49 protein-coding genes and 2 pseudogenes (2 of these 51 cut by a window edge) are annotated in these 57,671 nt (G+C 51.5%); 44 read left to right on the top strand and 7 right to left on the bottom strand.

The window, feature by feature from the left end:
* The 3 genes from dsbG to KO116_RS14830 form a co-directional block, all read right to left on the bottom strand.
* Window positions 1–476, bottom strand: partial view of a thiol:disulfide interchange protein DsbG gene (gene dsbG / locus KO116_RS14840; RefSeq protein WP_035555386.1) — the 5' portion only. The gene continues 307 nt to the left of window position 1, outside the view; 476 of the gene's 783 nt are visible here — the first part of the coding sequence; it begins with the start codon at window positions 474–476; its stop codon lies off the left edge, out of view.
* Between the two features lie 65 nt (window positions 477–541).
* Entirely contained in the window at window positions 542–1,357 is an 816-nt protein-coding gene (locus KO116_RS14835) for a TlpA family protein disulfide reductase (protein WP_035555389.1), read from the bottom strand.
* 119 nt (window positions 1,358–1,476) lie between these two features.
* Window positions 1,477–3,243, bottom strand: coding sequence for a sugar phosphorylase (locus KO116_RS14830; protein ID WP_035555392.1), 1,767 nt, complete (start codon window positions 3,241–3,243; stop codon window positions 1,477–1,479).
* Between the two features lie 211 nt (window positions 3,244–3,454).
* On the opposite strand from KO116_RS14830, the gene nrdR reads away from it, so the two are divergent.
* The 11 genes from nrdR to KO116_RS14775 all read left to right on the top strand — a co-directional run bounded on the left by nrdR (window position 3,455) and on the right by KO116_RS14775 (window position 16,307).
* Window positions 3,455–3,958: a transcriptional regulator NrdR gene (nrdR, locus tag KO116_RS14825; RefSeq protein WP_035555395.1), complete on the top strand. Its 504-nt coding sequence runs from the start codon at window positions 3,455–3,457 to the stop codon at window positions 3,956–3,958.
* Window positions 3,955–5,121, top strand: a complete 1,167-nt coding sequence (ribD, locus tag KO116_RS14820) for a bifunctional diaminohydroxyphosphoribosylaminopyrimidine deaminase/5-amino-6-(5-phosphoribosylamino)uracil reductase RibD (protein WP_035555398.1) — start codon at window positions 3,955–3,957, stop codon at window positions 5,119–5,121. The genes nrdR and ribD overlap by 4 nt, the downstream gene beginning before the upstream one ends.
* Window positions 5,122–5,231: 110 nt before the next feature.
* Complete coding sequence (gene ribBA, locus KO116_RS14815) at window positions 5,232–6,398, top strand: bifunctional 3,4-dihydroxy-2-butanone-4-phosphate synthase/GTP cyclohydrolase II (RefSeq protein ID WP_035555401.1); 1,167 nt, start codon at window positions 5,232–5,234, stop codon at window positions 6,396–6,398.
* 101 nt (window positions 6,399–6,499) lie between these two features.
* Window positions 6,500–6,988: a 6,7-dimethyl-8-ribityllumazine synthase gene (ribH, locus tag KO116_RS14810; RefSeq protein WP_035555404.1), complete on the top strand. Its 489-nt coding sequence runs from the start codon at window positions 6,500–6,502 to the stop codon at window positions 6,986–6,988.
* Window positions 6,985–7,479: a transcription antitermination factor NusB gene (gene nusB / locus KO116_RS14805; RefSeq protein ID WP_007114491.1), complete on the top strand. Its 495-nt coding sequence runs from the start codon at window positions 6,985–6,987 to the stop codon at window positions 7,477–7,479. Before ribH ends, nusB begins: the two co-directional genes overlap by 4 nt.
* Window positions 7,480–7,515: 36 nt before the next feature.
* Window positions 7,516–8,517 carry a thiamine-phosphate kinase gene (gene thiL, locus KO116_RS14800; protein ID WP_035555407.1) on the top strand — a complete coding sequence of 334 codons (1,002 nt, stop codon included), beginning with the start codon at window positions 7,516–7,518 and terminating at the stop codon, window positions 8,515–8,517.
* Complete coding sequence (locus KO116_RS14795; RefSeq protein WP_035555410.1) at window positions 8,514–8,987, top strand: phosphatidylglycerophosphatase A family protein; 474 nt, start codon at window positions 8,514–8,516, stop codon at window positions 8,985–8,987. The genes thiL and KO116_RS14795 overlap by 4 nt, the downstream gene beginning before the upstream one ends.
* Before the next feature lie 99 nt (window positions 8,988–9,086).
* Window positions 9,087–10,340, top strand: a complete 1,254-nt coding sequence (locus tag KO116_RS14790) for a DUF945 family protein (protein WP_035555413.1) — start codon at window positions 9,087–9,089, stop codon at window positions 10,338–10,340.
* Window positions 10,341–10,563: 223 nt separating this feature from the next.
* Window positions 10,564–13,062 carry an endopeptidase La gene (gene lon, locus KO116_RS14785; RefSeq protein ID WP_035555416.1) on the top strand — a complete coding sequence of 833 codons (2,499 nt, stop codon included), beginning with the start codon at window positions 10,564–10,566 and terminating at the stop codon, window positions 13,060–13,062.
* A gap of 287 nt (window positions 13,063–13,349) precedes the next feature.
* Window positions 13,350–15,194 carry a dihydroxy-acid dehydratase gene (gene ilvD / locus KO116_RS14780; protein WP_035555418.1) on the top strand — a complete coding sequence of 615 codons (1,845 nt, stop codon included), beginning with the start codon at window positions 13,350–13,352 and terminating at the stop codon, window positions 15,192–15,194.
* 54 nt (window positions 15,195–15,248) lie between these two features.
* On the top strand, window positions 15,249–16,307 hold the full coding sequence (locus KO116_RS14775) for an oxidoreductase (RefSeq protein ID WP_035555421.1): 1,059 nt from the start codon (window positions 15,249–15,251) through the stop codon (window positions 16,305–16,307).
* 187 nt (window positions 16,308–16,494) lie between these two features.
* Here the strand turns inward: KO116_RS14775 and nudE are convergent, their stop codons facing one another.
* Window positions 16,495–17,136: an ADP compounds hydrolase NudE gene (nudE, locus tag KO116_RS14770; protein ID WP_035555457.1), complete on the bottom strand. Its 642-nt coding sequence runs from the start codon at window positions 17,134–17,136 to the stop codon at window positions 16,495–16,497.
* Window positions 17,137–17,213: 77 nt separating this feature from the next.
* Between nudE and yrfG the strand changes: the two genes are divergently transcribed.
* The 5 genes from yrfG (at window position 17,214) to KO116_RS14745 (ending at window position 22,581) form a co-directional block, all read left to right on the top strand.
* Window positions 17,214–17,903 (top strand): GMP/IMP nucleotidase, encoded by a 690-nt coding sequence (yrfG, locus tag KO116_RS14765; protein WP_008959675.1) that lies wholly within the window; start codon window positions 17,214–17,216, stop codon window positions 17,901–17,903.
* Window positions 17,903–18,292 (top strand): ribosome-associated heat shock protein Hsp15, encoded by a 390-nt coding sequence (gene hslR / locus KO116_RS14760; protein ID WP_008959676.1) that lies wholly within the window; start codon window positions 17,903–17,905, stop codon window positions 18,290–18,292. The genes yrfG and hslR overlap by 1 nt, the downstream gene beginning before the upstream one ends.
* Before the next feature lie 98 nt (window positions 18,293–18,390).
* The gene (gene hslO / locus KO116_RS14755; RefSeq protein ID WP_008959677.1) at window positions 18,391–19,266 is read left to right on the top strand and encodes an Hsp33 family molecular chaperone HslO; all 876 of its coding nucleotides are present in this window, start codon (window positions 18,391–18,393) and stop codon (window positions 19,264–19,266) included.
* 310 nt (window positions 19,267–19,576) lie between these two features.
* On the top strand, window positions 19,577–21,130 hold the full coding sequence (locus tag KO116_RS14750; RefSeq protein ID WP_035555426.1) for a phosphoenolpyruvate carboxykinase: 1,554 nt from the start codon (window positions 19,577–19,579) through the stop codon (window positions 21,128–21,130).
* A gap of 206 nt (window positions 21,131–21,336) precedes the next feature.
* The gene (locus KO116_RS14745; protein WP_045812146.1) at window positions 21,337–22,581 is read left to right on the top strand and encodes an alpha-hydroxy acid oxidase; all 1,245 of its coding nucleotides are present in this window, start codon (window positions 21,337–21,339) and stop codon (window positions 22,579–22,581) included.
* A gap of 140 nt (window positions 22,582–22,721) precedes the next feature.
* Here the strand turns inward: KO116_RS14745 and KO116_RS14740 are convergent, their stop codons facing one another.
* The gene (locus KO116_RS14740; protein WP_035555429.1) at window positions 22,722–23,378 is read right to left on the bottom strand and encodes an HAD family hydrolase; all 657 of its coding nucleotides are present in this window, start codon (window positions 23,376–23,378) and stop codon (window positions 22,722–22,724) included.
* A 217-nt stretch (window positions 23,379–23,595) separates the two neighbouring features.
* Between KO116_RS14740 and rppH the strand changes: the two genes are divergently transcribed.
* Window positions 23,596–24,087 carry an RNA pyrophosphohydrolase gene (gene rppH / locus KO116_RS14735; protein WP_008959681.1) on the top strand — a complete coding sequence of 164 codons (492 nt, stop codon included), beginning with the start codon at window positions 23,596–23,598 and terminating at the stop codon, window positions 24,085–24,087.
* An 88-nt stretch (window positions 24,088–24,175) separates the two neighbouring features.
* Window positions 24,176–26,437 (top strand): phosphoenolpyruvate--protein phosphotransferase, encoded by a 2,262-nt coding sequence (gene ptsP, locus KO116_RS14730; protein ID WP_035555432.1) that lies wholly within the window; start codon window positions 24,176–24,178, stop codon window positions 26,435–26,437.
* 7 nt (window positions 26,438–26,444) lie between these two features.
* Here the strand turns inward: ptsP and KO116_RS14725 are convergent, their stop codons facing one another.
* Window positions 26,445–27,236, bottom strand: coding sequence for an NRDE family protein (locus KO116_RS14725; RefSeq protein ID WP_035555436.1), 792 nt, complete (start codon window positions 27,234–27,236; stop codon window positions 26,445–26,447).
* Window positions 27,237–27,443: 207 nt separating this feature from the next.
* Here KO116_RS14725 and KO116_RS14720 point away from each other — a divergent pair, with 207 nt between their 5' ends.
* The 7 genes from KO116_RS14720 to KO116_RS14690 all read left to right on the top strand — a co-directional run bounded on the left by KO116_RS14720 (window position 27,444) and on the right by KO116_RS14690 (window position 34,442).
* The gene (locus tag KO116_RS14720; protein ID WP_035555438.1) at window positions 27,444–28,643 is read left to right on the top strand and encodes a response regulator; all 1,200 of its coding nucleotides are present in this window, start codon (window positions 27,444–27,446) and stop codon (window positions 28,641–28,643) included.
* 177 nt (window positions 28,644–28,820) lie between these two features.
* Window positions 28,821–29,615 carry a prolipoprotein diacylglyceryl transferase gene (lgt, locus tag KO116_RS14715; protein ID WP_035555440.1) on the top strand — a complete coding sequence of 265 codons (795 nt, stop codon included), beginning with the start codon at window positions 28,821–28,823 and terminating at the stop codon, window positions 29,613–29,615.
* 117 nt (window positions 29,616–29,732) lie between these two features.
* Window positions 29,733–30,551: a thymidylate synthase gene (locus KO116_RS14710; RefSeq protein ID WP_035555442.1), complete on the top strand. Its 819-nt coding sequence runs from the start codon at window positions 29,733–29,735 to the stop codon at window positions 30,549–30,551.
* A complete protein-coding gene (locus tag KO116_RS14705) occupies window positions 30,548–31,105 on the top strand; it encodes a dihydrofolate reductase (RefSeq protein WP_035555444.1) in 558 nt (185 codons plus the stop codon). Before KO116_RS14710 ends, KO116_RS14705 begins: the two co-directional genes overlap by 4 nt.
* 20 nt (window positions 31,106–31,125) lie before the next feature.
* The gene (locus tag KO116_RS14700) at window positions 31,126–31,845 is read left to right on the top strand and encodes a ProQ/FINO family protein (RefSeq protein WP_035555446.1); all 720 of its coding nucleotides are present in this window, start codon (window positions 31,126–31,128) and stop codon (window positions 31,843–31,845) included.
* Between the two features lie 262 nt (window positions 31,846–32,107).
* Complete coding sequence (locus tag KO116_RS14695) at window positions 32,108–33,181, top strand: porin (RefSeq protein ID WP_035555448.1); 1,074 nt, start codon at window positions 32,108–32,110, stop codon at window positions 33,179–33,181.
* A 259-nt stretch (window positions 33,182–33,440) separates the two neighbouring features.
* Window positions 33,441–34,442, top strand: coding sequence for a porin (locus KO116_RS14690; RefSeq protein ID WP_035555450.1), 1,002 nt, complete (start codon window positions 33,441–33,443; stop codon window positions 34,440–34,442).
* A gap of 472 nt (window positions 34,443–34,914) precedes the next feature.
* Here the strand turns inward: KO116_RS14690 and KO116_RS14685 are convergent, their stop codons facing one another.
* Window positions 34,915–35,934, bottom strand: coding sequence for an IS30 family transposase (locus KO116_RS14685; protein ID WP_035565798.1), 1,020 nt, complete (start codon window positions 35,932–35,934; stop codon window positions 34,915–34,917).
* A 105-nt stretch (window positions 35,935–36,039) separates the two neighbouring features.
* On the opposite strand from KO116_RS14685, the gene KO116_RS14680 reads away from it, so the two are divergent.
* The 19 genes and pseudogenes from KO116_RS14680 to rfbD all read left to right on the top strand — a co-directional run.
* Window positions 36,040–37,005, top strand: coding sequence for a hypothetical protein (locus tag KO116_RS14680; RefSeq protein WP_144408598.1), 966 nt, complete (start codon window positions 36,040–36,042; stop codon window positions 37,003–37,005).
* 44 nt (window positions 37,006–37,049) lie between these two features.
* The gene (locus KO116_RS14675; RefSeq protein WP_035566840.1) at window positions 37,050–38,333 is read left to right on the top strand and encodes a flippase; all 1,284 of its coding nucleotides are present in this window, start codon (window positions 37,050–37,052) and stop codon (window positions 38,331–38,333) included.
* Between the two features lie 110 nt (window positions 38,334–38,443).
* Window positions 38,444–39,286, top strand: coding sequence for a nitroreductase family protein (locus tag KO116_RS14670; RefSeq protein WP_200897102.1), 843 nt, complete (start codon window positions 38,444–38,446; stop codon window positions 39,284–39,286).
* A gap of 14 nt (window positions 39,287–39,300) precedes the next feature.
* Window positions 39,301–40,401, top strand: coding sequence for a polysaccharide pyruvyl transferase family protein (locus KO116_RS14665; RefSeq protein WP_035566836.1), 1,101 nt, complete (start codon window positions 39,301–39,303; stop codon window positions 40,399–40,401).
* Between the two features lie 131 nt (window positions 40,402–40,532).
* Window positions 40,533–41,774 carry a hypothetical protein gene (locus KO116_RS14660; RefSeq protein WP_035566834.1) on the top strand — a complete coding sequence of 414 codons (1,242 nt, stop codon included), beginning with the start codon at window positions 40,533–40,535 and terminating at the stop codon, window positions 41,772–41,774.
* Window positions 41,771–43,018, top strand: a complete 1,248-nt coding sequence (locus tag KO116_RS14655) for a glycosyltransferase family 4 protein (protein ID WP_052703774.1) — start codon at window positions 41,771–41,773, stop codon at window positions 43,016–43,018. The genes KO116_RS14660 and KO116_RS14655 overlap by 4 nt, the downstream gene beginning before the upstream one ends.
* Before the next feature lie 14 nt (window positions 43,019–43,032).
* Window positions 43,033–43,953, top strand: a complete 921-nt coding sequence (locus KO116_RS14650; protein WP_035566833.1) for a glycosyltransferase — start codon at window positions 43,033–43,035, stop codon at window positions 43,951–43,953.
* Between the two features lie 58 nt (window positions 43,954–44,011).
* Window positions 44,012–45,394, top strand: coding sequence for an undecaprenyl-phosphate glucose phosphotransferase (locus tag KO116_RS14645; RefSeq protein WP_035566831.1), 1,383 nt, complete (start codon window positions 44,012–44,014; stop codon window positions 45,392–45,394).
* A gap of 644 nt (window positions 45,395–46,038) precedes the next feature.
* On the top strand, window positions 46,039–46,455 hold the full coding sequence (locus KO116_RS14640) for a DVU3141 family protein (protein ID WP_035566829.1): 417 nt from the start codon (window positions 46,039–46,041) through the stop codon (window positions 46,453–46,455).
* Window positions 46,455–48,182 (top strand): polysaccharide biosynthesis/export family protein, encoded by a 1,728-nt coding sequence (locus KO116_RS14635; protein WP_035566827.1) that lies wholly within the window; start codon window positions 46,455–46,457, stop codon window positions 48,180–48,182. Before KO116_RS14640 ends, KO116_RS14635 begins: the two co-directional genes overlap by 1 nt.
* 150 nt (window positions 48,183–48,332) lie before the next feature.
* Window positions 48,333–49,142, top strand: a complete 810-nt coding sequence (locus tag KO116_RS14630; protein WP_035566825.1) for an ABC transporter permease — start codon at window positions 48,333–48,335, stop codon at window positions 49,140–49,142.
* A gap of 3 nt (window positions 49,143–49,145) precedes the next feature.
* A complete protein-coding gene (locus KO116_RS14625; RefSeq protein WP_035566823.1) occupies window positions 49,146–50,243 on the top strand; it encodes a chain-length determining protein in 1,098 nt (365 codons plus the stop codon).
* Window positions 50,244–50,363: 120 nt separating this feature from the next.
* On the top strand, window positions 50,364–51,755 hold the full coding sequence (locus KO116_RS14620; protein WP_035566821.1) for an MBL fold metallo-hydrolase: 1,392 nt from the start codon (window positions 50,364–50,366) through the stop codon (window positions 51,753–51,755).
* 67 nt (window positions 51,756–51,822) lie between these two features.
* Window positions 51,823–52,989 (top strand): nucleotide sugar dehydrogenase, encoded by a 1,167-nt coding sequence (locus tag KO116_RS14615; protein WP_035566819.1) that lies wholly within the window; start codon window positions 51,823–51,825, stop codon window positions 52,987–52,989.
* Between the two features lie 34 nt (window positions 52,990–53,023).
* Complete coding sequence (locus KO116_RS25845) at window positions 53,024–54,157, top strand: ABC transporter ATP-binding protein (RefSeq protein WP_235272399.1); 1,134 nt, start codon at window positions 53,024–53,026, stop codon at window positions 54,155–54,157.
* Window positions 54,154–54,384 (top strand): annotated as a pseudogene (locus KO116_RS14605) (GDP-mannose 4,6-dehydratase); the annotation flags it as partial. The gene KO116_RS25845 and the pseudogene KO116_RS14605, both read left to right, overlap by 4 nt.
* Before the next feature lie 101 nt (window positions 54,385–54,485).
* Window positions 54,486–55,865, top strand: coding sequence for an IS1380 family transposase (locus KO116_RS14600; RefSeq protein WP_035564251.1), 1,380 nt, complete (start codon window positions 54,486–54,488; stop codon window positions 55,863–55,865).
* Window positions 55,866–56,101: 236 nt separating this feature from the next.
* Window positions 56,102–56,944 (top strand): annotated as a pseudogene (gene rfbB, locus KO116_RS14595) (dTDP-glucose 4,6-dehydratase); the annotation flags it as partial.
* 100 nt (window positions 56,945–57,044) lie between these two features.
* Window positions 57,045–57,671 carry the 5' portion of a dTDP-4-dehydrorhamnose reductase gene (rfbD, locus tag KO116_RS14590; protein ID WP_035566815.1) on the top strand. Its footprint extends 264 nt past the window's final position, so only the first 627 of its 891 coding nucleotides appear in the window; it begins with the start codon at window positions 57,045–57,047; the stop codon falls past the right edge of the window.

Here is a 57,671-nt window from a genome sequence, read left to right as displayed (position 1 = left end):
ATATGACGTAGCTGTACCTTACCTGCTTCCACCCAGGGGCGAACGTCTTGCCAAAGCTGGCGGCAATAGGGGCAGTTGGCGTCCGTGAAGGTGTAAATCACACGGGAGGCATCCACGTCACCATCCTGAATCCAATGACTTTCGCTCAGAAGCTGCCAGGTCTGTGCTTCTAAAGGCGCACGCACGTGCTCGTCCAGTTGCGCTTCAGTGAGGTCGTTACCCTCGCTGTCCGTCAGTGTCCCCACCACCGCGTGCTCGCCATCTGGGGTCAGGTAAATGGCCATGTCCTGGCCCTGAACGCTGGCGCCATAGCCGCGCAAACCGCCAGGGGCGTCAAACTGGCCATGAATTTCCAGGCCCTGGTCGGCCAGTGCCTGTACTGGGGTAGGGAGATCATCGGCGTAGCCTATGGATACTCCTCCCAGCCCTGCCAGGAGAACAAAACGGCTGATAGTGGTGTAGTGGTTCAAGCGCATTGCAACATCCTGTTGAGTGAGTTGACGTTAGCCAGGCGAAAAAAGGTGGTCGGCTCGTGCAGCAATCAGCGTAAACGCTCCAATCCTTGCTGCAGGGTGGCGCTGGAAAGTTCGCCAAAATGAGTGCTGACGAGTTGGCCGTCGGCATCATAGTAAAGTGTGGTAGGCATCGCGTTGGCGCCGGTAGCCTGGCCAACGGCATTGCGTGGGTCTTGCCAAACGTTATCGAGAGAAAAGCCGTACTCATCCATAAAAGCGTTGATCTGGCCGAGCGACTCCCCTTGGTTAACGAACACAAAGGTGATGCCGGGTTCATTATCCTGCGCTTGCGCAAACACCGGCATTTCACGGATACAGGGCGGACACCAGCTGGCCCATAAATTGACCACCATGGGTTGCTGGGTCGAGCGTGACAGGTGGGGAAGGTCAATGGGCTCGCCTGAACGGGTAGTCAGCGCCACCTCCGGCAACGGCCGGGATTGATGCTCTATCATGGTGGCGCTAGCGGCGGTCAATCCCCAGACAAAGCCGCCCGCCAGTAGGGCACCGGAAAGTGGCACCCGCTGGCGAGGGGAGCGCCACAGCGTCCAGCCGGCGTACGCCAGTGCCGCGACAAGACCACCGACAATATCAAAGCCGCCATCTCGAATATCCAGGCGGGAAAGTAGCCCCTCGTATTCGCCCCAGTAACGCAGGACAAAAACCAGGCGCGCGCCGACAAGGGCAACCAGCAGCAGGGTAAACAGCGTATCGCTGACGGCTACCCGATGGCGCCTTCCCAACAGCGCGCCAGCCAGCAGTGCCAATAAAAAGGCCAGGCCGATCAATAGCTGGTGAATACTAAAGCCCATCGGGCCAAGGGCGATGCTTTGTTGCAACATAACCAGTAACGATCCTTCATGTGATCTTGGACTGGCATCATCGCAGTACTGGATTATTTAAGGATTATGTTAGTTGCCCCTGGGGCGTTATGTCGCAACTGGCGGGGGAGGCGCCGCGACTAACCGGTGGCCACCAGCCAGCGCACCGCATAAGGCGGCAGGGCGCCTTCGGCCACCCACGGGTTGCTTGGGTCAAGCGCCTGCCATGCGTGTTGGTTCAGCGATTGGGTTACCGCCTCACCCACATTCGCTAAGGGGAGCGGCAGGTCGGTGACGTTATATAGTGCCAGCAGACGACGGCCATCATGCAGGGGGCCACGTTCCACCGCCAGCAATTCTGGGGGCGATTCCAACACCCGCTGAGCAGCACTGGGGTGAAAACAGGGTTCTTGACGACGCTGATCCAGCAGCCGGTTTAAGGCATGAAACACATCGTGGGTAGGGGTGGAAGGACTATCCAGTAGCAGATCCAGCTCGCTACGCTGCCAGCGCCGCCGGTTGATCGAGCGCAGGCGACCACTGCGCTCAACGCCTTCTACATCGTTGAGTGTGCCCGTCAGCGTATGAATATAGAGGGCTGGTATTCCCTGCAGGCTGAGCATGATCGCTTGGCTGCAGAGGAAGCGGGCTATTTGCCATGGATCCGGGCCACGGCGGGTGCCGCGCATGGCTTCAAACCAGGTGATGTTGATCTCGTAGGGCGTGTCGCTGCCATCCGGGTTGCTGCGCATGCTGACAAAACCGCCGAATTTGTGCATCAGCTCCAGCAGTGCATCGCGCTCGTGATCGGGCAGTAGGCCTTCCAGTGGGCGCACACCAATACCGTCATGGCTGGCGGTAAAGTTCAGGTAAGTACAGTGGTCAGGCAGAACCGGCAGGCTGGCAAGCCAGGTTTGCAGCGTGCTGGCCTCGCCACGGGTTAAGGTATGGAGCAGCAGCGGCGGCAGCGTGAATTGATAAATCATGTGCGCTTCATCGGGCGGCCCCTTGGGGAGCCGTTCAAGCCCGAAATAGCTGATGTTCTCTTGGTGCGGCACGTTGGTTTCGGTAATCAGCAGAGTGCCGGGGGCGACATGGTCGACAATCGCGCGAAGCAAACGCACCACGGTGTGGGTTTCCGGCAGGTGAATACAGGAGGTGCCCAACCGCTTCCATAAGAAAGCCACCGCATCCAAGCGGATAATCCGTGTGCCCTGCTCCAGGTAGAAGAGCAGAATGCCGACGAACTCCAGCAGAACATCGGGATGTTCAAAGTTTAGATCGAGCTGGTCTTCGGAGAAGGTTGCCCATAGATAACGGGTGCCGCGCCGGGTTGAAATAGGTACCAGCAACGGGTTGCTGCGGGGGCGAACTACCTGAGAGACATCGGTGTCAGGGTCAACTTCGATGAAGTAGTCGCGGCCGGGCAGGCTGCCGCTCAGGTAATCCACAAACCAGAGCGACTCCCTGGAAACATGGTTGAGCACCAAATCGGCCATCAGGTCGTAATGACCGGCGAGCTCGCGGATATGCGACCAGTTGCCAAGCTCACTATTCACTTCCCGGTAGTGGATCACCGAGAAGCCGTCGTCGCTACTCCACGGGAAGAAGGGCAGCACATGCACGCCGCTGATACGCTCGCCCAGCCGCGCTTGAAGAAAATCGCTAAGGACTGCCAGTGGCGGCACACCCTCTTCTATAATGGAGTCACCATAGCTAATTACCCACTGATCTTTTTCGCTCCATGAAGGTGCTTTTTTGGAAGGAGCATCGCCGGAGGCGGACGAAAAAGGGGCAAGCGACAGAAAATGCTCAAGGTGTTGATTTAAGCGGCGCTGCACTTCGCCAGCACGCGGCCCGTATAGGTGGCTGAGGTAGCCGTGCACGGTCTGCTCAAAGGGGGACATGGGTGGCTCCTGATAAACAATCTGCCACAAACGCTGCAGCATGTGTGCCAAATCGTTACAATGCGAGGTTGATAGCGCGTTTAAACGCTAACATCCATTAGCTTAAGACGTTGATGCCGGTTTAAACGCCATTAATAGCATATTCATTGCCAGGTTATAACACGCTAACTCGTGCGGCACGCCAGCACGAGCTGACAACAGGTTGACCGCTATGCATTGCCCTTTTTGTGGTGCAAACGATACTCGAGTGACCGATTCGCGATTGGTGGCCGATGGCGATCAAGTGCGCCGTCGTCGCCAGTGTGCGAGCTGTCAGGAGCGCTTTACCACTTACGAAACTGCTGAACTCGTAATGCCTCGCGTGGTGAAGTCAGACGGTTCCCGGGAAAGCTTTCATGAAGCCAAACTCCGGGCGGGCATGCTGCGTGCGCTTGAAAAGCGCCCGGTCAGCGCGGAAGCCATTGAAGCGGCCGTCGAGCGCATACGTCAAACCCTCCGTGCGCGAGGCGATCGTGAGATCAACGCCCGTGATATTGGTGAGTCGGTGATGCAGGCGCTGAAAACCCTCGACCATGTGGCTTACATCCGCTTTGCCTCGGTGTACCGCAAGTTTCAGGATTTGGATGAATTTCGTGCTGAGATTGATCGGCTTTCCCAAGAGCCCAATCAAGCGTCCTCTTCTACAGTGAGACACACTAGCGAGCCGCCAAAATGAGCGCTCTGTTTAGCCAAGACGATTACCGTTATATGGCGCAGGCGCTTAAGCTGGCGCGCAAAGGGCTTTACACCACCGATCCTAATCCTCGGGTCGGTTGTGTGATCGTGCGCGATGAGCAGATCGTTGGGGAAGGCTTTCATCGGCGAGCCGGTGAGCCGCATGCGGAAATCCATGCCTTAATCGCAGCCGGTGAACGGGCCCAGGGCGCGACGGCTTACGTCACTCTTGAACCTTGCTCGCACACTGGGCGTACCGGCCCGTGTGCGGTTGCTCTGCAAAAGGCCAAGGTGGCTCGGGTAGTGATTGCGATGCAGGACCCCAACCCCCAGGTCAGTGGCCGGGGTATTCGCTTGCTTGAAGAAGCCGGTATTGAGGTGGCAGTAGGCCTGCTTGAGAGTGAAGCGCGGGCATTGAACCCTGGCTTTATTGCCCGAATGACCACACAGCGCCCCTTTGTACGCCTGAAAATGGCCATGAGTTTAGATGGACGTACGGCCATGGGATCCGGTGAGTCTCAGTGGATTACCGGTCCCGAAGCGCGAACGCAAGTGCAGCGGCTGCGAGCGCGCTCCAGTGCGATATTAAGCGGCGTTGAATCGATTATCATGGACGACTCGCGGCTTACTCTTCGCGCCGAGCAGTTGTCGCTTGCCAATGCCGATGAGGTGGTGCAGCGCCAACCACTAAGGGTGGTGTTAGATACCCATTTGCGCTTGCCCTTGGCGGCCGCCTGTTTAAGCGAACCGGGGCGAACCTTGGTGGTGACCACCCCAGGCCATGTGGCTGAAAAGCGCGAACGGTTAACCAAAGCGGGTGCTGAAGTGCAGGTGTTGCCTGCCGGTAGTGATGGCCGCATTGATTTAGCCTTGATGCTGAATTGGTTAGCCGAGAGCGAACAGGTTAATGAGCTGCTGGTAGAAACCGGCGCGACCCTGGCGGGTGCTCTGCTTGATGCGGGACTGGTCGATGAGCTGCAGCTGTTTGTTGCCCCCACGCTGTTAGGTGGCGAGGCACGACCGCTATTTGCGCTGCCAGGACTCTCACGCATGGCCGATCAGCGACGTTTAACCATTCATGATATGCGAGCGGTGGGGCGCGATTGGCGCATTATCGCTTCCCCTCAGTCGACTAGCGCAACTGGCGATAGCAAGGTACCCTGACGCGCGAAATCGCAGCTAACGTGACAACCTTATTTCGTGACGACTTTTCGTTACAAGCTGGCGCAACAGCTTTTTTGCGGCAACGTTACGCGACAACTTTTGGAGATTCCATGGCGCACTCCTCCTCTAGAGGCTTAGCCCCTATCGCCGAGCTGGTGGAAGATATCCGCCAGGGCAAAATGGTGATTCTCATGGACGATGAGGATCGCGAAAACGAAGGTGATATCATCATGGCCGCCGAAAAAGTGCAGGCCGAGCATATCAACTTCATGGCCCGTTTCGCCCGTGGTCTTATCTGTATGCCGATGACCCGTGCCCGCTGTGAGCAGCTTAATTTGCCGCTTATGGTGCGTGACAATGGCTCCGGCTTTGGCACCAAATTTACGCTCTCGATTGAAGCGACCGAAGGCGTTACCACCGGTATTTCAGCCGCAGATCGCGCGCGCACGGTCCAAGCGGCAGTGGCGCCCCATGCCAAGCCCTCTGATATCGTTCAGCCGGGGCATATTTTCCCGTTGATGGCAGAGCCCGGCGGCGTGCTTCGCCGTGCGGGGCATACCGAAGCAGCGTGTGATTTGGCGGCGCTGGCAGGGTGTGACCCCAGCGGGGTGATCTGCGAGGTCATGAACGACGACGGCAGTATGGCGCGTCGCCCCGAACTGGAAGCGTTTGCTCAACAGCACGGCATAAAAATCGGTACCATTGCGGATTTGATTCACTACCGCATCGTCAACGAGCAGACCATTGATCACCTGGAAGCCTCAACGGTGATGACGGCGCATGGCGAACTGACGCTGCACGTTTTCCGTGACCGCATCCAGGGCGCTCACCATTTGGCGCTGGTGAACGGTCAGCCCACCCCAGAGGAGTCCACCACGGTTCGCGTGCATCTTACCGATACGCTGCGCGATGTGATGGGCCTGATGAAAGGCGACCAGTGCCGCTGGGATGCCCACCGGGCGCTGGAGGAGATTGCCAGTTCAAACGCAGGGGTGTTTGTGCTGATTGATGACGGTCGCCCCCATCAGGATTTAAAAGATCAACTGGATATCTTTTTGGATCGCGTTCGCCAGCCGCGGACCAGTGATTCTGACGGCGCTGGCAACTATTTAACCATCGGCACCGGCTCGCAAATCCTGCGCTATTTAGGCGTGGGTAAAATGCGATTATTGAGTTCACCGTGGAAGTTCTCCGCGCTATCCGGCTTTGATCTCGAAGTCGTTGAGCGTCTAGGGCCTAATGACACGGCGGATGAGCCAACCTTTCAGCAGGAGTGATCCAGCAGGGTCACTCCAGCAGGACTAATCCAGCAGTACTAATCTAGCAGTACTAATCTAGCAGTACTAATCTAGCAGTACTAAGCAGCAGGAATAAATTGATGAACTCCCTTTCTCAAGTTGAAGGTACTTTTGTTGACGTCGATGGGCATTATGTCATCGTGGTCGGTCGCTTTAACCATCACGTGGTGGATAGCCTGGTGGAAGGGGCGGTCGACAGCTTGACGCGTCATGGCGTCGATGCCGAGCATATTCATATTGTTCACGTGCCGGGTGCCTGGGAACTGCCGTTAGCAGTTAAGCGCGTGCTGAAGGTGATGAAGCCTGATGCCGTCATCGCGCTAGGCGCGGTGATTCGCGGTGGAACGCCGCACTTTGAATACGTGGCGGGCGGCTGCAACACAGCGATTAATCACCTGCAGCTTGAGTTTGAAACCCCGGTCGCTAACGGCGTGTTAACCGTTGAGACGATCGAACAAGCGATTGAGCGTGCGGGGACCAAAGCCGGTAATAAAGGCACCGAAGCGGCCATGGCCGCCATGGAAATGGTCTCACTACTACGCGCGCTGCCGTTAGGAGATACCCAATGAGCGAGCGTAAACCCTCTGCCGCTCAGCAAGGCCGCCACGCGGCGCGTGAGTTAACCGTGCAGGGGCTTTATCAGTGGCACATGACGGGTAAATCCATCACTACCATTGAAGCTGAGTTTCGTAGCCAGGTAGCCGATGACGACCTGGAAGACCACGAAAACTGGGTCAAGGTGATGGAGATCGCCGACAAAGCGCTGTTTCACGAGTTGCTGCACAACACCGTACGTTTTAAAGCGGAACTGGATCGTGAAATCTCTCCATTACTGGATCGCCGCCTGGAAGATCTCGATGCCGTCGAGCTGGCAATTCTTCGCTTAGGCGCTTACGAGCTATCCCGACGAATGGAAGTACCCTATCGTGTAGTGATTAACGAAGGCGTTGAGTTGGCTAAGTCATTTGGCGCCACCGACGGCCATAAATACGTGAACGGCATTCTAGACAAGCTGGCGATTCGCCTGCGTAGTGCCGAGGTCAGCGCTCGCCGTCTCTGAACGCGAGTGTCATGACAATGCGTTTAAGGGGCCTTTGTGCTTGCCGAATTTGATTTGATCCGACGCTATTTCATGTCGTCGCAGGAGGCGTCGACCGCGTCAAATGGCGTCACACTAGGATGTGGAGACGACGCCACGCTATTGATGCCGCAAGCGGGCCAACAGTTGGCCGTGAGCGTTGACACCTCGGTGGTGGGTGTTCACTTTCCCCGCGAAGCGCCAGCCTTCGCGGTGGGCCATCGTGCTTTGGCGGTCGCGCTTAGCGATTTAGCCGCCATGGGGGCCAAATCCCGCTGGTGCCTGATGGCATTAACCTTTGATCAGCGCCAATTTGCCGATGATGAAGCAACGCATCTTTGGCTTGCTGACTATGCGCGTGGCTTTCATACACTCTGCCAGCAACACGCCACCACGCTGGTGGGCGGGGACGTCACTTCTGGCGCGCTTTCGATTGGCGTGACCGTCATGGGCGAGGTGCCGGTGGGCGAAGCGCTGACCCGCAACGGTGCTCAGCCTGGCGACCTGATTGCCGTTACCGGTGCATTAGGCGGCGGGGGCGGTGGGCTAGCGCTCTGGCACAAGGGTGAGCGTGACTTGGCGCACCCATTGCTGCGCCGCTATTTGCTGCCTGAACCGCGTTTGGTGGCGGGCGTGGCACTGCGTGGATTAGCCACCGCGGCGATGGATATTTCTGATGGCTTAATGGCCGACCTGGCGCATCTTCGCGCGGCTTCGCAGGTCGGGGCAGTCATCGACATAGCCGCTTTACCGCTGGCAGAAGAGCTGGAAAACACGCTGGGTCGGGAGGCTGCACTAAAGGCGGCGCTGTCCGGTGGTGATGATTATGAACTGCTCGTCACCTTACACGCTGACGATATAGCCAAGGCTCAGCAGCGTCTGGCGTCATTAGGCTTGACGCTAACGGTGATTGGTCGCTGTTGCGAGCCGCTAGGCATTAGTGCTTCTGACCAGAGTGATCTGAGTAGTTATGTCAATGGCTATGCCGGTTGGCAGCATTTTAGTGGGGACACGCCATGAATCGTGCACCGAAAAGTGTCTGGCGTCGCCCAACACATTTTTTTGCCTTTGGCTTAGGTAGCGGCACGGTGCCGTGGGCTCCCGGCACCTTTGGCACGCTGGCCGCCATTCCGTTCTACTGGATGATGGCGGATTTGCCCTTAGGCTGGTACCTAAGCATTTGTTTCGTCGCTTTTGTTGTTGGCGTTTGGCTATGCGATAAGACGTCACACGACTTAGGCGTACACGACCACTCAGGGATTGTGTGGGATGAATTTGTTGGCTACTGGCTCACTATGGCCGCGGTGCCCTTTTCATGGGAAGCTGCGCTATGGGGATTTGTGGTCTTTCGTATCTTCGATGTTTTTAAGCCCTGGCCAATACGTTGGGCTGACCGCCGTGTAGCCGGTGGTTTCGGTATTATGATTGATGATGTGATGGCAGGGGTCTACGCCTGGAGTATTATGCACTTGTGGTTCTGGCTGCATTAAAAAATTCATTAGGAAAACGGTACGGATACTAGTTATTACAGATACTAGGCATTGTCGGTAGCTTTCGCCATTTAAGTGCGTTGGCACCAAGGAGGCAGCATGCGCAAGGAACGTCTGATTGTCCCTACCCTGGCGATAATCGCCGTGGTATGGATGGCAGCGCAACTTCTCTCAAGTGTGCTCTTTGAGCGCAGCCTGCGTCAGGCGCTAGAAGATCTGGAAGCGCGGGGCGAATGGCGTGTCAACAGAACTGAGAGCCGCCAGGGTTGGCTAAGTTCCCAAGGGCGGCTGATACTTTCACCGCTATTGGGTCGCCCCTGGCGGCTTGAACTGACCTATAGCGCCCGCCACGGCATTTTAAGCACGGATGTAGAAGGCACCGTATTACCTCGCCTGGATACCGTATTGCAGCAAGCAGTGGGGGAGGTTACCGCCCCTTCGGTGCCTCGCTGGCAGGGGCGTTATCACACCCTTAGCGGCCACAGTGAACTACGCCTTGCCCTGGCGCCTTTTGTCATTCAACAAAATGGTCGCGAGTTAGCCGTCCGTGGTGGTCGGCTGCGCCTCGAAGGCGTCTTTGGTGATTGGCGCCTGCGTGGGTTATTGGATCAGCTAACACTGACCGATGGCTTGGCCCAGCTTGCATTAGGGCCCACGGTGCTTGAAAGCCGCTACACCTATACCGATGGTGCTTACCACTTTGCCCAGCGCGATCATCTGCATATTGAGACACTGACGCTTAGTTATCCCTCCTATGACATCCAACTGGCGCCGCTCGATTTAAATAGCCATATGGTGCTGGATGAAAGCGAACTGCGCATTAACGGCGATTTAGAAGTGGGGGAGGTGATGGTTCCCTCAGAAGCGCCCGACACGCCGTTGCTTAATGGGCGAATAGAGATGGAGCTTTCGCGCATCAACGCCGATGCGGTTCGCCACGCCATTCGCCGTTTACGCCAGGAAGCCGCTTGGGGCGATGCCAGCCTGCCCATGGCTGAAGGGTTGCTGGCCCGTCTTGAGCCTGATTTTCGGAATATGCTCAGTGACTCGCCGCGCCTAGATGTGCCCACAGTGGCGATAGACAGCCCACTGCTAGGGATTCGTCTCGATGCGGATGGCGCGCTGTTTTTTGACGCCCGCGCCTTGGATGAGCTGAGCGTGGTTAATCTCGACGAAGAGGAAGAGCAGGCGAAATGGCGGGAGCGTATTGATGGTGACTTTACCTGGTATGATGCGCCCACCGTTGCCGCGCTATGGTTAGGCTTGCCGCTTGGCACCCGTGAACTGCAGTTTGATGTAGTGCGCGGCGTCTGGCGTGTTAATGGTCGCCCCATGCCCGAACTATGGCCTTAGGCCTGTCATTGCGAACGCCCTGACGCAATCTGGGGTTGCCCTTATTTGTCATTGCGTATGAGAAAGCTCCTCTAAATGATCGAACTAGGCTCCTTCGCAGTGCAAAAGGGACTAGCATTTTGTCATCTAACCTCCCTAAGGGTTGAAGTTTCTGCTATGTGCCCGCATTCCATGAACAAAGCTAGGCGGTTCTCACCGCCGGTATCGGTTCATTGGAGGACGCATGAGCGACCAGGATTACGAACGCGATCAAGAACACCTCGATTGGCAAATTGACGATGAAGAGTCATCCTCAAATACCGATAAATCCCACGACGCTGATGATAAGAGCAGTGACGAGAAGAGCAGTGAAGAGTATCGCTCTGACGGCGAGCGGGTGAACTCTCTAGTGCCCGCCAGCGACATGCTGCCCGAGCGCATTTATCTTCTCCCTATTCATAATCGTCCTTTCTTCCCCGCCCAGGTTCAGCCTTTGGTGGTTAACCGTGAGCGCTGGGAAGAGACCATGCGCCGCGTGGGTAACACGCCGCACCACACCCTGGGCGTCGCTTATGTCGGCGAGCAGGGCGTTACCTCTCTTGATCACGAAGGTTTTCCTGAGATTGGTACGGCGGTGAAGGTGCATAAACTCAAGGGCGAAGACGACCAGATCCAGTTTATCGCTCAGGGCCTGCAGCGCTTTAAAATTACCCGTTGGCTCTCCAAAGAACCGCCTTATCTGGTGGAAGTCACCTACCCGAAAGAGCCGGTTGACGCGGAGAACGAAGAGACCCGCGCCTATGCCATGGCGATCATCAACGGCATTAAAGAGCTGCTGCCGATCAACCCGCTGTACGGTGAAGAGCTCAAGCACTACCTCAACCGCTTTAGCCCGCACCAGCCGGGCCCGCTGACCGATTTTGCCGCCGCTATTACCTCCGCCAAAGGCCCAGAGCTTCAGGATGTGCTGGCCACCCTGTCGGTGGAAGAGCGGATGCAGAAAGTGCTGCCGCTGTTGCGTAAAGAGATCGATGTAGCGCTGCTGCAGGGTGAGATCAGCGAGCAGGTCAACGCGCAAATGCAGGATCGCCAGCGCGAGTTCTTCCTGCGTGAGCAGCTCAAGGTTATCCAGCGTGAATTGGGTATCTCCAAAGATGATCGCGAAAATGACGTGGATACCTTTAGAGCGCGTTTGGAGTCGTTGGTTGTGCCCGAACGGGTTCAATCGCGTATTGACGATGAGCTCAATAAACTCAGTGTGCTGGAAACCGGCTCGCCGGAATATGGCACCACGCGCAACTATCTGGACTGGTTAACCTCGCTGCCTTGGGGGGTGACCAGCCAGGATCAGCTCGATCTACCCCACGCGCGGCAAGTGTTGGATCGCGACCACGACGGTTTGAAAGACGTTAAAGAGCGTATTATCGAATTTCTGGCCGAGGGCACGTTTAAAGGCGACGTAGGCGGCTCGATAGTGCTGTTGGTCGGCCCGCCAGGGGTAGGTAAGACCTCCATTGGGCGTTCGATCGCTGAAGCCCTGGGACGTCAGTTTTACCGCTTCTCTGTTGGGGGCATGCGCGACGAAGCGGAAATTAAAGGCCATCGGCGTACCTATGTCGGCGCGATGCCGGGCAAGCTGGTGCAAGCCTTTAAAGAGGTCGAGGTCGAAAACCCCGTCATCATGCTGGATGAGATCGACAAGCTAGGGCAGTCCTTCCAGGGCGACCCTGCTTCGGCGCTGTTGGAAGTACTCGACCCCGAGCAGAACGTCGACTTCCTCGATCACTATCTCGATGTGCGTATGGATCTCTCCAAGGTGCTGTTTATATGCACCGCTAATACGCTGGATTCAATTCCAGGGCCGTTGCTAGACCGCATGGAGCAGATCCGTCTTTCCGGCTATATCGCCGAAGAGAAGCTGGCAATTGCCAAGCATCACCTGTGGCCGAAGCTGCTCAAACGCGACAACCTAACGAAAAAGCGTATCAGTCTGTCCGATGCGGCCTTAAAGCAAGTGATTGAAGGCTACGCCCGTGAAGCCGGTGTTCGCCAGCTTGAAAAGCAGCTGCATCGTATTGTGCGTAAATCGGCCGTCAAGCTGCTCGAAGAGGAGCCCGAAACGGTCAAGATATCGGTGAAGAATCTGGAAGAATTCTTAGGCGCACCGATTTTCCGCAAGGAAAAAGTGCTGACCGGCGAAGGGGTGGTGACCGGCTTGGCGTGGACCTCCATGGGCGGGGCAACGCTACCCATTGAAGCGGGCAAGGTACACTCGCTGGATCGTGGCTTTAAGCTGACTGGCAAGCTCGGCGAGGTGATGCAGGAGTCAGCCAATATCGCTTACAGCTATACCCTGGGCCACCTGCAGGAGTATGGCGCCGATGCCGATTTCTTTGACTCGGCATTTGTGCACTTACACGTGCCCGAAGGGGCCACGCCGAAAGATGGCCCTTCGGCCGGCGTTACCATGACCACTGCGCTGCTGTCGTTGGCTAAGCACCATGCCATTGATCGGCCCCTGGCGATGACCGGCGAACTAACCTTAACCGGCCAAGTGCTGCCGGTTGGCGGTATTCGCGAAAAAGTGATTGCCGCGCGGCGCAGTGATATTTTCGAATTGATCCTGCCCGAGGCCAATAAACGTGATTACGAAGAGTTGCCGGACTATCTGAAAGAGGGCATGACGGTGCATTTTGCCAAACGCTACCGCGATGTAGCCGATGTGGTGTTTGGTCGCGGGTAGGTTCAACCGTTACACCCATGACGTAATTAAAGCGCTGTACGTAAGTACGGCGCTTTTTTACATTTGTTTACTGAATTACCAAATAATCCTGCATCAGCCTTACAGTTAGTAAGGACAATTACCCTTGCTCGCTGTGTTTTCAGAGTGGGCCTAGTCTCTGTGTAAAGCGCATGCCACAATCCAAGGTTGCTGATATTATTCAGAATAGCTTGGCCTGCGGCCATCCTTGCCGTGGGCTAATAAAAATAGTGAATCGTCTTTGAGATAGACATCAAGAGAGAGACGCCATGCCAGAGTATCGCTCACGAACCACCACCGCTGGTCGTAATATGGCCGGTGCACGCGCCCTGTGGCGCGCCACTGGTATGCAGGATGGTGATTTTCAAAAGCCGATTATTGCCGTCGCCAACTCCTTCACCCAGTTTGTGCCGGGCCATGTTCACCTAAAGGACATGGGCCAGCTAGTGGCGCGGGAGATTGAGAAAGCGGGTGGCGTAGCGAAAGAGTTCAACACCATTGCAGTGGATGACGGCATCGCCATGGGACACGACGGCATGCTCTACTCGTTGCCTAGCCGTGACCTGATTGCCGACAGCGTTGAGTACATGTGCAACGCCCACTGTGCCGATGCGCTGGTATGTATCTCCAACTGCGACAAAATTACCCCAGGGATGTTGATGGCCGCGCTGCGCCTCAATATCCCGGTTATCTTTGTTTCTGGCGGCCCCATGGAAGCGGGTAAAACCAAGCTGCTTAACCACGGATTGGACCTCGTCGATGCCATGGTCATGGCCGCCGATGACAGCGTGGATGATGAAACGCTTGCCGAAGTCGAGCGTAGCGCGTGCCCCACCTGCGGTAGCTGCTCGGGTATGTTCACCGCCAACTCGATGAACTGTCTGACCGAGGCGCTAGGCTTGGCTTTGCCCGGTAACGGCACCGTGCTGGCCACCCACTCTGATCGTCGTCGCCTATTTGAAACAGCCGGTCACCGCATTGTCGAGCTGGCCAAACGCTACTATGAAGGCGATGAAGCGCACCTGCTACCCCGTGCCATTGCCTCCAAAGCAGCGTTCAAAAACGCCATGACCCTGGATATCGCCATGGGTGGCTCTACTAACACTATTCTGCACTTCCTAGCGGCTGCCCAGGAAGCCGAGGTGGACTTCACCATGGCGGATATCGACCGCCTCTCCCGTGAAGTGCCCCAGCTCTGCAAAGTAGCGCCCAACACTCAGAAATATCATATCGAAGATGTCCATCGTGCGGGCGGTATCATGGCGATTCTAGGTGAGTTGGATCGTGCCGGTGTGCTGGATACCTCGGTACCCACCGTGTATGGCGACAGTCTCAAAGCCGCGCTGGATGAGTGGGACATTATGCGTTCGCCCAGCGCCGAAGTCGTTGAGTTCTTTAAAGCTGGGCCGGGCGGTATCCCCACCCAGACTGCCTTTTCCCAAAGCGCCCGCTGGCCGAGTTTGGATGGCGACCGCGCCACCGGCTGTATTCGCGATCTTGAGCACGCGTTCTCCCAGCAGGGCGGCTTAGCCGTACTGTATGGCAATATCGCGCTGGATGGTTGCGTGGTGAAAACCGCCGGGGTCGACGAATCAATCCTGGTATTCGAAGGCCCCGCCCATGTGGTTGAGTCTCAGGATCAGGCGGTTGCCCATGTATTGGCGGATAAGGTCAAAGCGGGCGATGTCGTCGTGATCCGCTACGAGGGGCCTAAAGGTGGCCCCGGTATGCAGGAGATGCTTTATCCCACTTCGTATCTCAAGTCTAAAGGGTTAGGCAAAGCCTGCGCGCTGCTCACCGATGGTCGCTTTTCGGGCGGCACCTCTGGGCTTTCGATTGGCCATGTGTCGCCGGAAGCCGCAGCTGGGGGCGCCATTGGCTTAATTGAGCAGGGCGATATCATCCGTATTGATATTCCTAACCGGACGATCAACGTCAACCTGAAGGATGCTGAGCTGGCGGCTCGCCACGAGGCGATGGAGGCAAAAGGCGTCACCGCCTGGAAGCCCGTTGAACAGCGCCCCCGCAAGATTACCCCAGCGCTGAAAGCCTATGCGCTATTGGCGACATCTGCCGACAAAGGGGCCGTTCGGGACCTAAGCAAGCTGGATTGATAGGGCACTAAGTGCAGCAATCATCAGTCGCAGTAACAAACCTGAAGGAATCAAATGAAGGCAATTATTAACGTTGGATTAGTCGGCTACGGGTTCGCTAGCCAAACCTTCCACGCACCGCTGATTCAGGCCACGGACGGCCTGGATTTGGTGGCGGTATCCTCAAGCGATGCTGCTAAGGTGCAGGCGTCACTTCCTAGCGTAGAGGTGGAGGCCCAGGCGTTGGCGCTTTGCAAGCGCAGCGATATTGATCTGATTGTTATTCCGACACCCAACGACACGCATTTTTCGCTCGCGAAAGCGGCACTGTCGGCGGGCAAGCACGTGGTGGTCGATAAGCCATTCACGGTCACGCTGTCTGAAGGAAAGTTGCTCAAAAAGTTGGCGGATGAAAAAGAGTGTCTTTTGTCGGTATTTCACAACCGCCGTTGGGATAGCGATTTCTTAACCGTTAAAGCGTTGCTTGAAGCGGGGACGCTAGGGCGACTGGTGAATTTTGAATCACATTTTGACCGCTTTCGCCCGGAAGTGCGTGATCGCTGGCGCGAGAAAGCGACCCCCGGTGGTGGCATCTGGTACGATTTGGGCCCGCACCTGCTGGACCAAGCCTGCGAACTGTTTGGCATGCCTCAGGCAATCTTGCTGGAACTGGACGCACTACGTGACGACTCCCAGGTCGACGACGATTTCCTGGTACTGCTCGATTACGAAGGCTTTCGCGTTACCTTGGCCGCTGGCACATTGGTTGCCGATCCAACCCCCCGTTTTCGGATTCATGGCACCCAAGGCAGCTTCGTTAAGTACGGTCTGGATCCCCAGGAGGATCGCCTGAAAGCAGGCGAAGTGCCCGCACCACAGTGGGGCGAAGATAGCCAACATGGCACGTTAACGCTGCGTGAAGGAGAGGGTGAAAACGCGCCGCTGATGCGCCGTGAACTTCCGACGCTACCGGGTGATTACCTGGCTTATTACCAGGGCATTACCGCCGCTATCCGCGATAAAGCGCCGCTACCGGTAAGCGTCGACGATGCCCTGCGTTCGATGGCTCTGCTGGAAGCCGGCCTGGACAGCCACCGCCAGCGGCGTTGGATTACATTGAAAAATCATCTTTAAATAAGTAAGAGAAGCCGAACGCGAGCTTCATGTCATTGCAAACGCAGGCCTTCTGTCATTGCGAACGCAGTGAAGCAATCTCGGGTTGGTATGCCGCCGTGGATTGAGATTGCCGCGTCGCTGCGCTCCTTGCAACGACATCAGGAAAATATCTGCAGTGACGGAAGGAAAGCTTTACGTTATTACCTCAAAGCAAATCCGTCGCACTATTGCGTTTCTCTTCCCGCAACCGGTCTCGGGCGATATAGAGTGCTGCGATCGCGCGGGCTTCGTGAAAATCCTCGCGCAATAGCAGGGCAGGGAGCTCCTCAATGGCGTGGGTTTCCACAATCAATGGCTCGGGTTCATCCCCTGGCAGTCGCTTGGGGTAAAGGTCGGTGGCAAGCAGCACCTGCATGCGGTGGCGCATATAGTTCGGCGCCAGGGAAAGCTCAACCAACGGCTCGATGCGGTGCGCACCCACGCCACACTCCTCCATCAACTCGCGATTGGCAGCGGTGATAATGTCTTCACCGGGGTCGACCAACCCTTTTGGCAAGGTGAGCACATAATCTTCAAACCCGGCGGCGTATTCGCGAATCAGTAGCACGTGCTCCGGGTCAGGCATTGCCACCATCATCACCGCGCCCCGGTCCGCGCCGGTTAAACGTTCAAATTGGCGCTCTTCGCCATTGGAAAAACGCAGATCCAGTGACTCAATCTGGAATAAACGGCTTTGGGCAATCTGCTTACGCGCCAGAATCTGTGGTTTTTGCTGGTAACCCGAGCGGTTAACGCTGCCATCTTCAGGGTGATTAAAGGTTGGGCGAGTAGGGGGGAGCGTAGACATAAACATGTGCCTCCATGGCTGGTAAAAGGCGGTTAAGCTACAATAGCACGCTTACTCCTAACGTGACTGGAGCGGCAATGATTGATTGGCGCGAGATAGACACTGTCCTCCTTGATATGGATGGCACGCTGCTGGATTTACATTTCGACAGCCACTTTTGGCTGGATCATTTACCGCGACGTTACCGCGAATTGCACCAGTTGGATGAAGCCTCCCAGGAAGCGCTGCGGGCGCGTATTATCGGCGAGCAGGGTACTTTAAACTGGTACAGCCTAGCGTACTGGAGCCGCGAGCTAGGGGTAGATATCGTTGCCCTGAAGCGGGAAGTGCAACATCTGATAGGCCTGCGCAGCGACGCACTGGATTTCCTCAAATGGCTTAAACTAGCACACCCACGGGTGGTGCTTGCCACCAACGCTGATCGCGCCAGTCTTGCCTTGAAACTGCCCCTCACCGGCCTGGAAAGCTACCTGGATGCTATCGTCTCTTCCGAGGACGTGGGGGCTGCTAAAGAGGAGCAGGCGTTCTGGTTTGCGTTGCAGGAAATCGAGCCTTTTGACCCGGCACGAACACTATTTATTGATGACAATGCCCGCGTGCTGGAAAGTGCTCGTGAGTTTGGCATTAAGCATTTGCTGGGCATTAAACAACCTGACAGCCAGCGGCCTGAAAAAGAGCTACAGGAGTTTATAGCCCTGGATCGGTTCGCTCATCTGTTTCCCGAACAACTGCCGGAACAGCTGTCAGAATCGCAAGGAGAGCGTTAATGAGCGAGAGCGTACGCTTAGATAAATGGCTCTGGGCAGCGCGTTTCTTTAAGACCCGCGCGCTGGCTAAAAAAGCCATTGAAGGTGGCAAGGTTCACTACGACGGCGGCCGCGCTAAAACCAGCAAGCAGGTCGAGTTAGGTGCGCTTATTCGGGTGCCCCAGGGCTGGGAGGTCTTAGAGGTAGAGGTGATATCGCTTTCGGATCAACGGCGCGGTGCGCCAGAAGCGCGCACGCTCTATGCAGAAACAGACGCAAGTGTGCAGCGTCGTGCCAAGGAAGCCGAAGCAAGGCGTCTCACTAACGAGGCGATGCAGCATCCGCTCAAACGTCCTGATAAAAAGCAGCGCCGCGATATTCAGCGCTTCCAACGCAATCAGGGTGAGTAGCCCACACGGCTATTCACTCAGTGCAGCAGCACCAATAGCCCAGTTAAAGATGAGTCGCAGCTAAACACCCGCCGTCCTTTATAGTAGGTTGCCAAATTATGTCCGATCAAATTCAACGTTTTATGTTCGATCACACCAATGTCCGCGGCGAGATCGTCACCCTAGCGGCCGCCTATCACGAAGTGTTGGATCGCCACGCCTACCCACCCGCGGTCAATGAGCTACTGGGCGAGCTGTTAGCTGCCGTGGCGCTGCTCACCGATACCGTTAAGCTGGATGGCACGCTAAGCATCGAAGTGCGCGGCCGCGGCGTTCTGTCATTACTAATGGCTGAATCCAACCCCGGTGGTGAATTGCGGGCGATTGCCCGTATCGCGGAAGACGCCGACCTGCCTAGCGAGCATGCCTCTTTCCGTGAACTGGTCGGTGAGGGCCAAATCGTCATCACCCTCGACCCCCGTGAAGGCCATCGCTATCAAGGCATTGTCGCGCTGGATCAGGAGACGCTAGGGGGCTGCCTGGAAGCCTACTTTACGCAATCCGAGCAGCTGCCAACCCGCCTATGGTTAGCGGCGGATGAGAAGCGCGCAGGTGGGTTGTTGCTCCAACGCCTCCCCGCAGAGTCACAAAACCAGGATGTTGATGCCTGGGACCGCAGCGTGCAGTTAGCCGATACGATTAAAACAGAAGAACTGCTCGGGCTTGAGCAGCGCGAAGTGCTGCACCGCCTTTACCATGAAGAAACCGTGCGCGTTTTTGAACCCAAAGCCCTGCGCTTTGGCTGCACCTGCTCCCGCGAACGAATGAGCCATGCACTGCACACGCTAGGCAAGGAAGAACTGCGAGATATTCTTCACGAACAGGGCGCTATCGACACCCAATGCCACTTTTGCCATACGAAATATCACTACACGGCGGCGGATATTGAAACTTTGTTAGACGACCCCGAAGCCCCATCGCCCACAATTCACTAGGTATGTAGTCGCAGCTGTACAGTCGGGCGTTTTTAAGTGTCGCTAAGCGAGCCAGTAGAACCAATGAATTTGGCCATTATTGCAAACGACTGTTTTAATTTTTACTGCGCTGCAGCACAAAATGTAGTGTCTTTGTAGTAGTTTAACTACAAGATATTTGGTCTTAGTCCCCGTTTCCTGGGGGCTTTCTTTTTGCCATAATGCGCCGGACTTCAGCGTGCCCAGCCGATTTAGCAGGACTGGGATGACATTTAAGGCGTCGGTGACGCCCGGTAACGAGATATAACGGCCTCAAGGCCCAGGAATCGACATGACCACGACTCAAGCTCCCCAAGCCCACGTCAATCTCAGCAGCGCCGAACTCATCGAGCGCGCCGTGGCACGTGGCGAAGGCCGCCTCTCGGCCCACGGTGCTCTGGTAGTAAATACCGGCTTGCGTACCGGGCGTTCACCGAAAGACCGTTATATCGTTGACGAGTCCTCCACCAGCAGCCAAATCGATTGGGGCAACGTTAACCAGCCTTTCGACGCAGACAAGTTCAACGCCCTATGGGATCGGGTCAATGACTATCTGGTCAGCCAAGACCATTTTGTTTCTGAGTTGCATGTGGGCAGTGATTCCGCTCACTACCTACCAGTGCGCGTCACCACCGAAACCGCTTGGCAAAACCTGTTTGGCCGTACCATGTTTGTGCGCCCCCTGGCTTATAACCAGGCTGTTAAAGGGGAATGGACAATTCTCAACGCCGCAGGCTTTGAGTGTGACCCTGCTCGCGATGGCACTAACTCTGATGGTTGCGTGATCATCAACTTTGCCGAGAAAAAAGTGCTTATTGCGGGCATGCGCTATGCCGGTGAAATGAAAAAAGCCATGTTCTCCGTGCAGAACTTCCTGCTACCCGCCGCCGACGTACTGCCCATGCACTGCTCCGCGAACGTGGGTGAAGATGGCGAAACCTGTCTCTTCTTCGGTCTCTCGGGCACCGGTAAAACCACGCTTTCCGCTGACCAGGCGCGCTTCCTGATTGGTGATGACGAGCACGCTTGGGGCGACGGTATCGTCTTCAACATGGAAGGCGGCTGCTACGCCAAGTGTATCGATCTTTCCGAGAAGAACGAGCCGGTCATCTGGAACGCTATTAAGTTCGGCACCGTGCTGGAAAACGTGGTGTTGGATGATCGTCGCGAGCCCGACTACGCCGACGATAGTCTGACCCAGAACTCCCGCGCCGCGTACCCGCTGGAGCACGTTGAAAAGCGCGTAGCGGAAAACCTGGCGGGCGAGCCGAATGCCATTGTGTTCCTGACTTGCGATATGTCTGGCGTACTGCCGCCCGTGTCGATTCTTTCCAAAGAAGCCGCGGCCTATCACTTCCTGTCAGGATACACCGCTAAAGTGGGCTCCACTGAAATGGGCTCTGCTGAAGGTCTAGCTGCCACATTCTCCACCTGCTTTGGTGCACCGTTCTTCCCGCGCCCTGCACGCGAATACGCTGACCTGCTGATCAAGCGTGTCGATAAGCAGGATGCTCAGGTTTACTTGGTCAATACCGGCTGGACCGGCGGTGCTTACGGTGAAGGCGGCTCGCGCTTCTCTATCCCGACCACCCGCGCCATCATCAGTGCTATTCAGTCTGGTGTGCTGCGCGACATTGACACTAAACATATCGATGGGCTTAACCTGCAAGTGCCGGTCGCTGTGCCGGGCGTCGATTCCAGCCTGCTCGACCCGCGTGAAACGTGGCAGGATCGCGATGCCTACGACCGCCACCTCAAAGAGCTGGCGACAAAATTCGTCGATAACTTCAAGAAGTTTAAAGGCGTTAACGAAGCGATCATTCAGGCTGGGCCTCAGTTGACCTAAGACGCTGCTGAGCTAAGTAGTTAGAATGTGACTAAGTAGTCAACATGGGACAGTGCCAAGGCACTGTCCCATTTTTATTGGCTGCTTGAGCTAACGTATTTGAGAGTGATTTAGTAACCTAGTGATTTATTAATAACCTAGTGGGTTGGTAAACACGGGTTAACTGTCCAAATAGCTTAAAATAAAATAATCATTAGGAGTATTGCGTGAAAGGTTGGCTCCAACAACGCTGGACTCGAAACAAACTCGCCAGCATCCGTAATTTGCACGATGTAGAGCGTTTAGCACGTCGGAAGTTGCCAAGGCCTATTTTTGGTTATATCGACCATGTCGCAGAGGATGGACGAACCCAGCGCGCTAATCTCACCGCTTTTGATGATTACCGCTTTTTGCCCAAGGCATTTGTCAACGTCTCGCAGATTGATCTGCAAACGGAGCTGTATGGCAAGCGTTATGCCGTGCCTTTCGGTATCGCCCCCATGGGCATCAGCGCCCTGTCGGCTTATCAAGGCGACCTAGTGCTGGCACGCGCAGCGGCGAAACGTAATCTGCCGATGATAATGAGTGGGTCGTCTCTAGTGCCGATGGAAGAGGTGGCAAAGGTTGAGGGCGCCGACTGGTTCCAGGCGTACCTGCCCGGCACACCGGAAGGTATCGAAGCCCTGCTCGAGCGGATCAAACGAGCAGGCTTCAAAAAACTGGTGGTAACGCTTGATTATCCGGTGCCGCCCAATCCCGACAATTTCCGCCGTTCGGGGTTTTCATCCCCGCTTGAGCCAACCCTTCGCTTGGCAGTCGATGGTTTGATGCGACCCGGCTGGCTGTGTAATACCTTCCTGCGCACGCTCTTAAAACATGGCATGCCGCACTTCGAGAACAACCATGCCGAGCGGGGAGCCCCCGTCATCTCCCGCCAAGCCGCGCGGGACTTCTCGGGGCGTCGCCATTTTGACTGGGATTATCTCGATCTTGTGCGGCGCTTATGGCCTGACACATTGATCGTCAAAGGTGTGCTGAACCCCGAGGATGCGGTGCGTGCCCGTCAGGCAGGCGTGGACGGCATCATCCTGTCCAATCACGGCGCTCGACAGCTGGACTGCACGATCTCTCCACTTGAGGTGCTACCCGAGGTCAAACGCCGTATCAGCGATATCCCCATCATGATCGACAGTGGCTTCCGGCGTGGCACCGATGTCATCAAGGCCTTGGCGCTGGGGGCCGACTTCGTCTTCATCGGACGCCCATTTAATTACGCGGCCGCCTGTGCAGGCCAAGCCGGTGTGGAGCATGTCGCCGATCTCTTGCAGCGCGAGATTGAGCGCAATATGGCGCTGCTGGGCCTGACCAGTCTTTTCCAATTGAATCACTCCTGTCTATATCAGCCCATAGAGAACCAATCGCAACAGCCGGTGGTGGCTGCAAAAACGACTGACACTGCACCCATAAAATAATGAAATGAGCGAGTCTTGCTATGGTCTTTTGCAGGTAGACAAGCATTTCTTCAATGGAACGCCAGAATCGATAGAGGAAGTAATTTCACCAGGCCATGCCGTTCATGGTTACCGTACTGAGGCCTAGCGCCTTCACCAATCTAATCCCTCAAGCTCATAATTCGCCACTGGCGCTCTTCGGCGACGTTGCGTAGGGTGTCGTCAGGGTCAACGGCGACAGGGTGCTCGACTATTTCTAATAGCGGTAAATCATTGTGTGAGTCGCTGTAGAACCAAGCGCCTTCCAGGCTTAAGTCTTGCTCTTGAAGCCACTGCTCTAGGCGGGTGACTTTGCCTTCGCGGTAGCTCAGCGTGCCGGAAACACGGCCGGTGTAACGGCCCTGTTTCACTTCCGGATTCACCGCGATCAAGTGATCGACACCCAAGCGCTCCGCAATCGGCGCGGTAATAAAGCGGTTAGTGGCGGTAATAATCAGCAGCGTGTCGCCTTTAGTGCGGTGACGGGCCAGCAGCTCTTCCGCTTTGGGTAGAATGCTGGGCTCGATTTTGCTGACCATAAACTGCTGATGCCAGGCAGCAAGCTGCTCAGGGGGGTTATCGGCTAGCGGCTTAAGCGCCATCTCTAAAAAGGCGGCCATATCCAGAGTGCCCGCGTTGTAATCGGCCATAAAACGCTCATTGGCTTCCCGGTAAGCGACCGGGTCGACAGCCCCTTGTTCGAGTAAAAACTCGCCCCAGGCATGATCGCTGTCGATGGATAGCAGCGTATTATCCAAATCGAATATGGCCAGACTCACGGCGCTCCCCTTTTTTAGTCAGTGATAATAGTAGGCGAATAGTAGTGGTGAAATAGGCGCTAATTAGGCAAATAGCGGAGGCGGATTATCGCAGAGTCGCCACCTCATTCCCACCAACGCGCCGCAACCATTCATCACTTAGCGTTATATTGTATTGATACGCTTGTCTCCCTTGTGGAAAAATGGGGACAACTGAAAATTTATGAAGGTGATGTCCGTGATCGACGCTGACGGCTTTCGCCCCAATGTTGGCATTATCATTGCCAACAGCCAGGGGCAGCTGCTTTGGGCGCGTCGGGTAGGACAAAATGCGTGGCAATTTCCCCAGGGGGGCATCAATGCAAGCGAGACGCCACAACAAGCACTTTTTCGTGAGCTTTACGAAGAGATCGGCTTAACCGCCGGTGATGTTGATATTGTTGCCTGCACCCGGGGCTGGCTACGCTACCGTCTGCCACGACGCATGATTCGCACACATTCGCGTCCGGTCTGCATAGGCCAGAAGCAAAAGTGGTTTTTACTTAAAATCCGTTGCCAGGAAAGCCAAATCTGTATGACGGCAACCCCAACACCTGAATTTGATGGGTGGCGGTGGGTGAGCTACTGGTACCCGCTAGGGCAGGTAGTACCTTTTAAAAGAGAGGTGTATCGGCGCGCGTTGCGAGAATTGTCTCCCCGCGCTCAGCGCCTGGCACAGGATGACGATTAGGGTGAAAAGCCGTTGCCCAAGGTAGGGCAGCGGCAGCTTGCCAAGAAATTCCTCAGCGAGGCAAATAACAGTGAAAAGTAAAACGTCCATGCTTGAGGTGTTGCGCCGGGTGATTCAGGAAGTGAACGGCGCGCGCAACCTCGATGCCGCGCTGTCCACAATGGTACGTCGAATTCGTAAAGCAATGCAGACCGACGTGTGCTCTTTCTACCTTTACGACAAAGAGCTTGAGTCGCTGGTATTAATGGAGACCATTGGTCTGCGCACTCAGGCCGTTGGGCGCGTTGTACTGCCATTAGGTGAAGGCCTAGTAGGCTTAGTAGCCAAGCGCAGTGAGCCGCTTAACCTCGAAGACGCCCAGACCCACCCGCAATTCCGCTATTTTGAAGCCACCGGTGAAGAGCGCTACTCCAGCTTTTTGGGGGTGCCGATTATTCATCAGCGCCATATGCTGGGCGTGCTGGTGGTTCAGCAAGCCGAAAAACGCCGCTACGACGATGAAGACGAAGCCTTTTTGGTGACCATGGCCGCTCAGTTGGCAGGTGTATTGGCCCATGCGTTGGCGACCGGCAACCTAATGCGTCCGGCGCTTGCGGGGGGGCAGGCAATGTTTAAAGGCGTTGCCGCCTCGCCAGGCATGGCCATGGGTGAAGCGGTAGTGATTACCCCGCCTGCTGACTTAAACAGCGTGCCTGATTTGGTACCCAGCGACCTGGATTATGAAGTTGCACGCTTAAAAGAAGCGATTGGCAAAACCCGTAGCGAAATTCGTGCAGCGGCCGAACGTTTGGCCAGCCGTATCTCCGCCCAGGAGCTGGCGCTGTTTGATGTGTATCAGCAGATGCTTGGTGAAGCGGCATTGGCCGATGAAGTCGAAAAGCGTATTCGTGAAGGGCAGTGGGCCCCAGGCGCACTCGCCGATGTAGTGCGACGCCACGTACAGTATTTAGAGCGGGTTGACGATAACTACCTGCGTGAGCGAGCGGCGGATATTCGTGATCTAGGCCGCCGTGTGCTCGCCCATCTGCAGGAAGACACACCATCCACGCCGGAAACCTACCCCGATAACGCCATCCTGGTCGGCGATGAAATTAGCGTGGCCATGCTGGGTGAAGTCCCCCGCGACAAGCTCAAAGGGCTCGTCTCGGTGCGCGGCTCCAGCACGTCCCACGTGGCGATTGTCGCCCGCGCCATGGGTATTCCTACCGTGCTGGGCATGGTGGATTTACCGCTGCCACGCCTAGGTGGTGCACCGGTGGTGTTGGATGGCCACCGTGGCCGACTGTTTGTGCGCCCAGCGCCTGAACTTACTGCGCGTTATGCCAGTCTGATCGCCGAAGAAGAGGCGCTCAGCGAACTGCTTGAGCACGAACAGGATCTGCCCAGCGCCACACCCGACGGCCACGCCATGCCACTAATGGTCAATACCGGTTTGGCGGTAGATGCCACTGCGTTGCTAAAAAGCCGTATCGGTGGGGTGGGGCTCTACCGAACCGAAGTGCCGTTTATGATTACCGAACGCTTCCCCGGCGAAAAAGAGCAAACCAAACTCTATCGAGACCAGCTTGAAGGCTTTGCGCCGCTGCCGGTGGTGATGCGTACCCTGGATATTGGCGGTGATAAAGACCTGCCCTACTTCCCGATTGAAGAGGCCAATCCGTTTCTAGGCTGGCGCGGTATGCGCGTCACGCTGGATCACCCGGAAGTGCTGATGGTGCAACTGCGCGCCATGCTCAAAGCCTCGATCGATCTGGAAAACCTCTACGTACTGTTCCCGATGATCACCAACGTCGAAGAGGTTGACGAAGCGCTGCGCCTGCTGGATCGCGCCATTCTGGAATTGGGTGAAGAGGGCATTACTGTCGTTAGGCCCCAAGTGGGCGTGATGATCGAGGTGCCCGCCACTATCTACCAAATGGATGCGCTAGCGAAACGCGTCGATTTCTTCTCAGTGGGCAGCAACGATCTCACTCAGTACCTGCTGGCGGTGGATCGCAATAACCCACGCGTATCAAGCCTTTACGACGCGCTTCACCCGGCGCTGCTGGGGGCGCTGCTTGAACTGGCCAACGATGCCACGCGGTTGAAAAAGCCTATTTCGCTATGCGGTGAATTGGCCGGCGACCCAGCTGGGGCGTTGCTGCTCATGGCCATGGGCTTTACCAGTCTCTCCATGAATGCGCCTAGCCTGCCCAAAGTGCGCGCGGCCATTCGCCGGGTTCCGCTTAGCGATGCCGAGAAGTTGCTCAAAGAAGTGATGGAGCTGGATACACCTGCCCAGGTGCATACCCATTTAGAAGGGCGTATGGATGAGTGGCAGTTGTCGCACCTGATGCCACCCCGTGACTAGGCAAACCCTAGAGCGTTGATGCTAGCGAATCGTTGGCCAGCGCCAGGGTGGTTTCACCCTCAAAGCGTCCCCGCGGCCCAAAGCGCTGTTCGGTAATCTTGATGTGCCCGTGGCTATCCAGGGTTAGCCACGAAGTGGCGCGGGTGCCGTAGTGCTCGCCAACTATAAACGCCGCCGAAAGCTGGCGCTCCAGCTCAAGGCCAACGCCGGTATCCGGTAATGCCTCGACAGCCGCTTCTTGCGGGTTCTGCATTGCGCGCTGAACCGCGGTTGGCCAGCATCCTGGCTGCAAAATAGCGTCCTCAAGCGCCCTACGCACATCTAAAAGCTTTGGCCAGGGGGAGTTAAGATCGGCGTTGGATAAACCATGCACGCCGGGGGGCACTTCGCTGAGAGCCAAGCGATCGCGGCCCCGGTGCAGGTGCCAAAGCCGCTGTGGGGTCGCGACTAATAAATTAAAGCCAGCATAGCGCAACGCCTCTCCCTGGCTAAGCTCCCTTAACCATGCTTCAATATTGCCACACTGCAAGGCACCAGCGACCAATTCGCCTCGGCTAGGTGCACCGGGTGGCACACTTAGTTGCAGGTCACGCACATTGGTTAAGGCCGCCAAGACACCGCCACGCCTGGCCGCCATCCATGAGCCACCGGCCTCTAAATCACGCCCACCGACAACGTAAGGGCTATCTTGCCACTCACCCATGGGCGCGGTGGGGCGAGCATAAAACTCATCACGGTTACCCATCAGCCGCAAAGGCGTGGGTGTGCCGGGTTGCCAAGCAAACGATATCAAGCACATAACAAACTCGTAGACAAAAAGGGTGGAGAGCGTTCAACGCAACAGCCGCATGACAGTAACGAAGTGTAGACGTACACTTACATCGGTATCATATTTGTAGCATAAATCATCACACAGAAAGGGGTGATTTATGAGTGTCGGCAGTTCGCGCAAAGGTTAAAGCGGTCACGTTATCAGCGGCCATGCGGCTAATAGGAAGGCGAGATCATGCAGCACTATCAAAGGGAGCACTTTTGGAACGCCATTGTTTGGCCTCTGCTGTGGCCTCTATTGCTTGTACAAGCAGCACTAGTTGTGCTCTGTCTGGTGGTTGGCGCAATGGTGTGGGGAATGTCGCCCAGTTACGCTTCCTGGAGCACCATGCTGTGGTTAATGGCGGCCCTGCTTGTCGGCAGTAGTTTAAACGTTGGCGCCTTTCTTATGCTGGTGAAAGCCCGCGCTCGGCGCAAAGATAGCCGTTTTATGCAAGAGCTCACCGAACTTGAACGGCATAGTCAGGCCCTGTGCGCCACCGCTGCACGTTCGTTACCCGAACATAAATGTTCTCCTCCGGATGCTGCCGACGAATCCCATCTACCTCTTCAGCGTTTGGCCAACGTTAATGAAGTGCTAGCCGGTCTTGAGCGCTGCATGCACTGCTCGCAAGTAGCCACTGCCGCGACTAAGAATACCCAGCAGGAGCATGAGCAAACCCTGTTGGACGACCTTCAGCATCAGCAGCGTCAGCTCAAACTGTTAATGGCAGGGCGCGAAAGAGCGCGGGAAGAGTCGCGTTTGAAATCAGGCTATTTAACGTTGCTGCAGCGTGAAACGGATAACTTGTTAGATCATTTAAGTGCGATGGCTGAAAAAGAGATTACCGATAGCTTTCGACAAAATGTCATGGAAGTGTACGAGCACGTCTCGGATATCCGTGCGCTATTGGTGAACCTCGTTCAGCAAGGTGCTGAGCAGGATGCTGGACAAGCTGCTGTAAGCAGTGCAACAGAGGTGGGGGGCGGCGAGCACACAGGGGACCAGCGCAATTTACGTGTATTAGTCGTCGACGATGGTCCGGTCAATTTGATGTTGGCGCGGCAAATGCTGGAATCCCAAGGCCTAAAGGTGGAAGGCGTCAGCAGCGGCGAGCAAGCGTTGGAGCGCCAAAAAAACACCCGCTTTGATCTGGTGTTTATGGATATCTTTATGCCCACTCTGGACGGGCGTGAAACTACCCGGCGCTGGCGCGAGTACGAGCGCAAAAGTGGCGGCAGTCCAAGCGTGCTGGTCGCGTTAACGGCCAATATCGACAATGCCGGGCGCGATGCCTGTTTAGCTGCCGGTATGGATGACCTGCTCGCCAAGCCCTATCAACCTGAAACTCTTCTTAATATGATTGTCCGCTGGTTTCCAGGTGCGCAGGATTAAAGCGCCGCCGCCTAAATGACGATAAAGGTGGCTTTCTGAGTATGCCGACTTATCATTGCCCCCGTGACATTGGCGCACGCCTCGTGGCGGTGGCCTGTGGTGACGATGTACGGTTGCTAAATGCCTACCTCCGCGAGAAGGCCTCATTAATTCCTTTGGTCAGATTAGAGAGTTTAAATGATTAATTACCCAACGATTGACCCAGTGGCAATCTCCTTAGGGCCACTGCAAGTCCATTGGTATGGCCTGATGTACGTTGTGGGTTTTGTAGCGGCCTGGTGGCTCGGCTGTCGGCGCGCATCGCGTATCGGCCTCAATAATGACGATATCGGCGATTTACTCTTCTATTGCGCGATCGGTGTCGTGGCCGGTGGGCGTTTAGGGTACGCGCTGTTTTATGGGCTAGGGCAATGGACAGCAGACCCGCTCTGGATCTTCCGCGTATGGGATGGCGGCATGAGCTTCCACGGTGGCCTGCTCGGCGTATTGCTCGCTGCCTGGATATTCGCCCGTCGTAAACAGCTGGCATTTTTAACCCTTACCGATTTCATCGCCCCGTTAGTGCCAATTGGCTTAGGTGCCGGGCGTATCGGTAACTTTATTAATCATGAGCTACCAGGTCGCGTGACTTCGCTACCCTGGGGCATGCCATTTCCCGGTATGGGGCCTGAAGCGCGTCATCCATCAGCACTTTATGAAGCCCTGTTAGAAGGCGTCGTACTGTTTGCTATTCTGTGGTGGGTCTCGGCTAAGCCAACATCCCGTGGCTTTTTATCCGGGCTATTCTTAGTCTGCTACGGCGTATTCCGATTCATGGTCGAGTTTGTCCGCATGCCCGACGCCCATATCGGCTTTATCGCCTTCGGCTGGGTCACCATGGGCATGCTGCTCTCACTACCGATGATTGCGCTGGGCCTAGTCATCATCGCCTGGTCACGTTCCCAGCCAGTAGATGTAAAAGTCGCAAATTAAGCAGCGCGCAGCGGTGCCGGGGTTGGTCGAATAACGCTAACCAGCCGGCACCGCTAGACCGAGCCGCTATGGGCGCCTAGAATAAACCGCTACATCGCCTGTTAATTTGGAAATTCTGTGACTGCTACAACGCCCGCGCTTGAGCAACCCTATTTAGACCTGATGCAAACCGTTTTGGAGCATGGTGTTGACCGCCACGACCGTACAGGCGTAGGCACGCGCTCCGTGTTTGGCCATCAAATGCGCTTTGATTTGTCGCGTGGTTTTCCGCTACTGACCACCAAAAAACTCCACCTGCGCTCTATCATTCACGAACTCCTGTGGTTCCTGAAAGGCGACACCAACATCGCCTATTTAAAAGAGAACGGCGTGCGGATCTGGGACGAGTGGGCGGATGAAAACGGCGACCTAGGCCCCGTGTATGGCTACCAGTGGCGCAGTTGGCCCGACCCTAAAGGCGGCAGCGTTGACCAAATTTCCAAAGTGCTTGGCCAAATTCGCACCACGCCCCAATCGCGGCGTTTGATTGTCTCGGCCTGGAACCCAGCCCAGGTCGATGAAATGCAGCTACCGCCGTGCCACTGCCTGTTCCAGTTTTACGTGGCCAACGGCAAGCTATCGTGCCAGCTCTATCAGCGCAGCGCCGATATCTTCCTCGGTGTACCGTTTAACATCGCCAGCTACGCCTTGCTACTAACCATGGTCGCGCAAGTAACCGGCCTGCAACCGGGTGAATTTATCCACACCTTAGGCGATGCGCACTTGTACAGTAACCACTTGGAACAGGCCAAAGAACAGCTCGCGCGCAACCCAAAGGCCACGCCAAAGCTAGTGCTTAACCCAGCAATAGACGACCTGTTTGCGTTCCGGTTTGAAGATATTGAGATTGAGGCTTACGAGCCGCACCCCCACATCAAAGCCGAGGTGGCGGTATGAGCCAGCAAAGCGACATGGTTAAGCACAAGGATAGCTTCGACTCTCTAGTGCCTGTGGCAATGATTGTCGCCATGGCAAAAAACCGCGTCATCGGCGTAGACGGCAAGCTGCCTTGGTACCTACCTGAAGATCTAAAGTTCTTTAAACGCATCACCCAGGCAAAACCGCTCGTGATGGGGCGAAAAACTTACGCTTCCATTGGCAAGCCGCTGCCGAACCGGCTTAATGTAGTGGTAACCCGCAACGCGGAGTTTTCCCACGAAGGCGTGCGCGTGTGCCATGACTTGACCTCAGCGCTGGAACTGGCCGACCAACATGCCACGATAGAAGCGGCAGAAGAGATCATGGTGATGGGCGGCGGGGAAATCTACCGCCAAGCGCTACCCTTTGCCCAGCGGCTCTACATAACAGAAGTGGATATAGACGTAGAAGGCGACGCCACGTTTCCTGACTTTGATCCCAGCGAGTGGCAAGAAGTACAGCGCGTAGCGGGGCAGCCAGCAGAAGGGCAGCCAAACTACGATTTTGTGGTCTACGAGCGTATCGCTGACTGAAAAGGTCAAAGGAGAAGGCTATGGCCGCCAGCTTAATGAATATGTTGGATGACTTAGAAACGCGTCTTGAACGCACACAAGCTGAGCTACAAGCCCTGCGTGAAGAAAATCAGCGGCTAAAACAGCAATTGGCGCTGAAAGACGCCCAAGCCCAAAGCGTGCCAAGCTCAGAAACTACGGCCACAGCTGAAAAATACGGCGAAAGCAAAGAAGCTCTTGAGAAAGCAGCTCCAGCCGAAATAGGGCAATCAACGCAAACGGTTGAATCAGCGCAAACACCTTCGCCGCATGCACTGCTTAATCAATGGTATGAGCGTTACCCAAAAGCGTTTTTCAAAGGCCATACCAAGCCACTCAAAGTTGGCATTCACCAGGACCTGGCAGAGCGCGAAGAGTGGCCGAACAAGCTGATTCGCCGAGCGCTTGCCAACTATGTAAACCTTCCGCGATATATAAAAGCAGTGCGCATAGGCGCTGAACGGGTGGATTTAGATGGTCTACCTGCGGGTAAGGTTGATAAAGAAGCCGCACAGCATGCATCAGAAAAACGCGGTGAAAAACGCGATAATGGAGCGCCAAAGCCACCTCACTCAAAAGCATCTCCTGTAGCGAAAAAGCCCCGCCAAGAGGCGCCAAAACAGCCTGTGGTGGGGCATGAGTTAGAAAAACATGAACCTCGCAAGACGCTTAGCATGGAAGACAAATTATTGGGCTTGCAGCAGAAATTCAAAGGCCGCTGAGACCGGGCCGGAGAGCAGGGGTTCCATAAAAAAATGCAAATAGTAAAGAAACACTGTTTTTTTCTATTGCGTTCCCTGGAATCCCGGTATAGAGTTTGTTCTGCGAGCATTGGACTATAACAAGGCTTAGTTGAGGACATGCCGCATACCACCGGGAAAAACCGGGGATGGAAAAGAGCATGGCCCACAAAAGCCACCTGCCGACTTATTAAGAGTCGAGCAGCAACGATCGAAACAGTATACGAGTTAAGGAACTTACATCATGAAAAAAACACTTTTAGCGACTGCTATCGTTGGCGCCCTGGGTGCCTCTGCTGCAGCACAAGCAGCAACTGTCTATGACCAAGACGGCACCAAGCTTGACGTCTATGGCCGTATCGCCATGGGTGTTGCTGGTGGCGGCCCTGAGTACAACAGTGACGAAGAGAAGATCGATAATGGCGCTGAATTCGTAGACGTTTATTCACGTCTTGGTCTGCGCATGAGCCATGAAGTTTCTCGCGACCTGACTGCTTTCGGTCGTCTCGAGTGGCGCTTTACTGGTGATGAGAACAACACCGACGGCGGTTTCAACGAAGTTCGTCAGAGCTACTTGGGTGTACAGAGCGATCAGTTCGGTACTTTCCAAGCTGGTAACTTCGACAGCTTCTACAACCAGTTTGTTTCCCTGCCTTTCTACTGGCAAATTGATCGTGGTTTGGAATTCGCTGGTCATCGTAAGCAGTCACGTGGCGACTCCATCGGTTACTACACCCCTGACCTGAGCGGTTTCACTGCATTCTTGCAGCTGAAACACTACAGCGAGCGCGGCTTGACAGAAGCTCAGCAATCTTCAGAGGGTGACGTAATTGCACCGCAAGGTGGTGTTCGTTACGCACAGGGCCCGGTGACTATTGGCCTGGGTTTTGTTGAAGATGTAGCCCGCGTTGATGAAAACAGCAGCGGTAACGGTGGCGGTAATGGTGAAATGCTGTACGGCCTGATTGGCTCTTACGACATTACTGACCAGTTCTCTGCGCGTCTTGGTTACGAAACTCGTGATGACAACAACACTCGTGGTGGTGGTTACGACACAGTTGGTCTAGGTGGCACATTCACCACTGGCCCTTGGGCATTCGCTGCTGACGTCTACGACGTAGATCCTGACAACGGCGACAGCCGCACCTCTTGGGCACTGGGTTCTTACTACAAAGTTTCCAGCAACTTTGACGTCTTCCTAGAGCTGCAGCAAGCTGACCAGCAGTCTATCAACATCGAAGTTGACGGTCTTGATTCCGACGTTACTGCTGATGGCGATGACATGTACTACCTGACAGGCGCTCGTTACCACTTCTAAGCCTGGTTTAAACACCACGCTTAAAGGGTAACTGCCTAGCAGAACCAAATAGAACCGGCCTCTTAGAGGCCGGTTTTTTTTGCCTGTTTTTTCTATTGATAAATAGTCATGGTTGTTTTACCGATAAATTAACAGCCTAGGAACATTTGTAAGTGAAATCACCTTCCTTTATTTATTGTTATCTTATAACATTGCATAAGATGCATAAGCCAATAGCATCCTATAGGTAGGTTTATAAAATAAAGGTAAGGGATTAACGATGAAAAAAACGCTGTTAGCAGCCACTGTTAGCGCCTCACTGTCTGCATCGGTAGCGCAAGCCACAACACTCTACGACCAAGAAGGAGCGAAGTTTGATATTTACGGGCGCATTGCCATGGGCATTGCTGGTGGTGGCCCCGAGTTCGATAGCGCAGGTAACGAGGTAGATGACGGTACAGAATTTGTCGATGTCTATTCACGGCTTGGCTTTCGCATGAGCCATGATGTCACATCAGATTTATCTGCTTTTGGGCGTCTAGAGTGGCGTTTCACAGGTGATGAGCGCAATACCGATCAGGGTTTTAATGAGATCCGCCAAAGCTACATTGGCCTGGCCAGCAAGCAGTACGGCACCGTTCAAGCTGGGAACTTCGATAGTCTTTATTACCAGTTTGTATCAGCCCCCTTTGACGTTTACCTAGATCGCGGGCTGCTCTTTAACGCGACTGGTTTACAATCCAGGGGGGATTCCATTGGCTACTACACGCCAGAGCTAAACGGATTTACCAGCTTTGTGCAGCTAAAACAGTACAGTGAGCGTGGATCAACCCCAGCTGAGCAGAGTGAAGAGGGCGAGGTGATTGCCGCACAAGGCGGTGTTCATTATCAGCAAGGTCCCTTCAAAGTCGGGTTTGGCACGGTTGAGAACGTAGTACGCGGCGGCGGGAATGGTGAAATGCTCTATGGGCTGATCGGTTCCTATGCATTGAGTGACCAGCTAACCATGCGTTTAGGGGCAGAAACGCAAGATAATAGTGCCACCTATGGTGGAGGATTCGAGACACTTGGCCTAGGCGGAACCTACACCACTGGTCCATGGGCATTTACCGCCGACTACTACAACGTAGACCGTGACGAGAGCGAGGAGAGCAGCGCCTGGGCAGCGGGTGCCTACTACAAGGTCTCCAGCGCGTTCGATGTGTTCGTAGAGCTAGCCGACGGCGACGCACCCAGCGTCCGACAAGAAAGTACAGCTAATAGAACGTATTGGCTGTCCTGAGCCCGCTATCATTTTTAAGATGGCTTGGTGATAAGCTGCTCAAGTGCTAAATATTTAACTTTCTTAAGACTTTCATTTAATAATGAAGGTCTTTTATTTCATATAGGGAAAAGAAAATTCATAAGCAGCGCAATATCAAAAAAAAGATGGTAATGATTTTTGTTTACTAAGTGCTGGCATTGCAAATTTCTCTATCGCTAAGTGAGTTCCGTATTATTGTGTTATCTAGCAGATAAATATAAAATCAACTGTTTTGTCAATTAAGGTGTCATACTCCGCCCAAGTGGGCAAAAATAAGATATGGTTATTTATACATTACGATCAATAGTGATTTTCTATTAATGAATAGAATAGGGAAAAAACGGAAATGGCAATGGAATCAGATGCTCAAGTTGCAAAATCATATGAAATTGATTTGAGAGATTTAGCTATAGCTATTTTAGGTTGGCGGTCTCAAGTTCCAAGCGCAACGCTATTGAAGGGTGCTCGGGCCAGCGACCGATTTCTTGAGCACCTCGGCGTAAACTTCCAGCGGCGTGCGCCAGTCCAGTGTCTTGCGCGGCCGCGTGTTCAGTGAGTCGGCGATCTCGTCGAGCTCTTCCTGGCTGTAGACCGACAGATCCGTGCCCTTCGGCAAGTATTGCCGCAACAGTCCGTTGGTGTTCTCGTTGGAGCCCCGCTGCCATGGGCTATGCGGGTCAGCGAAGTAGATTGCCGTACCGGTTTTCTGCGTGATCTCGGCATGCTTCACCATCTCTCTGCCCTGGTCGTAGGTCATGGACAGACGCAGGGCTCGTGGCACTTCATTGAGCTTGTCGCTGAAGCCAACGGCCGCCGCGGTGGCCGTGGTGCCATCCATCTTCGCCAGGATCACCAAGCGCGTGGTGCGCTCCACCAGCGTACCGACGGCGGAGCGATTGTTGGCACCGATGATGAGATCGCCCTCCCAATGGCCAGGCATCAGGCGGTCTTCGATCTCAGGCGGCCGCATATGGATGCTAACGAGCTCGGGAATCTGCTGGCGTCGATCCTTGCCACGGCTACGTGGCCGACGCTTGCCGTTGCCCTGCCGCAGGCAGGCGATGAGCTCTTTCTTGAGGCTGCCACGGGGCATCACATAGAGCGCGTTGTAGATGGCCTCATGCGAGACCTGTCGACGTGATTCGTTAGGAGACATGCGCTTCAGTGTGCGGGCTATCTGTTCCGGTGACCAGTACTTGCGCAGCAGGTAGACCACCAGCTCGAAGAGCTCGCCGTCGGGATGCAGCTTGGGACGCTGACGTGGCCGATGCCGCGTCAGGCGAGCCCGGTAGCCCGCCAAGCCGGCATCGTAGCCCTTGATGGGGTCGACCGTGTGGCGAGCGAGTTCTCGCGACACGGTGCTCGGTGCACGGCCCAGATGAGTGGCGATGGATCGGATTGAATGAGTCGCTCGCATCATCATGATGGCGGCTCGGTCTTCAGCAGTGAGATGGCGATAGCAGTAAGTCATAGCAACACCGTACCTGATGGGTCACGTGTTGCACTTGCTCATTGAGACCGCCGTTCTTGGTATTGGATAATCGGTACTTTATTGCTAAGTGTATCTCTATGTCTAGTGTATTTATGGTTAGTAACACCTGTCTATGAAGCCCGTTTTCGAGCTGCTCCTCCAGCGGCATCAAATTTTGCAGTATTCAATCACTTCAATGATTTTCAAATTTCTCCAGAAGATGCATATAGAGCATTAGGGAATAGGTTAACTAGTTTTCAGAACTTTGAAGCCTTTATTGAAGAAAGAGGGGATGAGTTATCCTTTGATAGTGAAGAATCTTTAATAGAGCTTTTTCAAAACAGATTTACCATTGAAGGTCTTGTTGCAGACCGGGCTGGAAGTATGACTATGAGTATTAAGTATCGCTACCCAGAAGGTGAAAATGGTGATGAACTCTTAAATTCTTACATAGCAGAAACTTCAAGTACGGTTTGGTCTAGGCTACATGCAAGGTTTGCTGCTTATAACCAAGCTCAATTAATGCGTTTGGATATAAACCTTAACTTAGAACAAGCTGCGCTTCGCACAGAGCGCGAAGAAGAGATATTTGAAGTTGAACGTGCAATAACAGTTGCTCGTAACTTGAATATTCAAACACCAACGATGCCTTATCAACTCGATGGCGAACAGCGCGGTAGCCAAATAATTTATTCTAACGTTGGAAATTTGCCTAAATATTTTATGGGTTATGAAACGCTTGAGTCAGAGAGAGACGCATTGATTAGCTCATTAGATAAAGGGTTAAGTAATCAAAATGTTAGAGATAATCAACAAAGTATAGATGCAAGACAACAGATTAGTGACTCAATAAGCGAAGATGAATCTTCTAAAAACGGGTTAGATGATTTTATAGTAACTGAGAGGGTAGTGGACGTAATTGAGTATGCTTTTCCAGGAGAGCGAACGGTATCACCTAACAAGCCCCTAATATTAGCACTGTCTATTGTTATAGGTAGTATCTTTGGGCTCGTTATCGCATTGATGTCAGTATCATTTAAAAATATGAAACGCCGTGATTTACAAGAATAGTAAAGAATGGTTTTGATTAGCGTAAGCCGAGCTTTAGGAGCGGAATGAGTTTATTAAAACGTGAAGCAATAAAAGCCGTTTCTTCACTTTGGCTTGCAACCCTGGCTGGTGCAGGATTGGCTTTCATTACGCAAGCTATTCTTGCTCGCCTGTTGCTTCCAGAAGCGTACGGTGTTTTTTCATCTTCTTTGTCTTTTGTAATGCTGTTCGTACCTCTTGCTGGTTTTGGAGTTGCCCAATTCTGGCTAAAAGCGTTTGGTCAAGAAGGCTGGGCAGCAAGGCGATGGTTAAGCGGTTCCATGAGGTTTATTTCATATTCTACAGGGCTCGTGTTTTGCGGATTAATAGCTTGGGCTATGGTGGGGCCGCATAATCAACTAACAACCTTGGTATTATGCTTGTTAGCTTTTCATGTGCTAGCGCAAGTGATTCTAGAGCTAGTGAGTAGCCGATTACAGCTCGAGGAAAGATTTTTATCTTTAGCTATGTGGCAGCTTTTTCCGCATTTATCACGATTCTTATTGGTAGCCGCATTAGCTTTATTTTTAAGTAAAAATGTTAACGTAGTGCTAGGATCTTTAATGTATGCAGCTGTGGCAGTATTAATGATTCCAGTAGGCTATTACATGTTAAAACCGATGTTTAATAGAACATTTTGTCTAGTCGGACACGAAAATTACACTAATGTTTTTAACGGTGAGAGAAAAAATTGGAAAACGGTAATTAATCTATCATGGCCATTCGGTTTAGCTGCGTTTGCTCATTTAATATATTACCAAAGTGATATAGTATTGCTTAAATATTTAGACAGCGATACTAGTGCAGGCATTTACAATATTGCCTTCCTGGTAATCTCGGCTATTTATCTTTTGCCTGGGGTTATATATCAAAAATATTTTTTACCTAAAATACATCGCTGGTCAATACAGGAACCTGCAAGAGTAAGGGAATTGTTTGAACAAGGCAATATTGCTATGCTGTTTTTGGGTCTTATTTTTCTTATTGGCATTTGGATAACAGCAGATTGGATGGTCTCAATACTATTTGGCGATCACTATGCTCAAGCAGCTTTTATTTTAAAAATACTTTCTTTTTCTGTTCCCTTCATGTTTGTTGCTTTTAGTTCTGGTGCTGTTCTTGTTACCCAAAATAACATGAAACTAAAGGTAAAACTTATGATTTTAGTTGCTCTATTAAATATTTCTCTTAATTTAGTGTTAATACCGCTTTATGGAATGGTGGGTGCTGCTACTGCAACAATCATAAGTAATGCTCTTCTTGCATTACTATATTTCATTACTGCTAAACGGCTGGTTATCAAAAATTGATGGAGATTTTGGTGAGTATATTAAAGTCATTTGGTCGTCTGGTTTTTTGCCTCTTATGTATGTTCTATGATTTTTTTCGGTTTACTCGTTACGGCGGATGGCGCCAAAATATGCGTAATAAGCAGGAAAGAAATTACGCCTCTGTTCGCGTTTATCATAGTTTAGAGAAAAGCCTTAGCTTAACTGAAAGAAACCCATCTGCTGGTGGAAAGAACGCAAAATTGCTAAAAGCTATTTTAGATAGAGCGAAAGAGGCAAATGATTATGGCTTTCAGGATCGAGTAGCGTTGAAAGTCTTGAGTGATTTTACAGCTCAAATCGTAGACAAAGGTGAAGGAATGAAATTGCATAGGGAGTTGCAACACATTTCTGATGAAGCTAGTAAAGAGGGTGGAATACTAGAAATTAAAAACTCTATTTTAAATTTAGAAAATCCTGAAGAGTTTTTTTTAGGGCGTCATTCTATCCGTGAGTTTAGTGACCTCGGTATTAAAGACACTGAATTAAAACGTGCTATTCACATGGCTATGAAAGCTCCATCGGTTTGTAACCGGCAAGCATGGTATATCTACGATCTTGAGAACCCGGAAGTTATCAGTGCTGCATTATCATTGCAGAATGGAAATCGTGGTTTTGGTCATAAAGTTAAAAGACTTTTAATTATCTGTAGTGATTTAGAAGCCTTTGTTTCATACAAAGAGCGCTATCAGCACTGGATTGATGGAGGCATTTTCTCAATGTCCATGATCCTGGCATTGCATTCAATCGGCATAGGTTCTTGTTGTCTTAACTGGAGTCAGGATGCAGCAACTGACCTAAAATTGAGAAAACTATTGCCTATTAACCCAGAACACTCTGTAATTATGATGCTTGCAATCGGCTATCCCAATGACACTAGTAAGGTTTGTCAATCGCCACGCCGGCCTATCGAAGAAATTTATACAAAACTTTAGTAAAGGATTACAAGATGAAAAAGATAGCTCTTATCACGATACATTATGCCAATAGCTATGGTGGTTGTTTACAGGCGTTAGCTACTCAAACGATTCTTTCTAAATTTGGAAAAGTTTCGATAATCGACTATAAAACGCCACAGTTAGAAAATACAATGAAGCTTTTACGGTTTAGTAAAAGTCCACGTTCCGCTTTGCACTTAATTAAAGATATTAGTCGTTATTTTCCTCGTAAAAGGTTGTTAACCAGATTTCATCATTTTATGAAAGAAAATTATAATTTAACTCAACCCTGTCATACAAAATTTGAACTTGAGAAATTAAACGATGATTTTGATGTTTTTGTTTGTGGTAGCGACCAAATTTGGAATCCAGTAATTATTGGTTCTTTTGATAAAAACTATATGTTGGATTTTGTTGAAGGTAAGCCAAAAGTGGCGTTTTCAACAAGTGCAGGATCTTATATACATGAAGGAGATGAAAGTGATTATCTTCGAGATGCTCTTAATAGTTTTTCCTCATTATCATTTCGCGAAATTGATACGGCTGAACGCATGAAAACCTTATCAAAGCGTGATGATATTAGCTGTACCTTAGATCCCACCTTATTACTAACTCGCCAAGAATGGTCTGAATTGCTGAAATTGCCAGAGCAGCAAGCTCCTACGGAGCCTTATATATTTGTCTATACACTTAAAAAAGATCGTTTAGTATACGAAATAATAAATAAAGTTGCCAAAAAATTCGATTTAAAAATTATAGCTATCGATCAAGATCCTTTCTTACTTTATAAAACAGATCGTCATTATCGTGATGCTAGCCCACTGGAGTATATGACACTTATAAATAACGCTTCATTTGTAGTTACAAACTCTTTTCATGGGACTGCATTTGCAGCAAATTTTGGAGTTCCTTTTATATCAATCAAACCTGAGTCTGGAACTAATCGAATCAAGTATTTTTTGAATGGGCTAGGGTTAGGAAATCGTCTGGTTGAAGACAGTCAAGACTTAGACGCAGCACTGCTTACTGAGATTGATTTTAAATCTGTTCATCTTGAATTAGATAAGCAAAAAGAAAATACAATGAAATATTTAGAAGTCGCCATGTCATAATTTTATGGTAGCTAATGGAAGAAACGAAAGTAATATAAAAAAATGCTTCTTTCTGATAAAGCATACTGTATTTTGATTTTCAGTTTAAAGAGTGGGTTTATTGTCAATTTTTATAAATAGAGTAATTGGATATGCATCTAAGTAATACTAAGCTTGATGTAAGACTGCTATTGTTGTTTATGTCAATATTGCTTATGCCAAGCCTCGTTTTTGTATTACTGGAGGCTAGCTCGTTAGCGGTGGGGATGCTTTTTTCATCACTGCTAGTACTGCTATTGTTATTTACTAGCAAGGGAGCATTTAAAGTTGATACTGAATTTTTATTTATATTCACCGTTGTATTATTGGTGGTCACTATTAACTGTGCTGTAATTTGCTTTATTTATCAAGATATTAAGCCTCTGCTTTCCCTTGTTTGGTTTTTTGTCGCGTTTTCAGCAGTAATTTTTGGTCGTTACATGCTTTATTTACCCTTTGAAAAAATACACGCTACGTTATTTTACGTTATCATATTGTTGTTGCTTATTGGATGGGTTGAAGTTTTAGTGGGTATGCATTGGGGAGGATATGGTGAATTGGAAAAATCTGTATTTCCATTTTCTGAAGAAAGTCATTATGCACTAGCATTGAGCATGGTAATTTTACCCTATGTTCTTACAAGTAAAAATTTCAAAACGGTTTTTGCTTTTTTATTAAATATACTGTTGCTAGCTATTTTATTTCCTAATCTTACAATGTTAGTTGTTTTTAGTTTATCGTGTTTAATGTATGTATTACGAATGAGGCTTGCTTATTTGGTTTTATGTGCTACTTTCTTGTTTACCATTGGTATGGTTTTTTTTATTTTTCTACTAGACTATTTTCCTTATTTTCAAAGCAGGCTGGCGTTTGAAGACTCAAACAACCTAACCACATTAGTATTTCTTCAGGGCTGGATGATGGCCTATACTAATCTCATCGAGACCTATGGACTAGGCATAGGTTTTCAGATGCTTGGTACTGAGGCTACGTATTTTCCTGATGTTACTGAAAGAATATATGTTTTAACCGGAAAGTATTTTAACACATATGATGGCGGTTTTTTATTGGCTAAAATTGTTGCTGAATTCGGTATTTTGGGTGTCATTTTAGTTGTTTTTTATTTATTTTCCCTAGTTAATATGTTTTTTTACACCAATCGTTATTTTAGTAGTTTGAAAGGTAATACTATTCAAGATGATTTTTTGAGAAAAAGAATACTAATGTACGGGTTTTTTATGGGCTTTTCTATTGAGTTTTTCCTTAGAGGTTATGGCTATTTTTCTCCTGGAGTGTTTGTAGTCATTGCTGCATGTTATGTCGCATTTTTAAATAAAAGACGAGTATTAGTATGAATGCTAGCAAGCTTAAAAATATAATCATTATTAATGACTATGCTAGGGTAGAGGGTGGGGCAGCGAAAGTAGCAATTTCAAGTGCTCTTGGTCTTGCGTTGGCTGGATACAAAGTCTCTTATGTTTTTGCAGTGGGACCCGCTAGTAATGATTTGATTCATCCTAATATTCAGTTAATTGATCTAAAACAGTATGACTTGCTAGATAATCCTAGTCGTAAGGATGCCGCTATCAGAGGTGTTTGGAATAGTCAGTCTTATAAGGTAATAAAACAGTATCTGAATAATATAAGTCCATATGATACTGTCGTGCATATTCATACGTGGGTCAAGTCATTGAGTATTAGTGCGGTAGCTGCTGTTGTTAATTCTAAAATCCCCAATGTCTTAACGCTACACGACTATTTTTCTGTATGTCCTAACGGTGGCTTATATGATTATCAAAAAGAAAGCATATGCCATAAAAAGCCAATGTCACTAGATTGTGTCACTACTAATTGTGATGCTCGTAGTTATTCCCATAAGCTTTGGCGAGTTATCAGACAACTAGCATATAAGCGAGCAGGGTTTAAAAATGGTATTAAAAATTTTATTAGTGTATCGGATTACAGTGAGTCAATACTGAAACCTTTGCTTCCCAGCACCGCTTTGTTTTGGAGGGTGGGAAATCCTATTGATATAAAAAAAGCGTCACCTACAACACCAGGCAACTCACGTTATTATACTTATGTGGGTCGCTTGTCGGCCGAAAAGGGGGCTTTGCTTTTAGCGAAGGTGAAAAGCATTACGCCTGATAGATTGCGTTTCATTGGAAAAGGAGAGGTCGAAGAGGAGTTGATGGAATTGTTGCCCGAAGCTGAGTTTTTAGGTTGGGTAGACTCAACTCAAATATCAAAATATTTATATGATACACGTGCATTGTTATTTACTTCTAGGTCGTATGAAACTCAAGGGCTTGTTGTTTTAGAGGCTGCTGCTGTAGGTGTGCCTGCCGTTGTAGCTTCTCAAACATCAGCGACTGACTATGTTACACATAATAAATCTGGATTATTATTCTCCACTGGTAATAGTGCTAGTCTGGATGATCAGCTTGCTTTGTTAGAATGCGATGATACTGTTAATCGCCTTGGGGCTCAGGCATATGATGATTTTTGGAAAAAACCGCCTACTTTAGAAAACCATGTAAAAGAGCTTGTTATTTGTTATTCGGATATTTTAAACCAACACACGGATTGTTTTAAATAGGTAAGGAATACCATATGGTAAATAGTAAAAGGGTTGCATGCGTCATACCAGTTTATAATGGCAAGCAGGACTTGCTACGGTTATTTGACTCTTTGGATCAACAAAAAGCTCACTTTGATGTTCTGGTCGTTGATTCGTCATCGTCTGATGGATCTCAGGAATTAGCTGAAGAAAGGGCAGATGAATTAGTCGTTATAAATTCTAGTGAGTTTAATCATGGCGGCACTAGACAGAAAATTGTTAATGATTATCCGCAGTATGATGTTTTTATATTTTTGACTCAAGACGCATATTTGGATGATCCTTCCGCTATTACTAACATGGTTAAGTATTTTGACAAAAGTACTGTGGCTGCAGTATGTGGAAGACAGCTGCCACACGATGATGCTAATCTATTAGCCGCTCATGCACGGATATTTAATTACCCATCAGAATCTATTTATAAGTCTTTAGAGGATGCCTCGTCATTAGGTATAAAAACGCCCTTTATGTCTAATTCATTTGCTGCTTATCGTAGGGAATCGCTTATTAAAGTAGCTGGGTTTCCTGATGATGTTATTTTGTCAGAAGACATGTTTGTAACTGCCAGAATGTTGATGGCAGGTTATGAAATTGTTTACGCAGGCGATGCCTGTTGCCGACATTCTCATAACTATACAATTATAGAAGAATTCCGTCGTTATTTTGATATTGGTGTGTTTCATGCTAAAGAGCCATGGATTAGAGATAATTTTGGAGGAGCGGGGGGAGAAGGGTTTAAGTATGTAAAGTCAGAGATTAAGTATATTGGGTTAAGACGTTTTTATCTTTGGCCGTCTAGCTTGATCAGAAATGCTTTAAAATTATTTGGTTATAAATTAGGTCAGCGGTCAGAAAAACTACCAGTGTCTATAAAGCAAAAATTGTCGATGCACTCACATTATTGGAGTAAGTGATTTTTGTCTATTGACATGTTTTATAATGGTAATGAGTATCTGGGAAAGGAAAGTTTAAATGTTTAAGCAAACACAAGGCCTAACTGAACGGTATCCTGCCCAGCTGATAGTGCCCGTTTTTGATTTTTTCGCAATTGTTTGCGCCTGTGTTATTGCTTTTAAATTTCGTTTTGGAACTTTTGATTTACATGAGCGCTATGTTTTAGCGACTGCTCTCATCGCTCTGTTTGCCATCCTATTAAATAGTATGTTTGGTGGTTACAGTCGATGGCGTACTACCCCCGTTTCTACATTGGTGGCCCGACTTTTAATGGTTTGGGTAGCGGTTGGATTGTTGGCAACATCATTGATCTTTTTGGCAGATGCTTCTGTTCGTTTTTCGAGGTTGTGGGTAGCCTCCTCGTTGCTCCTCTCTTATATCATAGCGGCGGGAGGGCGTGTACTTGCACAAATTATTTTGAGAAAAGCTCGCATGAAGGGGCGTGCGAGGCGATCCATATTTTTGGTGGGCCCCAGCAGCCAGTTGCTACAAGTGGCAAGAAGCATGCGTGCCGCTAAGGGGGAAGGCTACTCTATTGTCGGTGTTGAGAGGCTGTACTCTGGATTCAACGAACAAAGCTTGCCCAATATTGCGGCACGAATTGAAATGTCTGGTGCACGTGAAGTATGGATTTGTGTCCCTTTAGAAATGGGGGGGGCTGTTCGTTCCATTTTTTATGCTTTAAGAAATCACACTGCGGAAGTACGTTTTATCCCTGATTTCCAGGGTATGCAATTGCTTAACCACAGATTTAGCGAGGTGGCGGGGCATTTTGCTATTGATCTAAGCGTTACGCCACTCAGCGGCATGGCGCGTATTATCAAGCGTGCTGAAGATCTAATGGTAGGGAGCCTTATTACGCTATTGATTACCCCCGTTTGTCTATTGATTGCTGTCGCTATCAAGGTTACCTCTCCAGGCCCCATACTGTTTAAACAATATCGTACTGGTGCAAATGGACGACGGGTGAAGGTATATAAATTCCGGTCCATGCGAGTCCATAAGGAAAAAGAAGGTCAAATTACCCAAGCCACCAAGAACGACCAACGAATAACGCCCATAGGTGCTTTTCTGCGTAAGACATCTCTTGATGAGCTACCTCAATTTTATAATGTACTTCAGGGTCGTATGTCGATCGTTGGCCCACGTCCCCATGCGTTAGCTCATAACGATTACTATAAAGATCTTGTTGAGTCATACATGCGACGCCATAAGGTAAAGCCAGGCATCACAGGGTGGGCCCAAGTGAATGGTTTGCGGGGGGAAACGGATACCCTGGAGAAAATGGAGCGTAGGGTCGAGTATGATCTTTGGTACATCGACAACTGGTCACTGTGGTTGGATTTACGCATTATTTTTTTAACAGTTTTTACAGGGTTTGCTAACAAGAATGCCTACTGAAATATTAGCAAAAAATGAGAGGCAAAGAGGACTATTCTAGAATAATGTTCTTATAAATCAAATTTTTAATTTACAGCTGATGAGGAAGATGGTCACATGCATGTTTTCCAATTGACCATGTCAGCTGGGTGTTGAAAGTGCATTGTGGGTATGGTTTGGTTCGATATTGTTCAGTGTCGCCACTGCAATGGCCTGTCCAGCTTCGCGTTGTGATGCCGCTGATAGGCTTAACGTCGTGGCCATGTTGGGGAGGTATAAGCGTTTATAGAGGCCTTTGCTAAGCATGGATTTTGAGGCCGACCGTGCCTATGATGTTGTACCTAGCGCCCCTGAGTCTTAAGGCGCTAGGTTTCAAAGAAGCGCTTGCTTCTAGGTGCCTTTTGGTTGCGGTGGGCATACCGAATGTCATCAGCAGTAGGGTTGAAAAAGCGGCTGGCTCAGAGAGGTTGAATGACGAAAATGTTGAATAAAATTATCCCCATGTACAAGGTTTGTCTATGTAGAGTGGCGGCAATGAATACCTTACAATCGAAACTAATTTTGAGTAGCGTGGATTAATTACTTTTTCATCCGTTTAGAGTAGGGCATGGGAACACGCCCTTCAGAACTCCTGGGCGGTAGCGTACCTTTTTTTAGGAAATATCATGTCAAATACCCCATTCTCGATAGCGCGGCTAGCTCGTATGCTATTGGCGGCGCTAAGTGTTGTCGTGGTAAGCGGCTGTGCCAGTTACCCAAATAGCAGCACCCAACAACAAGCGCAGTACGTGTTGAATAACGACCCGGCAACGCTTCTGGAAGATGTGGCGCTTAATGAGTTCCTATCCAAAGCACCAGCAGGCTCTGTTCTCAATCTCGCACGCAGTCCTTGGGGGGATAACGTTGAAATTGTTGCCGATGCGCCTTACCTAGCCGCCAGTGGCAGGGAGTGTCGTCGGTTACGCATTGTCGACAGTGCAGGGGCAGCTGCACCCAGTGCACTTACTTGTGAAACACCTGATGGCTGGGTGAATCAACGTGTATTCGCTAACATGGATTCAACAATGGAAGGGCGCTATTAATGAATGTTTCATGCATGCTTCAACGGCTATCGATCAAGCGCCCCATCGCCGTTGCTTCATTTCTGCTACTAAGCGCTCTCACCAGTAGCACGGCACTGGCACAAAGTATTAGTCTCCCGAATAGCATCCTGCCTGAAGATCAAGAGGGCGGAGACCAGCAAGAGCAAGTAGACGATACCCCTCGAGCTGATTGGCGTAGCGGCACCTATGGTCCCGTTGCTATGGAAACCGCCGATCCGGATACCCTCCCCCCTTTTGGCGCTAACCTATTTACCGGCGGGTTTCGAGGGGCGATGGGGGATGGCTTAAATGCAGGCTATCAAGTCAAGCCCGGTGATCAAATCACCGTGCGTGTGTGGGGGGCGTTTGAGTTTGACCGAATATTGCCAGTAGATGCTCAGGGCAATATTTTTATACCAGGCTCTGGCCCATTGTATATAGAGGGGCAAAATAGCCAGCAAGTTGATAACAGTGTGCGAGGGGCCATTACCTCGGTATACCCTGAAAATGTTGAAGTATATACCAATATACAGGGCGTACAGCCGGTGGCGGTATTTGTAACCGGTTACGTAGAAAACCCTGGGCGTTATGCCGGTACTCCTAACGACTCCTTGCTCTATTTCCTAGACCAGTCAGGAGGTATTGACCAAGACTTAGGGAGCTATCGGCAAATTCGGGTGGTACGTGATGACCAAACGGTGGCCATGGTAGACCTTTACGACTTTCTGATTAATGGCAGTATCCCCCGTCCGCAGTTTCAAGATGGCGATACTATTGTGGTGGAAGAGCGTGGTCCGGCGATCGCCGTAGGTGGCGATGTCCATCGTGAGCACCGCTATGAGCTAATGGGTAATCAGCTGAGCGGCGCAGAACTGATTAACCTAGCTCGTCTAAAAAGCGGTGTTTCCCACGTCCTATTACGTGGTAACCGTGAAGAAGGTCCCATTGCCCAATATTTCCCAATTGAGCTATTTTACGGGCAAACTATACGTAGCGGTGACGAAGTCCTCTTCAGTGCCGATCAGCGCAGCGAAACTATCGTAGTAGAAATAGAAGGAAGTTATTACGGCCCTTCACGCTATGCACTGCCACGTGATGCGCGTTTGAGTGAGCTACTTGATGCGATACCTGTACCTGAAAACATGACAGCCGTTGAAAGTATTTCGCTCCAACGTGAAAGCGTGAGAGAGCAGCAGCAGCAATCAATGGAAGACAGCCTACGTCGCTTAGAAACGACTTATCTAGGGGCCGAGTCAAGTACCAATGAAGAAGCTCAAATCCGCGTTCAAGAAGCCGAACTCATTCAAAATTTTATTGAGCGCGCGCGCGAGTTAGAACCGAGTGGGCGCTTAGTTGTCGCTTATAATGATCGAATTTCCGATATTCGTCTGCAAGATGGCGACATAGTGACGATTCCTGAAATTAGCGACTCTATGTTGATCAGTGGTGAAATATTAGTGCCCCAGGCCGCAGTGTATCGCCCTGGTATGAACGTGATTGATTACATTGAAGGTGCTGGAGGCTTTACCGAACGTGCCGACGAAGATCACATCTTGGTGGTTCGTCAAAATGGTGCAGTTGAAAATGCCCGAGATGTTAATCTACGGCCAGGTGATGAGATCCTGGTAATGCCGGCGGCTCCTACGCATAACCTGCAGCTAGCGTCCACTCTAACCCAAATTCTTTTCCAAATAGCCGTTGCAACACGCGTTGCGGTGGATCTGTAGCGGATGGTTGCCAATAAATGAAGACCAAGTTGTGAGGTGGTGAATAAGCACGGGTGAGAGGTAAGGCTAATACTCGCCTGTATCTCTCACCTCAACCTGTACCTCACACTTCAAAGAGAACGATTTGCTTCACTTTCAAAAAGTTGAACTATGGAAAATATAACCAGTGGTCCAAAGGGTGCCCGCACTCCATGGCAAGTGACCCGGAGTGTGTGGTATGCCATGTTTATGCGTGAAGCCATATCACGCACAATGGCAGACCGCATGGGCTGGTTCTGGATGCTTTTTGAGCCAGCGGCCTTTATTGGCATTATGGTGGCCATACGCAGTTTCATACGTAGTGATCGGCTAATTGTTAATGCTGAGTTTATTCCGTGGATGATTGCCGGGTTAATGGGCTTTTTCCTGGTACGCGAGGGTATGCTCCGAGGGATGGGCGCTATTGAAAGTAACAGTGCACTATTCGCATATCGTCAGGTACACCCAGTTGACCCAGTCATCGTGCGCAATTTTCTGGAAGGCATGTTGCGCTCGTTTATTTTTTTGCTATTTATTCTGGGCGGCTTGATGCTCGGATTGGATATATACCCCGATAACGCTATTCGGGCGATGGCCGCATGGTTATCGCTATGGAGTTTAGGGCTTGCACTCGGGCTATTAACCTCGGTGGTAGCAACATTAGTTCCAGAAGTGGGCCGTGTGGTCCGGATGCTCTCGCTGCCGCTTTTGATTCTTTCAGGTGTTATGTTTCCACTCAATCAGCTTCCCCACTGGCTGTTGGAATATCTCATGCTTAATCCGATTCCGCATGGTATTGAAGTGCTCCGATTAGGGTTCTTTGAAAATTACCAAACGGTCCATGGCACTAGTATGCTTTATTTTTGGATGGTAACACTCTCTATAAGTGCGCTAGGGCTACTAATGCACCTACGTTTTGTTGACCGGTTAAAGGCCAAATAACCTATGCCTGTTTCGTTACGTCATTTTGTAAAAAAATCGCCGCAATGGGCGGTTGCTATCATCGCGATTATTCTCGTCTCTTTCTATTGGTTTATATGGGCAGAAGACCGTTATGTATCGCGCGCCACAGTGGTGCTCGAAAGCCCGCAGGTGGCTTCGCCTGAATTATCCCTTTCATCGTTAATGAGTGGAAGCAGTGGCAATACGCATGATCTGCTGCTGCTACGTGAGCACTTACTTTCGGTGGATATGCTACGCCTGTTGGATGAACAGCTAGGTATACGCCAGCATTATAGCGAGAATGGCGACTTTTTTGCCAAGCTACGCGATCCCAACGTACCCATTGAAGACCTTCACAAATACTACTTACGGCGCGTAGAGATTGAGTTAGATGAATATGCTGGTGTGCTAAATATACATGTGCAGGGCTACACTCCAGAATTTGCTCATGATATGGCCGCGTTACTGCTTGAGGCCGGTGAAGACCACATGAACGAAATGGGTCACCGTCTAGCTGATGAGCAGGTGCGCTTTTTAGAGCAGCAAATGGTACGTTTAGAAGAGCGCTTTGAAGAAACCCGTGGCAAGCTGCTTGAATACCAAAATGAGTTTGGCCTTGTGTCGCCTACCTCAACGGTAGAGAGTATTAATCAAGTGGTGGCCACGCTAGAAGGTGACTTGGCCCGTTTGCAAGCACAGCGCAATGCCCTGGCAAGTTTCCAAAGTTCGCAATCTTCTGAGTTGCGACAAGTCGAGCGAAGTATTTCAGCGCTACGCGATCAAATTGTGGTGCAGCGTGATCGCCTGGCTCAAGCCACTGGTGATTCCCTTAACCGCGTTTCTGCGGGATATGAAACCTTAGAGCTACAGGCCCAATTCGCTCAAGAAACCTACTCAAGCGCGCTTGCCTCGTTAGAAAATACCCGATTAGAAGCTGCGCGGCAGCTAAAGCAAGTAAGCGTATTGCAAAGCCCGCTGTTCCCAGAATATCCGACGGCGCCTAACCGTCTCTATAACAGCAGTGTTTTTGCAATCTTGACTATTTTTATCGCGTTTATTTTTAGCATGATGGCAATGATTGTCAAAGATCACCGAGATTGATAAAAGAGTAACAAGGGAAGGGTGGTGAGGTGTGACACGTAAGGAGTGAGTTAACACGCGGAGCAACGCGTCTGCAAAAGAAGTCATGAAGTGGCTCCCAATGCTAGAGGAAACAAGTCAGTGCTTAATATCATTCATCACGGTGGCGCCACTGGCGTCACTGGAAGCTGTCACCAGCTCATATTAAATAGTGAGCACTCACTGCTAATTGATTGCGGCCTATTTCAAGGTGAAGATGAAGCGGGGAACAGCTTTGAGCAATTACAAATTGAATTCGATATCAGCACTGTTCAGGCATTAATAATCACTCATGTCCATATTGATCATATAGGGCGCCTGCCCTACCTACTAGCGGCGGGATTTAAAGGGCCTATTATCTGCTCCATCCCTTCTGCCAAGCTGCTGCCCTTAGTAATTGATGATGCGTTGAAGATTGGGTTTACCCGTAACGCAGAGCTAATTAACCGCTTCCAAGAGCAATTAAAGCATCAGCTCATCAGTGTTCCCTACGGAAAATGGCGAAGTGTCGTACCTAACTCAGAGGCGGGCACCACACGTATAAAACTCCAGCGGGCAGGTCACATTCTGGGTTCCAGTTACGTAGAAGTTGACCATCAATTTCCTACTGGTGAGAAAGAAAGAGTCGTATTCTCTGGCGATTTGGGCGCGCCTTATGCGCCGCTATTGCCAGCGCCAAAATCGCCCTATGGTTGCGACCAATTAGTACTTGAAAGCACTTACGGTGACCGCCATCACCCTAAACGCCGAAACCGCCGTGCCACCTTGAAAGCTGCCGTTGAACAAGCACTCACAAACGGTGGAACCGTCATGGTACCCGCCTTTAGTATTGGGCGTACTCAAGAACTGCTTTACGAATTGGAAACCATCATTCATCAAGCACACTCATCAATGTGGGAGGAACTTGAAATTATAGTTGACTCTCCCCTGGCCGCACGCTTTACCAGTGTATATAGGGAACTAAAACCCTACTGGGATAAAGAAGCCCAGCGTCGCTTAGACAGTGGACGCCACCCGCTTAACTTTGCCAATCTCTACACTATTGAGCGTCATGAAGAACACTTAAGGGCAGTGACCTATTTGGCTAAAACAGGCCGTCCGGCGGTGGTGATTGCCGCTAGCGGCATGTGTACAGGTGGACGTATTATTAATTACCTCAAAGCCATGTTAGGAGACGAACGTCATCAAGTGCTATTTGTAGGCTACCAAGGTGCTGGTACGCCTGGTCGTGATATACAGCAATATGGCCCACGTGGCGGCTGGGTTGAGCTTGAGGGGGAGCGAATTGATATTAAAGCAGGCATTACCACGCTGAGTGGTTACTCCGCTCACGCGGATCAAAAGGATTTACTTAACTACGTAAGGCGGATGCATCGCTGGCCAGCTATCATACGCCTGGTGCATGGTGAGCACGACGCCCGAACGGCACTCAAGCAAAAGCTAGCAGAGTTGTATCAGCAGGCGGGAAAATCATTAACGGTAGTGAGTGCATAATGAACTGTGTAACGTATATAGCCGCGATACGCTATTCCCTTTGTATTATTTCAATAGCAGGTATGTCATGAAAATTGCGGTTGCGGGCACCGGTTATGTCGGACTCTCCAATGCAGTACTTCTCGCTCAGCACAATGATGTCGTAGCGGTTGATATCGTCAAAGAAAAAATTGACCTACTTAATAGCCGTCACTCGCCGATAGAAGACAAAGGAATTTCAGAATACTTAAGCAATACAGCGCTTAATTTTGACGCCACTCTGGACGCTGAACACGCATATTCGCAGGCAGACATTGTCATTATCGCGACGCCTACCGACTATGACCCCATCACTAATACATTTAATACTCAAAGCGTTGAAGCAGTCATCGAGCTGGTAATGAAGGTTAACTCATCAGCCTTGATGGTGATTAAATCCACGGTGCCAGTAGGTTATACAAAACAGGCGAGCGAGCGCTTTGGTACGCAAAATTTAATATTTTCTCCTGAGTTCTTACGGGAGGGCAAGGCGCTACACGACAATCTTTACCCCTCACGGATTATTGTTGGCGAGCGCTCGGAACGCGGTGAAATGTTTGCTGCGCTCCTTGAGCAGGGCGCGATCAAAAAAGAAGTCCCTATTTTACTCACGAACAGCACAGAAGCAGAGGCGATTAAACTTTTCGCCAACACCTACCTGGCCATGCGTGTCGCTTATTTTAATGAGCTGGATATGTACGCCGAAAATCACGATTTGGATTCTCGGCAAATAATTGAAGGCGTTAGTCTAGACCCTCGTATTGGTAATCACTATAACAACCCCAGCTTCGGCTATGGCGGGTACTGCCTTCCTAAAGACACAAAACAGCTGTTGGCAAACTATGATCAAGTGCCCAATAACATCATAAAAGCCATTGTCGATGCTAATCGCACGCGTAAGGATTTTATTGCTGAATCGGTTCTTAAGCGTAACCCACGTGTGGTAGGCGTGTATCGGCTGATCATGAAATCAGGCTCTGACAATTTCCGCGCCAGCGCTATGCAAGGGGTAATGAAGCGACTCAAAGGCAAGGGGGTAGAAGTCATTGTCTACGAACCTACTTTGCAGGAGGAGCACTTTTTTAACTCTCGTGTGATTAGCGACCTAGCAGCCTTTAAACAAGAGGCCGATGTAATATTGACTAATCGCATGGCCCCCGAGCTCACGGATGTCTCAGCAAAGGTATACACACGCGACCTGTTTGGGAGCGATTAAACAGATCTTTTAAAGGCTTACAGCGTGCTTATTCATGATTGAAATTCGTAATCTCTACAAGCGCTACCACAATCATCATGGTAGTGACTGGGTATTGAAAGATATCAACCTCACCATACCGCGGGGCGTCAGTGTGGGCCTAATCGGTGCTAACGGGGCTGGTAAGTCGACCCTGTTACGCTTGATTGCCGGTATGGATACGCCAGAGCGTGGCGAAGTTGTGCGCAGCAGCCGGGTTTCCTGGCCGGTGGGCGTGACGGGCGGCATGCAAAACAACATGACAGGACGGCAAAACGTCAAATTTGTCGCTCGCGTGCAAGGCTCAAAGTCGCAAGAAGTCCAGCGAGTGATTGAGTTTGTTGAAGACTTTGCCGAAATTGGTGAAGCCTTCGACGAGCCCGTCAAGACGTACTCCTCCGGTATGCGCTCACGCGTATCGTTTGGGCTTTCGCTAGCATTTGATTTTGATGTGTATATTTCAGATGAGGCCACCGCCGTTGGTGACCGGGCGTTTAAAGAAAAGGCCAAGACCCTGTTTCGGTCCAAGGTAGGTAAATCGTCGCTTATCATGGTGTCGCACTCAGAAGGCATCTTAAAAGACCTATGCCAGGCAGGGGTATATATAAAAGAGGGCGAGGCCTTCTGGTTCGATGACATTAACGCTGCTATTAAAACCTACCACCGTGATAGCGATGCCAAAAAAGCAGCAAGAGCTAGCAAGCTCGCAAAAGCCCCCGCGACTGCTAACCGTGTAGCGAATGAAAGTATTGCTAATAACAGTAATGCTGATAGTAAAGTCGCTAATGACAAAGCCTCGGCAAGTACCTCTGCCGCTGGCGGCCAGGCTGCTAAAAAGACCGCACCTACAAAGGCGGTACCAGGAAATACGGCAACGGCTGAAGCTGATGAGCCATTACCCAGCGATATCCCCAGCGCAAAACGACATCTTCAGCAGTGTCGCCAGAAACTCAAAAAAGCCAAAGAGGCTCAGGCAACGGCCGAAGAGCAGCAATTTTTGCCTTATATCCAACAGTTTATAAAAAAAGATGTAGCCAATCGGAACCGCAAAACAGTTAAAGCTCGCAAGCATTTAGAAGCACTGGAACAAGCACAGCAGAATGTCTCTGATGAAGTCAATAACTCGCACATAGAGGAAGGGAACCGATGAATCAAAAAACATTTCTTGTTACCGGAGGAGCAGGCTTCATCGGCTCGGCGGTAGTCCGTGAATTAATTAACAATACCTCACACCATGTTATCAACGTTGATAAGCTGACTTACGCTGGCAATTTAGAATCGCTAACGAGTGTAGACAATAATGAACGCTACACCTTTATCCAGGCGGATATTTGTGACGCGCGTGCCATGCAGCAGCTATTTGAAGACGTTAACCCGCCTTATTCATGAGGCCGACCTGAAAACGAAGATAGCGGATGGTATTCTCTTGAGAAATCAGAACGTTCCGGCAAGAATCTGAACCAAGAGAGCCATCCGCTATGGGTGAAAGCCTATCCACCTGGACGCCCTCATGCAACGGCTCTGTCCGTGTTGAGCTGAGCGGCCAGCGCACTACCAGCGACAGCGGCGCTCTGCTGTTGCGTGAGGCCCTCGACAACAGCGGCGTGATTGAGGCGCTGGAAGACAATCTGGTCGATCGACGCCACCCGCTGCGCATCCTTCATTCGCTGGCCAGCCAGTTGCGTACCCTGGTGCTGCAGCGTGCGATGGGCTGGATCGACCTCAGCGATACCGACACGCTGCGCCGTGATCCGCTCTGGCAGCTGGCCTGCAGCGATGCGCGCGGGACAACGCCCCTGGCCCAGGACCGGCCGTCTCAAGCCACGCTGTCGCGGCTGCTGAGCTGCCTCGGTCGTAACGACAATATCGATGCCGTGCACGAAGGCCTGCTGCGGCTGGTGGTCTGGCGCCTGACCTCGCTGCAGAACGGTGAACGTCCCAAGCAGCTGACGCTGGACATCGACGGCCTGCCGATCAAGGTGCATGGCCACCAGGGCGGGTCGGCCTATCATGGCCTTTACGGGGCCCGCATCTACTCGCCGCTGGTCGCCTCGCTGGCCGAGACCGGCGACATGGTGGGTGGGCTGCTGCGCGAGGGCAACGCCGGCCCGGCCGAGAACGCCGACACTTGGATCCCGCACCTGGTGAAGCGACTCAACGAGAGCACCGGCGCCCAGGTTCGGGTGCGCATCGACGCCGGTTTCACCGACAACGCGACGCTGGAGGCCCTGGAAGAGCGCGACATCGAGTACCTGGGCCGACTGCGCAGTCACTCCGGCCTGCAGAAGCTGGCGGCACCGCACCTGAAGCGGCCACCCGGCCGGCCACCCGAGCAGCCTCGCGAGTGGTGCCACGATCTGGAGTATCAAGCGGGCTCTTGGTCGGCACCGCGTCGCGTGGTGCTGGTGGTGCAGGAACGCCCCGATGACCTGCTGCTGCATGCCTTCTTCCTGGTCACCAACCTCGGCAAGTTCGACTGGCCGCCGGAGAAGGTCCTGGCGCTCTACCGCAAGCGCGGCAGCGCCGAGGCGCACATGGGCGAGGTGAAGTCGGCGCTGGACGTGCACCTCTCGTCGACCGATCGTGGCGCCTCCACCGTTCAGGACGTGATGGCCCGCAACGAGGTGAGCCTGCTGCTCAGCCTCTACGCCTACCAGGTCCTGCATGGCCTGCGCTGCCTGCTGGAGCGGCAGACCCGGCAAGGCTGGAGCCTCAGCCGGATGCGCGAGCAGGTGCTGAAGGTCGCCGCCACGCTGAGGCTGCACGCTCGGCGAATCACGGTTCATCTCGGAGCCGCTGCCGACAAGTGGTGGCCGACCTTGCTTAAGGGGCTGCCGAAGCTGACCGCACTGAGCTGACGCTCCTGCGAGACCACCACAGCATCAGAAAGCGAGCGACCGGAGCGGCGGTCGGCGATCACGGCTGCTTGGACGGCCGCCATTGATTCCAAAGAGCTATAAGTAAGTAGGAAAAGGGCTGCGTTCTGGCATTACTCAACAGCCACTCGCGCTGAAGATGCGAATCCTGATAAGCAATGCCAACAGCCAGTACCTTCAGACCGCTCAATCAGCGCCCTCGTGAATAAGGCGGGGTTAAGCCTGATGTCGTCATGCATCTTGCAGCAGAAAGTCACGTTGACCGTTCTATAGATGGCCCCGCTGAGTTCATACACACCAATGTAGTAGGCACGGCAGTGCTGCTGGAAGCTGCTCGCGGGTACTGGAAACAATTGCAGCAGCAAAACGCCAATAAAGCGCAACAATTTCGCTTCCACCACATCTCCACTGACGAGGTATATGGCGATTTAGAAGGTGTTGATGATCTTTTTACTGAACAAACGCCTTATGCCCCTAGCTCACCATATTCAGCCAGCAAGGCGAGCTCGGATCATCTAGTGAGGGCATGGCAGCGTACCTATGGCCTACCCACATTGGTGACCAACTGCTCAAATAATTACGGGCCGTATCACTTCCCTGAAAAGCTTATCCCACTGATGATCCTCAACGCGCTATCAGGGAAAGCCTTACCCGTATACGGCGATGGCCAGCAGATTCGTGATTGGCTTTATGTCGAAGACCACGCACGGGCGCTAATTAAAGTAGCAAGCGAAGGGCAGGTGGGTGAAACCTACAACATTGGTGGGCATAACGAAAAAGCCAACCTCACCGTAGTAGAAACACTGTGCGACCTCCTCCAGGAGCTAGTACCCAAAGAAGCATCCTACCGCGAACTCATCACCTTCGTCACCGACCGTCCTGGTCATGACGTACGCTACGCCATTGATGCTAGCAAAATTGAACGCGAGCTGGGCTGGACTCCCCAAGAAACCTTCGAGACCGGCCTGCGCAAAACCGTCGAATGGTATCTCGCCAACGAAACATGGTGGAAACGCGTTCAAGACGGCAGCTATAAAGGCGAGCGGTTAGGCGTAAGTTAACGTTGATTTAAATTGGTCACGAAAAGCACTGACAAAAAAGTTGTGTACTTTTGATACTGTCTGTATTTTAGTGTTAGTTCGTGGCAGGAAAGGTTACTTTATGAAAATTCTAATTACCGGTAGTAACGGACAAGTTGGCTTTGAGCTGCAACGTCAATTTTCTCTCTTCGGTGATATCCTGACACCGACTCGGCAAGAGCTTGATCTTCGCGATGAGCAAGCGGTTGAGGCCTACCTCAGCCAGCATAACCCTGGGTTGATCCTCAATGCCGCAGCGTATACCGCAGTTGATAAAGCCGAAAGCGAACCAGACCTGGCTAAGCGGCTGAATGCGGGCTTACCTGCACAGCTAGCCCAATACGCTGCTCGCCAAAAAATTAGCCTAGTGCATTATTCAAGTGATTATGTTTACCCAGGCGATGGCGAAATTCCGTGGCAGGAAGATAGCCCCACAGGGCCGTTAAGCGTTTATGGGCAAACTAAGCTCGAAGGTGACTTAGCAGTGGTCGAAAGTGGTGCAAGCCACCTGATTTTTCGCACCAGTTGGGTATATGCCGCGCGTGGTAGCAACTTTATGAAGACCATGCTGCGTCTTGGCCAAGAGAAAGAAGCGTTAAATATTGTTAACGACCAAATTGGCGCGCCTACTCCCGCTCGCTTGATCGCCCAGGTCACGGCGCTCGCCTTTACACCTCACGGCTCATCTCTTGAATCACGTGTTTCATCA

Origin of the sequence: Halomonas sp. KO116, assembly GCF_000734975.2 — a bacterium.
GTDB lineage: Bacteria > Pseudomonadota > Gammaproteobacteria > Pseudomonadales > Halomonadaceae > Vreelandella > Vreelandella glaciei.
The sequence above is the reverse complement of the archived record's forward strand: the minus strand, read 5'-3'. Positions and strand labels throughout refer to the sequence as shown.

Bases quoted from the DNA above. Each gene is read 5' to 3' on its own strand.
- KO116_RS14835 (WP_035555389.1), bottom strand. From the start codon at position 1,357: ATGTTGCAACAAAGCATCGCCCTTGGCCCGATGGGCTTTAGTATTCAC.
- KO116_RS14830 (WP_035555392.1), bottom strand. From the start codon at position 3,243: ATGTCCCCCTTTGAGCAGACCGTGCACGGCTACCTCAGCCACCTATAC.
- nrdR (WP_035555395.1), top strand. From the start codon at position 3,455: ATGCATTGCCCTTTTTGTGGTGCAAACGATACTCGAGTGACCGATTCG.
- ribD (WP_035555398.1), top strand. From the start codon at position 3,955: ATGAGCGCTCTGTTTAGCCAAGACGATTACCGTTATATGGCGCAGGCG.
- ribBA (WP_035555401.1), top strand. From the start codon at position 5,232: ATGGCGCACTCCTCCTCTAGAGGCTTAGCCCCTATCGCCGAGCTGGTG.
- ribH (WP_035555404.1), top strand. From the start codon at position 6,500: ATGAACTCCCTTTCTCAAGTTGAAGGTACTTTTGTTGACGTCGATGGG.
- nusB (WP_007114491.1), top strand. From the start codon at position 6,985: ATGAGCGAGCGTAAACCCTCTGCCGCTCAGCAAGGCCGCCACGCGGCG.
- KO116_RS14795 (WP_035555410.1), top strand. From the start codon at position 8,514: ATGAATCGTGCACCGAAAAGTGTCTGGCGTCGCCCAACACATTTTTTT.
- KO116_RS14790 (WP_035555413.1), top strand. From the start codon at position 9,087: ATGCGCAAGGAACGTCTGATTGTCCCTACCCTGGCGATAATCGCCGTG.
- lon (WP_035555416.1), top strand. From the start codon at position 10,564: ATGAGCGACCAGGATTACGAACGCGATCAAGAACACCTCGATTGGCAA.
- ilvD (WP_035555418.1), top strand. From the start codon at position 13,350: ATGCCAGAGTATCGCTCACGAACCACCACCGCTGGTCGTAATATGGCC.
- KO116_RS14775 (WP_035555421.1), top strand. From the start codon at position 15,249: ATGAAGGCAATTATTAACGTTGGATTAGTCGGCTACGGGTTCGCTAGC.
- nudE (WP_035555457.1), bottom strand. From the start codon at position 17,136: ATGTCTACGCTCCCCCCTACTCGCCCAACCTTTAATCACCCTGAAGAT.
- yrfG (WP_008959675.1), top strand. From the start codon at position 17,214: ATGATTGATTGGCGCGAGATAGACACTGTCCTCCTTGATATGGATGGC.
- hslR (WP_008959676.1), top strand. From the start codon at position 17,903: ATGAGCGAGAGCGTACGCTTAGATAAATGGCTCTGGGCAGCGCGTTTC.
- hslO (WP_008959677.1), top strand. From the start codon at position 18,391: ATGTCCGATCAAATTCAACGTTTTATGTTCGATCACACCAATGTCCGC.
- KO116_RS14750 (WP_035555426.1), top strand. From the start codon at position 19,577: ATGACCACGACTCAAGCTCCCCAAGCCCACGTCAATCTCAGCAGCGCC.
- ptsP (WP_035555432.1), top strand. From the start codon at position 24,176: ATGCTTGAGGTGTTGCGCCGGGTGATTCAGGAAGTGAACGGCGCGCGC.
- KO116_RS14725 (WP_035555436.1), bottom strand. From the start codon at position 27,236: ATGTGCTTGATATCGTTTGCTTGGCAACCCGGCACACCCACGCCTTTG.
- KO116_RS14720 (WP_035555438.1), top strand. From the start codon at position 27,444: ATGCAGCACTATCAAAGGGAGCACTTTTGGAACGCCATTGTTTGGCCT.
- lgt (WP_035555440.1), top strand. From the start codon at position 28,821: ATGATTAATTACCCAACGATTGACCCAGTGGCAATCTCCTTAGGGCCA.
- KO116_RS14705 (WP_035555444.1), top strand. From the start codon at position 30,548: ATGAGCCAGCAAAGCGACATGGTTAAGCACAAGGATAGCTTCGACTCT.
- KO116_RS14700 (WP_035555446.1), top strand. From the start codon at position 31,126: ATGGCCGCCAGCTTAATGAATATGTTGGATGACTTAGAAACGCGTCTT.
- KO116_RS14695 (WP_035555448.1), top strand. From the start codon at position 32,108: ATGAAAAAAACACTTTTAGCGACTGCTATCGTTGGCGCCCTGGGTGCC.
- KO116_RS14690 (WP_035555450.1), top strand. From the start codon at position 33,441: ATGAAAAAAACGCTGTTAGCAGCCACTGTTAGCGCCTCACTGTCTGCA.
- KO116_RS14685 (WP_035565798.1), bottom strand. From the start codon at position 35,934: ATGACTTACTGCTATCGCCATCTCACTGCTGAAGACCGAGCCGCCATC.
- KO116_RS14675 (WP_035566840.1), top strand. From the start codon at position 37,050: ATGAGTTTATTAAAACGTGAAGCAATAAAAGCCGTTTCTTCACTTTGG.
- KO116_RS14670 (WP_200897102.1), top strand. From the start codon at position 38,444: ATGCGTAATAAGCAGGAAAGAAATTACGCCTCTGTTCGCGTTTATCAT.
- KO116_RS14665 (WP_035566836.1), top strand. From the start codon at position 39,301: ATGAAAAAGATAGCTCTTATCACGATACATTATGCCAATAGCTATGGT.
- KO116_RS14660 (WP_035566834.1), top strand. From the start codon at position 40,533: ATGCATCTAAGTAATACTAAGCTTGATGTAAGACTGCTATTGTTGTTT.
- KO116_RS14655 (WP_052703774.1), top strand. From the start codon at position 41,771: ATGAATGCTAGCAAGCTTAAAAATATAATCATTATTAATGACTATGCT.
- KO116_RS14650 (WP_035566833.1), top strand. From the start codon at position 43,033: ATGGTAAATAGTAAAAGGGTTGCATGCGTCATACCAGTTTATAATGGC.
- KO116_RS14645 (WP_035566831.1), top strand. From the start codon at position 44,012: ATGTTTAAGCAAACACAAGGCCTAACTGAACGGTATCCTGCCCAGCTG.
- KO116_RS14640 (WP_035566829.1), top strand. From the start codon at position 46,039: ATGTCAAATACCCCATTCTCGATAGCGCGGCTAGCTCGTATGCTATTG.
- KO116_RS14635 (WP_035566827.1), top strand. From the start codon at position 46,455: ATGAATGTTTCATGCATGCTTCAACGGCTATCGATCAAGCGCCCCATC.
- KO116_RS14630 (WP_035566825.1), top strand. From the start codon at position 48,333: ATGGAAAATATAACCAGTGGTCCAAAGGGTGCCCGCACTCCATGGCAA.
- KO116_RS14625 (WP_035566823.1), top strand. From the start codon at position 49,146: ATGCCTGTTTCGTTACGTCATTTTGTAAAAAAATCGCCGCAATGGGCG.
- KO116_RS14615 (WP_035566819.1), top strand. From the start codon at position 51,823: ATGAAAATTGCGGTTGCGGGCACCGGTTATGTCGGACTCTCCAATGCA.
- KO116_RS25845 (WP_235272399.1), top strand. From the start codon at position 53,024: ATGATTGAAATTCGTAATCTCTACAAGCGCTACCACAATCATCATGGT.
- KO116_RS14600 (WP_035564251.1), top strand. From the start codon at position 54,486: ATGGGTGAAAGCCTATCCACCTGGACGCCCTCATGCAACGGCTCTGTC.